Raw genomic sequence first — 43729 nt, forward strand, 5'->3', positions numbered from 1 at the left:
TAGCTGTCTAAAGCTTCAGCTAATTCAACAATTTTTTCTTCCCATGCTGCATCGCCTTCTAACGCTTTTAACGCTGAACCACGAATTACTGGAGTGTCATCACCTGGGAAATCGTATTGAGATAGAAGTTCACGTACTTCCATTTCAACTAATTCTAATAATTCTTCATCATCAACCATATCGCATTTATTTAAGAATACGATGATGTAAGGAACACCTACTTGACGACCTAAAAGGATGTGCTCACGAGTTTGTGGCATAGGACCATCAGTTGCTGCTACGACTAAAATAGCACCGTCCATTTGTGCCGCACCAGTGATCATGTTTTTAACATAGTCAGCATGGCCCGGACAGTCTACGTGTGCGTAGTGACGAGTTGGTGTATCGTATTCAACGTGTGAAGTGTTGATGGTGATACCACGTGCTTTTTCTTCTGGTGCATTATCGATTTGATCGAATGCGCGAGCTTGACCGCCGTATTTTTTAGAAAGTACAGAAGTAATAGCTGCTGTTAAAGTTGTTTTACCATGGTCAACGTGGCCGATTGTACCAACGTTAACGTGGGGTTTTGTACGTTCAAATTTTTCTTTAGACATCTTAATGTTCCTTTATTAAATCACTTCCCTAATTTTGTAGGGAAGTGTTACTTTATTTATATAAATAATTATTTCGCTTTACGAGCTTCAATAATTGCTGTTACGATGTTTGAAGGTGCTTCGTTATACTTCAAGAACTCCATAGAGTAAGAAGCACGACCTTGTGTTTGTGAACGAAGGTCTGTCGCATAACCAAACATTTCAGAAAGTGGAACTTGTGCTTTAACTGTTTTACCAGTTGCAGTATCTTCCATACCTTCGATCATACCACGACGACGGTTTAAGTCACCGATAACGTCACCCATATAATCTTCAGGGGTTTCAACTTCTACTTTCATAATTGGTTCTAAAAGCACAGGTTTAGCTTTCATGAAGCCTTCTTTAAATGCCATTGATGCGGCAAGTTTAAAGGCAATTTCGGATGAGTCGACATCATGGTAAGAACCAAAATGTAAACGCACACCAAGATCCACTACCGGATAGCCAGCTAAAGGACCTGATTTCAATTGCTCTTGGATACCTTTATCAACTGCTGGAATAAATTCACCAGGAATTACCCCACCTTTGATTTCGTTAACAAATTCGTAACCAGCACCACCCGCTTCTAATGGATACAAGTCGATAACAACATGACCGTATTGACCACGACCACCAGATTGTTTTGCATGTTTACCTTCGATATCTTTAACTGTTGTACGAATTGTTTCACGGTAAGCAACTTGTGGTTTACCGACATTCGCTTCAACGTTAAATTCACGTTTCATACGGTCTACGATGATTTCAAGATGTAATTCACCCATACCAGCAATGATAGTTTGGTTTGATTCTTCATCAGTCCATACACGGAATGATGGATCTTCTTTTGCCAAACGACCTAAAGCAATACCCATTTTTTCTTGGTCAGCTTTAGTTTTAGGTTCTACTGCAACCGAGATAACTGGCTCAGGGAATTCCATTCTTTCAAGAATAATTGGTGAATTTTCAGCACAAAGCGTATCACCAGTTGTGACATCTTTAAGACCGATTGCTGCTGCAATGTCACCCGCACGAACTTCTTTGATTTCTTCACGTTTGTTCGCATGCATCTGTACGATACGACCAAAGCGTTCTTTACGATCTTTAACTGAGTTAAGAACTGAGTCACCAGAGTTAACTACACCAGAGTAAACGCGGAAGAAGGTTAAGTTACCAACAAATGGGTCAGTTGCAATTTTAAATGCAAGTGCAGCAAATGGTTCATCATCACTTGAATGACGTTCTGCTGGTTCACCATTTTGTAATTCACCTTTAATCGCAGGGACATCAGTTGGAGCAGGTAGATACTCAATAACTGCGTCAAGCATGAACTGAACGCCTTTATTTTTAAATGCACTACCACATGTTACCAAGATGATTTCGTTAGCAAGTACGCGTTCACGTAGTGCTTTTTTAACTTCTTCTTCAGTTAACTCATCACCACCTAGGTATTTTTCCATTAACTCTTCGTTAGCTTCTGCTGCAGCTTCGATTAAGTTTGCACGCCATTCTTCAACTTGCTCAACCATGTCAGCTGGCACATCTTCATAAGTAAAGGTTGTACCTTGGTCAGCATCATTCCAGTTAATTGCTTTACGTTTAAGTAAATCAACAACACCAGTAAAGCCTTCTTCAGCACCGATTGGTAATACTAATGGAACAGGCACTGCCGCTAAACGTGTTTTGATTTGTTCAACCACACGTAAGAAGTTAGCACCCATACGGTCCATTTTGTTTACAAATGCGATACGAGGAACTTTATATTTGTTAGCTTGGCGCCATACTGTTTCTGATTGAGGTTGAACACCACCAACCGCACAGTAAACCATTACTGCACCATCAAGAACACGCATAGAACGTTCAACTTCGATTGTGAAGTCAACGTGTCCCGGGGTGTCGATGATATTGATACGGTGTGGTTCAAATTGTTGTCCCATACCTGACCAGAATGCAGTTGTCGCTGCTGAAGTGATAGTAATACCACGTTCTTGTTCTTGTTCCATCCAGTCCATGGTAGCTGCGCCATCATGAACCTCACCAATTTTGTGACTTACACCAGTATAAAACAAAATACGTTCGGTAGTTGTTGTTTTACCTGCGTCAATATGTGCACTGATACCGATATTACGGTAGCGTGCTATAGGGGTTGTACGAGCCATATTAATCCTCTATTTAGAATCGTTTGCTTAATAAAATATCATTTAGGTTGACTGACAGTAGATATGTGCTGCCAGTCTAATTTCAAGCCACTTAATATCAGTGGAAAGATTACCAACGATAGTGTGCAAACGCTCTATTAGCTTCAGCCATACGATGAACATCTTCGCGTTTTTTCACAGCAGTGCCTTTGTTTTCAAAAGCATCCATAAGTTCATTCGCTAGGCGTAACGCCATTGATTTATCGCCACGTTTACGTGCAGCATCTACAATCCAACGCATTGCAAGTGCATTACGACGAACTGGACGCACTTCAACAGGAACTTGGTATGTAGAACCACCAACGCGACGAGACTTAACTTCTACAGTTGGTCTTACGTTATCTAATGCAACTTCAAAAGCTGCTAAGTGGTCTTTTCCACTACGCTCAGCTAATTTATCAAGAGCTGAATATACGATTGATTCTGCGATAGATTTTTTACCATCTATCATTAAAATATTTACAAATTTCGCCAGCAAATCTGAACCGAATTTCGGATCAGGTAAAATTTTTCTTTGACCGACAACATGACGACGTGGCATTGGAATACTCCGTTTATATGTTATAAATTTTCAGGTTTACCCAAAACTCAAATGAGTTAAATGGAATTATTATAGTTTGGCCTTACTTAACGGAGTTCCATTAAGCTTTAGGTCGTTTTACACCGTATTTAGAACGGCTTTGTTTGCGATCCTTAACACCTGCGCAGTCTAATGCACCACGAACAGTGTGATAACGAACACCAGGTAAATCTTTAACACGACCACCGCGGATTAAAATCACGCTATGTTCTTGCAAGTTATGACCTTCACCACCGATATAAGAAGTCACTTCAAAACCGTTGGTTAAACGTACACGGCATACTTTACGTAATGCTGAGTTTGGTTTTTTAGGTGTAGTGGTGTAAACACGTGTACAAACACCACGTTTTTGCGGGCATGCTTCAAGGGCAGGAACGTTACTTTTCGCTTCCTTTAGCGCTCTTGGTTTGCGTACCAGCTGATTAATTGTTGCCATTAATAAGCTCCTGATTAATTAAAATAAATTTAAAAATTGCTTTTTAGATACGTAATTAATAACTGTAGCCCAAAGCCTATGTATATAAGTTTTGGGTCGCAAGATTCTAGACCTCAACAGGCATAATGTCAAGTATTACCACAAGTTTATTATGTTATTTAATTAAACTATTTTAGATTGTTAAGCATCAGATAGTTAAACAAAGTTTATCTTTTTCATTCGTAAGTTGTTGGTGAGATTTTATGCATTATTTCTTATCACAATAACTATTTAATGTAACGTAAATATTTAATGGCAGTGTGGCATAGGTATATGGCCATTAAGATAGTAAAAGACAAACTGTACAAATTTAAGCTAAATTTTTGTCTAAAAAAACGGTAATATGATACTGAGTATTGAATAAATGTCGTGCGTAACAATGATGAATATAAACAATGAACCTTACAAAGTTGTATTACTATTTAATGCTAATAATATTTACGATCGTCAAATTTTAAAAGGTATTGGTGATTTTTTGAAGTCACATAATATTCACTGGAATATTTATATCTCTGAAACGCTGCGTTATGACACGACCAACTCTTTTCGTTTTGACTGCGATGGAATTATTGCTAATTTTGATGATCCTGATATTGCCGATTTGCTTAAACATGTTCAAATACCAATAATTGGTGTGGGTAGCTCATATCATGGTAAGTCGAGCTATCCAAATGTGCCTTATGTTGCTGCTGATAATTTTTCCATTATTGAAAGTGCATTTAATCATTTGTGTGCTAAGGGAATTAGTCAATTTGCTTTTTATGGTTTACCTTCAAACCGATATTGCCGATGGGCTGGTGTGCGAGAAGAAATTTTTAAGCAAATCTTGGCGCAGAAAGGATATGAAGGGTTTATTTATCAAGGTTTGTCTACCTCGCTTGATAATTGGCAAGAAGGCTTAGATAAACTTTCTAAATGGTTGCTATCTTTGCCAATGAATACTGGCATTATTGCGGTTAATGATGCTAGGGCACACCATATTTTACAAGCGTGTGATAGAGCAGGCATAAAAATACCGGAAGAGTTATGCCTAATTGGTATTGATAATGAGGAAGTCATCAATGATTTGTCAATGGTATCGTTATCAACCGTTAAGCAAGGCACTGAAGAGATGGGATTTAATGCGGCAAACTTACTCCAAAAACACTTTATTAAAGGTAATGTGCCGGTGTGTCCTTTACTTATAGCACCTAAAAAAGTTATTGCCAGACGTTCAACAGATTATCGCTCTATTCACGATCCCTATGTCATCCAAGCCATTCACTATATTCGTGATCACGCCTGTAAAGGAATTAAGGTTGAGCAAGTGATCTCTCAGATGCAGATATCACGCTCTAATTTGGAAATTCGATTTAAATCATCATTAGGTAAAACCATTCATGCGGTAATTCATGAAGAAAAATTTAATCAGGCTAAATATCTTCTGCTTGAGTCATCATTACCCATTCAAACCATTTCTCAGCAATGTGGTTATCCGTCAGTTCAGTATTTCTATTTCCTGTTTAAGAAGCGTTATGGTATGACCCCTAAAGATTTTAGGTGCCAATTTACCACACTAAAGTCGGCGACGCTTTAATATCAATAGTAACCGTAATAATAAGGAAAAAGCTCAAATATTGCTGTTGCTTTTTCCTTTTTCCTTTTTGATGGGTTTATTTGTCAACTGAACGAATTAAAAATATGGCAGTACCGCCAACAATGGCAAACACAAAAGAGACTATAAAAATAGCGGAAAAGCCAAATAACGTTATCACACAAGCGGCAATAATTGGTGCGAGCGCTTGGGTAATGGTGTTACCAAGATTATAGATCCCTAAAAAAAAGGCTACTTGCTGCCGATCAGGTATGACTTGCAAATTTAGTAAATTGTCGAGTGAATTCCATATTCCCATGCCGATTCCCGCAAAAAATGCATAAATTAATACGCCTGTTTGATTTGGACATAGCGATAAACCCAATGCACCAATGCCTAAAAAGAGCGTAGATAAACCAACTGGTAGTTTAAGCACTTTTAATTTATCGCAGATCGGACCGGCAATAAATCCCATTAAAATGCCGAAAATTAACATAATTAAATTAATGAGTTGGATAGCATTTTGTGTATCGGAAGAATTGCTCTGCATAAAATCGGTCAAAATAAAAAGTAGGTAACCGGTAATAGTAAAGTTACTGATGCCTTGAAAAAGCTTACCAATTAACGCCAAATAGTAGTCCCGACCGATTGACCATTTGGGAAATATAGCCAATGCGTTTTTTAATGTTTTATCGCTTTTGAGTAATTTGTTTTCCTTCGTTTGGTTAAGGTTTGACGGCTCTTTTACAATCAATACCGCTAGGAATACACCAATGAATGTAATGATACCAAAAACGATAAAGCCAAATCGAAAGCTGCCTAAAAACATCGCAGCAAGTATCGTAAAACCGTTGTTACCTAATGCCATACCTAAACCACCATAAGCGCTAGAGGCCGAGCCTTTTCTATCTTCGGCGGCAAAGTCTATCCAAGCTACCATAGGGGCAACAATAAAGTTTAAAGCAACTTGACCGAGTAACCAGCAACACAACAAAAAAGGGATACTGTTAGCTGTTGAGGCTAATATCATGGATAACATAAAGGCGATAGCGCCCACTACAATCCAAGGTGAGCGATTACCGAATTTTGAACGTGTTCGATCTGATAAATAACCTGCAAGCATATTCGATATTGCCGCAACCACCATACCACACGCCGAAAATAGCGCTAATAAGTGGATCTTATTTACTTCATCAATTTGTTGAATTAACGCCGGTAAAAAGAGACTTGATGCGGCAATGTATGGACCTAACCACGATGCTGGGCCGATAATTAGCCCGGGAATAAGTCGAGTTAATGGAATTGTTGTTTTCATAATACTTTACCTAAAATGTTAACCATTGTTGATCACGTAGTAATAATCAAAATCGGCATAAGATTGATGTTGGTAGCTATCGACAGCTGCAATAAAATTAAATAAGCCGGTAAATCCACCTATTTCCCCCGGTTCGCCATTGACGCCTTCATCCGATAAGTAAAGGACATCAATCGTTTGCATAATTGGCATCCATGCTTCATCGAGTCGGTAAAGTAGCGCAACCTTGCCATGTTGGTAGGATAATTTCAGTTCCACAACTCCGTTTGGGATGGCAATACGGTGATTAACATATTCAATTCTGGTACCAAGTTTTGCTTGTAGTGTGGTTAAAACAGGTGTCTTCAGTTGTTCACTATAGGTTAAATGTAAATAGAGCCAATTATTTGAGTCATAATAAAGACCAACACCAGCGGTTTGTGAGTAGTGTTCCGGGTGGAATTCAACTTTAGTTTGAATGTAATAATCAAACGAAGTAGCCCGAGTTGCCATAATCGACGGCTTTACTTGAGAAAATAGCGAGTTTTGTCCATGAATTCTCAAATGACTGTGGCGTTCATGAGTGTTCACCCATTGAGGGGATTGATGTTGATAAGGTGTCATAAAGGACAATTGATAGCCATGGTCGAACTCTTCAATCACGTCATGGCTTATTTCGTCCTCAAGTGGTAAGGCAGAATCAAATTCCATTTTGGCTAAATTAGAGCCGTCTGCCATGATAAGCCAACCATCCTCAGTCCAATGCATTTTTTGGATTGAGGTTTCTCGACCAAGTGGATTGAGTAGTGTGTCTTTTATTGGTCTAGACATCAGATGGGCAATATACCAATCGCCGTTTTGGCTCTGAACAAGTGAGCCGTGTCCAGCTTTTTGCATTAGTGAATTAGGATTGTACATTTCAAAATGGCCGGCATCAGGATCGCCCAATGAAAATAGATGATTAGGTGAGGAAGTGACAATAGGCTCTCCGGACGGGTGGGGCTGATAAGGACCATAAATATCTTTAGCTCGACCGATTTCAATACCGTGCGCATAACCAGTACCACCGGCGGCTATTATCAAATAATAGTTATCAAGCCTTTTATAAATCTGCGGCGCTTCAGCGCAACCTCGAGTTGTAAAACCTTGCGTTAGACGATGCCATGGGCTGGCGAGTTTTCCTTCAGCAAGATCGACTTCAGCAATGACAATATGACCCGGAGCTTGATAACCTTGTCGGGTTTCCCACTCTAAAATAGTTAAATAATGTTTACCGTCATCATCATGAAACAGCGCCGGATCGAAACCGATAGAGGTAAGATAAATTGGCGCTGACCAAGGCCCTTTAATATTCTCAGCGCAAATTGCATAAGTGTCAGCATTAAACTCTCGCCCGGCCATGTTTATCATATGCGAGTATATTAGCCAAAATTTTTTATTTATCGAATCATAAGACAAATGCGGCGCCCATACACCGGCGGGGGTATTTGTTCCGGATAAATTGACTTCACCATTTTTAAATACATAATCAATTAGTTGCCAATTAGCGAGGTCTTTTGATTGAAAAATTTGAATGATTGGATTCCAATGAAAAGTGGATGTGGCAATATAGTAAGTATCGTTAACATGAATGATTGACGGGTCAGGAGACATGCCCGGTATTACCGGATTTTTTATTTTAGGCATTTTTATTTTCTCTTAATGTTAGATTATTGATAAAAATACTTATCAAAAAAATAAGTTTTAAGGTTGTTTTGCCCAATATAATTTATCTATGCCGATAATGTTATTATCAAATTTGGTTTCAAATTTATGAAATCTTATTAATGAGATATGTGTCACACTCTGAGTAATAAAATTTACCTATTCAATTAACATAATTAGAAAAAAATAGGGTTAACTTAGCAAGTAATATATTGGTTAATAAGCGTTATTTTTAGTTTGGTAAAGATAAATAGTGATAAATTGTTCAATATCTTTAAGAAGGTAAAAAAGGCAGGATAAAAGGTGCAGAACACCCTAACAGGGTATTCTGCAAGTCATAATTATGACATCAATGGTTTAAGTTGCTGATAAATATCTCTAAAAATAGTGCGTTGTTGCTGATAATATTGGTAGAGATTGCTATCGGTCTGATGCGTTTGAACAATTGTCAATGGCGCAAGTAGTTCGCTTATCCCCGTATTGGGATGACAAGCGATTTGTGCAAGTTTTGCTGCCCCTAATGCTGGCCCCACTTCGCTACCTTCACAATATTCAATGCAATAACCAGAAACGTCACTCAGCAATTGTCGCCAATAACGGCTGCGGGCTCCGCCACCAATTACCAAAATTTTATCGGGTGTGACGCCTGTTTGATGAACTGCATCGATGCCGTCAGCAAGGGCATAGCTAACGCCCAGTAATACCGCTTTTGCCAGATCGACTTTGTTGTGTTGATAAGTTAAGCCAAAAAATACACCTTTAGCTTCAGGATTATTGTGAGGTGTTCTTTCGCCGGATAAATAAGGTAAAAAATAGACCGAAGGTTTGTCATCGATCGGTTGCGCCTCAATTAGAGTTAGTAAGGTTGGGACATCTTCAATGTCCAGTAACTGACACGCCCAATCGAGGCAAGAAGCACAGCTCAACATTACCGACATTAGGTGCCAGCGGTTTGGTAAGGCATGGCAAAAACTGTGAATGGCTTGCTCGGGGTTGCTAATAAACTGATCGGTCACGGCAAAATAGACGCCGGAGGTACCCAGTGAGAGCATCGCTTGTCCCGATTGATGTAAACCCACCCCAACCGCGCCGGCTGCATTATCACCACCGCCAGCAATCACCGCAATCTGATTAATGCCCCAACGTTTAGCGATTTCATCGGTCACATAACCGGTGATCTGATTGCCTTCAAATAGCGTTGGCATATGGTGTCGTGTTAAGCCGCAGGCTTTTAGTAGTTCATCATTCCAATCACGCTTTCTTACATCAAGCCACATTGTCCCGGCTGAATCGGACATATCTGAAGCAAATTGATTGGTTATTTTAAAACGCAAATAATCTTTGGGGAGCAATACTTTATCAATCTGAGCAAAGATTTCCGGTTCATGCTGTTGTACCCATTTAATTTTAGGAGCGGTAAAACCAGCCATCATTAGATTGCCAGTAATTTGACGGGAAGTGGGTACCTGTTGTTCTAGTTGGTGGCATTGAACATCACAGCGCCCGTCATTCCAAAGTATTGCTGGTCTTAATACTTGTGATTGTTGATTGAGTAATACCGCACCATGCATTTGGCCACTTAAACCTATGGCTTTTACCGATTGTAAATTATGTTGCTCACTAAGCTCACGCATTGCTGTATCGGTTGCTTGCCACCATTGCTCCGGATCTTGCTCTGACCATAATGGATGTGGGTGGGACACGGTGAGTGGTTTGGTTAATGTTGTGATAATATGTTGTTTTTCATCCATTAAAATCACTTTGACACCCGAAGTACCTAAATCAATACCAATATACATACTCTTCTCCATTTCACAGCTTACTATCAGGGCAAACTATACCCTGATTAGTTTGCTTCGAACAATTAACTTAGCCAAAAATTAACTGATTAACTCGATTTTCTAACTTCTCTTGCTCACCACTGCAAGGTTTTGGTTGCAGATTATTGGCTAAACTATACTGGGCAATATCTTGCAGCGTCATTTTGCCGTGAAGGATTTGTTGACCTAATTTTTCGTCCCAAGCGGCATATCGTTGTGTAACTTTTTGCTCAAGAACGTTATCTTCAATTAGTTTGGCTGCGCACTTCAATGATAATGCCATGGTATCGATTGCGCCAATATGCCCGTAAAATACATCATATTTATCAACACTTTGACGGCGAATTTTGGCATCAAAATTAAGTCCACCGGTTTTAAAACCACCACTTTTGAGAATTTCATACATGACAAGGCTATTTTCTTCTACACTATTTGGAAATTGATCGGTATCCCAACCTAGTTGCGGATCGCCTCGGTTTGCATCAAGTGAGCCAAAGATATCAAGTGCGATAGCTGAGGCAACTTCATGTTGGAATGAGTGGCCGGCTAGTGTTGCATGGTTAGCTTCGATATTAACTTTAATTTCTTTTTCTAAGCCAAATTGTTTTAAAAAGCCATAAATAGTTGCGACATCATAATCATATTGATGTTTGGTTGGCTCTTGTGGTTTTGGTTCAATAAGTAAAGCGCCTTTAAAACCGATTTTATATTTGTTTTCAACCACCAATTGCATAAACTTGCCAAGCTGCTCACGCTCTTTTTTGAGATCAGTATTTAACAGTGTTTCGTATCCTTCACGTCCGCCCCAAAGGACATAATTTTGCCCACCTAATTTATGTGTTGCATTCATTGCATGGACAACTTGTGTGGCAGCACAGGCAAATACTTGCGGATCTGGATTCGTGGCGGCACCTGCAGCATATTTAGGATTGGTAAAGCAGTTGGCTGTGCCCCAAAGTAAGTTAACGCCTGTTTGTTGTTGTTTTTCCAACAAAATATCGCTCATTACTTCTAAATTATTGATGTATTCTTTGATTGAATTGCCTTCCGGTGCTACATCGACATCATGAAAAGCATAAAAAGGCACGTTCATTTTATAGAAAAACTCAAAGGCAACATCAGCTTTCGCTTTTGCATTAGCTAAAGGATCTGAGCCTGTTTGCCAAGGATATTGAAATGAGCTTGACCCAAACATATCTGTTCCTTCCCAACAAAAAGTGTGCCAATAACAGATCGATAAGCGTAGATGTTCCGCCATGGTTTTACCCAAAATGATTTGGCTAGGATTATAGTGCCTGAATGCAAAAGGGTTGTCAGTTTGAGTGCCTTCGTAGTTGATGCGTTCTATTTTGTCATAATATTGTTTCATAATATTCTCCTAAATTTGGTTATGAAATTAATGTTGTAATTATTTGTTCCAGAACTGTTCAAGTTCTTCTAAAGATTTTCCTTTCGTTTCAGGTAACCATTTCCATATGAAAATTGCAGCCACTACACTGATAACTCCATATAACCAATAGGCAAATCCATTGTTAAAATGTGAGACAAGGTAGGTGTTTTTATCCATAATAGGAAAGGTCCAGGATACCAAGTAATTTGTAATCCATTGTGCTGCAACAGCGATAGAAAGTGCTTTACTTCGAATGGAGTTAGGGAATATTTCAGATAGTAATACCCAACATACAGGCCCCCATGAGATAGCAAAAGAAGCGATGTAAAACAGCATAGAAGTAAGCGCAATAATTGCTGGTAATTGTAGAAAGAAAGTTGTTCCTAATGTGATCATGCCAATCGCCATGCCTATAGCACCGATGATCTGTAATGGTTTTCGCCCTAATTTATCAACAGTGAATATTGCAATAGTGGTAAACGAAAGGTTAATAACACCAACAATAATAGTTTGTAATAATGCTGAATCGGTGCTTGCTCCTAAGTTTTTAAATACTTCTGGTGCATAGTAAAGTACAACATTAATGCCCATTAATTGTTGGAATGCTGATAATAAAATTCCGATAACAATAACACCAATTCCATATTTTAAAAGTGGACTACTCTTTTTAGTCGAATTAGAAGATAATGAACTAATTATGCTATTAAGAGCTTCTTCAGTTCTTTGACTTCCCAATATACGGGATAGTATATTTTGAGCTTTACTTATTTTATTTTGTGCTGTTAACCAGCGAGGGCTTTCCGGGACGGTAAATAATAAGCCAAAGAAAAGTAAGGCTGGAATAGCTAGTGATAAGAACATATATCGCCAACCGACAATATTTAACCAATCTTGATCACCTGAACTTGCTATAGCATAATTGACACAATAGACTAGAAGCTGTCCAAAAATAATAGCAAATTGGTTAAAGGAGACGAGTTTACCTCTAATTTCAGCTGGGGCGACTTCGGCAATGTACATCGGAGATAACATAGAAGCTAAACCAACGCCGATACCACCAACGATGCGATAAAAAACAAATTCAGGAACATATCCTGCTAAATAGTAAGGAATTTCTTGAGATTCTACTGAACGAAATCCTAATTCAGGCCAAGCAGATCCAATTGCTGCGATAAAAAATAAAAATGCGGCAATTAATAATGAATTGCGACGACCAAAACGGTTACTTAAATATCCTCCCATTAAACCGCCGATGATACAACCAATTAAAGCACTTGCCACACAAAAGCCTAGTAAAGAGTTGGCTGCAGTTTCACTTAGATGTTGAGGTTCAACAAAGACTTTTGAAATAGATCCGACTGTTCCTGAAATAACTGCTGTATCATAACCAAATAATAAACCACCTAAAGTTGCAACTAGAGTGATTCTGAAAACGTATAATGAATTGTAATGCGTACTCATATTTCATTCCTGCTTATCAAGTTAGGTTTAGATAAAAATAATCTAAACTTCTCATTCAATATGCATGAATTATTTAGCTAACAACAATTATTAAATTTCGTAAGCATTTTATGTTTTTTTATTTTTGTGAAGTAGATCAAACTCCATTTAATAAACTACTTGTATAAATTTTATTATTTAAAATATTTTTTTAATCAATTGATTTTTAATGAAAATAATCTTTTGGCCTTATCACTGAAAGTGAATTCTCAGGTGATCGATTTTATTGCTGATAGTTATTATAAGATAAGCAGTAAGGCTTATTTTACTTTATTAGATGATGGCAATTGAGAGATGATCAACAAAATTAGAAAGTTATTTGTTGCTTGATTAGTGGTGAATTTTAACTCAATTTCTTGGATTATTTCTATCGCTTTTCAGCGATAGAAATTTGATGATTAAAATTAATGATGATCGATAAAGATAAATTTTAATGCAAATAGAAGGGCAAAAATAATGACGCAAAGATTTAATTCTTTAAATTTACCAGTTAATGTTTTTAACACAACGTAAGAGATAAAACCAAGTGCTACACCTTCGGTAATAGCAAAAGCGAAAGGCATCATTAATGCGGTAATAAATGCTGGTGTTGCATCAGTTAAATCAGACCAATTAACTTTCATTAAACTTGAAACCATTAAGATTCCAACAAATATTAAAGCACCAGATGTCGCATAAGGTGGAACTAAATGGGCTAAAGGCGATAAAAAGGTCATTAATAAAAATAATAATCCAACTACAACTGCAGTTAAACCTGTACGCCCACCAACTGAAATACCGGCAGAACTTTCAATATAAGTTAGTACTGATGAAGTTCCAAATAAACCACCAAGTGAAGAACTAAAACTATCGATTAATAAAGCTTGACGCATTTTAGGGAAACGCCCTTTTTCGTCAGAAATTCCTGCTTTGTCGGTTAAAGCTAAAATTGTACCGGAAGAATCAAATAGGCTTACAATCATAACTGAAAAAATAACACCCATAATACCCACATTAAGTGAACCAGCTAGATCGACATGACCAACAACACTGCTAACACTTGGTGGAACTGATGCAATTCCTTGATAACTAATATTAGGATCAAGCCAAAGTGCAAGTAAGGTAACAACAAGAATTGAAACTAGTACAGCCGCATGGAAATTACGAGTTGCTAGAATTATTATAATAAAAAATCCTAGTGAACCTAATAATACTTTAAGTGATAAGATATTGCCTAAGGTTAGTAATGTTTCTGGTGATGCGACCACAATTCCCATATTTTGAAATCCCATAAAAGCAATAAATAGTCCAATACCAGCACTTATACCTGCTCGCAAACATTGCGGAATATGTTCAATTAACCAATGGCGAACTTTAAATAATGATAATGCAAAAAAGATTAATGAGCCCCAAAATATTGCCCCCATACCCACTTGCCAAGAATAGCCCATAGCACCGCATATTCCATAGGCAAAGAAAACATTGAGTCCCATAGCTGGAGCTAAAGCAATCGGTAGATTGGCAAACAGCCCCATTAAAATAGTAGCAAAAGCTGTTACGACGCACGTTAGAACAAAAACTGCTGATTTGTCCATGCCAGTTACAGATAAGATAGAAGGGTTAACAAAGATAATATAAACCATGGTTAGAAAAGTTGTACAGCCTGCTATAACCTCTGTACTAATAGTGGTTTTCTTCTCTTTCAGTTGAAAAATTTTTTCGAATAGTGAATTCATAAGTTAAAGCCCAATTTAGTTTGATAGTAATCGATATAACCTTTATTTTTACCTAAGTCGCTTTGCAGTAAAAATAAAAAAGATACAAAGTTATCACTTCATATCTCAAAAACGAAAAAACACAGCGCTATTATTGCCTGTAATTTATTTTGGTCAAGCGTTATTCATATTAAGAATATCGTTTAGTAATTGATAGATAATTTTTATAACTTACCTCTAAAATAGTTGTTTAGCTCATCTGAGATGAGTTAAACAATGGGTAGAATATCACTAACCTAGTTCTTTAATATATCTAATTTATTCTTAGTGATTTTCACTTTTAAAATACGGTGACTTTCAATTTCGGCAACTTCAAATAAATAATCGCCAATTTGTATTGTTTCACCGACATTAAGTAAATGTTGGGCTTTTTCCATCAACAATCCAGCAAGAGTATGGTATTCTCGCTTATCATCTATTGGTATAGGAACATACCTTACTAATTCTTCTACAGGGATGTAACCATTAGCAATCCAACTGTTATCATCAATACATTGAATATCGTGTTTGGCATCAATTTCCTCTTCTTCAGTTGGGAAATCACCAGCAATGGTTTCAATAATGTCTGTAACAGACACAACTCCTTGCATTGAACCAAATTCATCAACCACAAACGCAAAATGGGTTTTCGCTTTTTTGAATTGTTCCAGTGCGACAAGTAAAGATACCGTTTCAGGGAAAATTAATGGCTGCTTTATTAAAGAGTTAATATCAATATGCTGTTTATCTTGTAAAACATCTTTCAATAGATCATTAACTTGAATAATGCCTAATGGTTCATCAATTGAAGCATTATCCGTTACGACTAAACGTGAATGAGGATTATCAAATATCTCTTTTAGTATCACCTCACGATCATCATTTATATTGACCATATCAACATTTAATCGTGAGGTCATGATGCTACTAACTGAACGTTGAGCCAATCCTAACACTCGCTCGACCATGTTTAATTCTTGATGATTAAATACTGATGTTTTCTTATTATTATCAGAAACAACATCAATATTGTGAGTTTCGGGATCTTCTTCTGCATCGCCTTTGAGTAAATGTAAAATCGCTTCAGCGGTGCGTTCACGTAATGGTTTTTTGTTTAATGCTTTTCGGCGATTGAATATAGCTAATTGATTAAAAAACTCAATCATAATTGAGAAACCAATAGCTGCATATAGGTAGCCTTTTGGAATAATAAACCCAAAACCTTCGGCAACCAAACTAAAACCAATCATAAGTAAAAAACTTAAACATAAAATAACAATCGTTGGATGGGAGTTAACAAAATAGGCCAATGGTTTACTTGCTACCATCATGATACAAATAGCAATACAAACAGCAATAATCATTACTGGAATATGTTCAACCATACCCACTGCAGTAATTACTGAGTCAAGTGAAAATACGGCATCAAGTACAACGATTTGAGCGACAACAGTCCAAAAATGTGAAGTCTTTTTGGGTTTACCATCTTCATGTGAAGCGCCTTCTAAGCGTTCATTGAGTTCCATTGTGGCTTTGAAAAGCAAAAATATACCACCAAGCAACATTATCAATTGCCTAGCATTGAAACTGATTCCGGATATAGAAAATAGAGGGGTAGTGAGTGTAACTAACCAACCAGTAAACATTAATAACAATATTCGTGTAATTAATGCAAAAGCAAGGCCAGTAATGCGTGCTTTATCTCGTTCTTGTGGCGGAAGTTTCTCGGCAAGAATGGCAATAAAAACAATGTTATCAATGCCAAGGACGATTTCAAGTACAACTAGAGTGGATAAACCAATCCAAATTGTAGGATCCATGATCCATTCCATATGTCAGGTGATTACCTCTAATGAACACAGCACATGCTGCTTAGTAATTCTGTCTGCAATTGACTAAATAATCAATAAAATATTTATATTTTTAGCCATTTTTCTAAAAAATCCAGGTTTAATACTAAATTGTTAAGTGAAAATTAGCTTCGCCAGAAGGTTGGTGTAAATAAAACCAATAAGGTAAATATTTCAAGTCGTCCAAATAACATGTCCACAACCATTACCCATTTAACCATATCACTTACATGCGCAAAATTATCACTCACACTACCAAGACCAACCCCCAAATTGTTCAATGATGAGGCAACAATATAAAATGAGTCAGTTGCATCAATTCCAGACGCCATAATGATAAATAGACTAATTAAAAAAACTAATGCATAGGCAGAAAAGAATCCCCATACTGCCTCAATAATTCGTTCCGGTACAACTCGATTATTCAATTTTAAGGTATATATTGCGTTCGGGTGTATAAGACGTTTTAATTCACGTGAACCTTGCATAAATAATAGTAGAACCCGAACAACTTTTAACCCTCCTCCAGTAGAACCAGCACAGCCCCCAATAAATGAAGCACATAATAAAAAGATTGGTAATGAGGATGGCCAAGTATTAATATCATCGACGGTAAAACCGACAGTTGCAGAAACCGACACGACTTGTAACACGATTTTATCAATACCAAGATTTCGTTGTGGTTGATAAAAATAGATAACAAAGGCACAAATAACAATTAAAATAAGAAGGATAAAGACAAACGTTCTGAACTCTTGATCGCGCCAATAAACTTTAAGTGAAATACCATTTAATGCGGCAAAATGGAGTGCAAAATTACAACCAGATAAAATTAGGAAAATAGTAACAATATAGTTAATTGCTGGACTATTAAAATAAGCTAAATTGCTGTCATGAGTTGAGAATCCTCCCATCGATATCGTCGAAAAACTATGCGAAATAGCATCGAAGATATTCATTCCAGCAAACCACAAACTTATTGCGCATAACGTGGTAAGTAAAATATAAATAGACCACAATGTTTTTGCCGTTTCAGCAATGCGGGGACGCATTTTACTATCTTTTTGAGGACCTGGGATTTCAGCTCGATAGAGCTGCATTCCACCAACACCTAATAATGGTAAAATAGCAACTGCAAGTACGATAATTCCCATTCCCCCAAGCCATTGTAGCAATTGACGATAAAATAAAAGGGCCTTAGGTAAATGATCTAAATTAACAATAGTTGTAGCGCCTGTTGTTGTTAACCCAGAAAAAGATTCAAAAAAAGCAGTGGTTAAATTAAGATTGATATGATTATCAAAAAGAAATGGAAATGCACCAATAGTACCTAAAACTACCCAGAATAATACAACAATGAAAAAACCTTCCCGAGTACTCAACTCATGACGCTGATTTCGATTAGGGAACCACAACAATACTCCTAAAATTAATGCAGCGAAGAAAGAACGGACAAAAATTGCGCCAGCACCATCACGGTATATTAATGCGATTAGTGCCGGTATTAACATAAATATCGACAATAATGATATTAATAAACCGATAATTCTTATAATTGAGCGCCAATGCATCATAGTAATAATCTCTATTTGAATCCACGAGATGCTTTTATAAGATCGTAAGCAGCTTGAATTTCTTGTGCTCGCTTTTTGGTTGCCTCTAACATCTCTTTTGGTAAGCCTTTTGATGCTAATTTATCTGGATGATGTTCATTCATTAACCTGCGATAAGCTTTTTTGATTTCAGGAATATCAGCAGATGAATCTATCCCTAAAATTCTATAAGCATTTTGCAAATCTGATTGGTGAGAACTGTTTTGATAATTGCCATAATTATTGCTTTGTTGATATTGACTATTTTGTTGATTATTATAATATTCTTGACGGAAATGAAAGCTTCCCATCATCATCTGAATATATATAACCATTTGTTGGCGAGGAATATGGAATTCTTCAGCAACAATAAACAAAATTTGTGACTCTTTTTCATCTAAATTACCATCAACTAAAGCCGCTTGAATTAATTGTTCACAAAATATATTTAAAACATTTCTTCTAAAACGATATTGAAAGTAGAGTTCTCGTAAACGCGATCGAAGTGGGTAATCACTTGCTTTACCACGATTAAATGACTCTTGAGCTAATTGGCGACCGGCTGCATCAAGTTGTAGCCGATCCATAAATTGCCGAGCAAGATTAATATCATCTTGGGTAACAACACCTTTAGCTTTACTCAGATGCCCCAATACTTCAAAAGCAACAATTAAGTACAAAGTTGGGTTTGATTGTGTCCTTTTTTCATTTAATCTATTGCCAAATGCTTGATACAACATTGGACCTATTAATAGACCAAGTATAAATCCCCATCCGGATTTGAAAACTGAGCTCAGTATTAACCCGAAAATAATGGACCAGATAAAAGACATATTATTCGTTTACCTCAATTCGATCGATTTTTTGTAATCCACGCGGTAGTGATGTTCCTTTACGAGCACGCTCTGCTCTAAATTTGTGTAAATCAGTAGAAGAAAGCGTAAGTTTGCGTTTACCAACATACAACGTCAGTGAGGTTTTAGGCGTTATCAGCATCATATAAGCTAGGCTATCATCGCTGGCAGATAATGAGATAATTTTATTTCCTTTACCTTTAGATAACTCTGGTAAATCTTTCACCGGGAAGATAAGCATTCTACCCGCTTGACTAATTGATAAAAGTAAGCTTTCCTCTGATACTATCTCAATCGGTGCAAGTACATTTGAATTATTAGATAAATTAATTACTGCTTTACCGTTACGATTACGCGCAATTAAATCGCTAAATTGACAAATAAAACCGTATCCGGCACTAGAAGCAAGTAAGAATTTTTGTTCTTCATCGTTTGACATTAAAACATGTTCAATAGTTGCACCTGCTGGTAATGCTAATTTACCGGTAATTGGCTCGCCTTGTCCTCGAGCTGATGGTAAAGTATTTGGCTCAATAGCATAACTTCGCCCAGTTGAATCGATAAAGACAACTGGCTGGTTACTTTTACCTTTTGCAGCAGCTTTAAAGCTATCGCCTGCTTTATAACTTAATCCGACGGGGTCAATGTCATGACCTTTAGCCGCTCTTACCCATCCCATTTCAGATAATACAATTGTGACGGGTTCAGAAGGTGTTAATTCTTGTTCAGTGATCGCTTTAGCTTCACTTCGCTCAACGATTGGCGAACGGCGTTCATCGCCATACTTTTCAGCGTCTTCTTGCAATTCTTTTTTGATTAAATTACTGAGTTTTCTTGGTGAAGCAAGTAGAGCTTGTAGTTGATCCCGTTCTTTAGCAAGATCAGCTTGTTCGCCTTTAATACGCATCTCTTCCAATTTAGCTAAATGACGAAGTTTTAACTCTAAAATAGCTTCTGCTTGTATTTCACTTAAGGCAAATCGCTTAATTAATTCTTCTTTTGGTTCATCTTCATGACGAATTATTTCAATAACTTCATCAATATTTAGAAACGCAATTAATAAGCCATCTAAAATATGTAATCTTTTTAGTATTTTATCTAAACGATAATTTAATCGGCGTGTTACCGTCAAACGTCGATATTCTAACCATTCAGTTAATATTTCAACTAATCCTTTAACTGATGGACGATTATCAAGTCCAATCATATTCATATTGACGCGATAGCTTTTTTCAAGATCCGTGGTAGCAAATAGATGATTCATAACTTGCTCTAAATCAACTCTATTAGATCTTGGGACAATCACTAAACGGGTTGGATTTTCATGGTCTGACTCATCGCGTAAATCTTCAATTAATGGCAATTTTTTCGCCCGCATTTGCGAAGCAATTTGCTCTAAGATTTTAGCACCTGAAACTTGATGAGGAAGATCTGTAATAACAATATCACCCTCTTCTTTTTTCCAAACTGCACGCATGCGGATTGATCCTCGCCCAGTTTGATAAATTTTAGCAATATCTTCTGGTGCAGTAATAATCTCGGCTTCAGTTGGAAAGTCAGGGCCTTGTATGTGAGCCATCACTTCACTAAGTGTTGCTTTTGGGTTATCTGCTAACATAATAGCAGCATTTGCTACTTCACGAATATTATGTGGTGGAATATCAGTTGCCATACCAACAGCAATGCCGGTTGTACCATTCAATAAAATATTGGGTAATCTAGCTGGCAACATTTTAGGTTCTTGTAAGGTGCCATCGAAGTTTGGCGTATAGTCAACAGTGCCTTGCCCTAATTCGCCTAATAATAATTCAGCATATTTTGATAGACGAGATTCGGTATAACGCATAGCCGCAAATGATTTAGGATCATCTGGAGCTCCCCAGTTTCCTTGACCATCTACTAATGGGTAACGATAAGAGAATGGTTGTGCCATTAACACCATTGCTTCATAACAGGCACTATCGCCATGAGGATGGTATTTACCTAACACGTCACCTACAGTACGAGCTGATTTTTTAAATTTAGCCTGAGCATTAAGCCCTAATTCTGACATGGCATAAACAATACGGCGTTGCACAGGTTTTAAACCGTCACCAATAAACGGCAGTGCACGATCCATAATGACATACATTGAGTAGTTTAAATATGCGCTCTCTGTAAAAGTACGTAGCGACTGAACTTCTACTCCGTCATGAGTTATCTCACTCATTATTGTTCCTCTAAATTATTCTGTATATTAGACATCAAGTTCAACTTGGTCACCTTTTTCTTGTAACCATTCTCGGCGATCTTCTGCTCGTTTCTTAGCCAGCAGCATATCCATTAATGCCATGGTTTCCTCTGCATTATCTAGTGATAACTGAACTAATCTACGAGTATTAGGATCCATCGTTGTTTCACGGAGTTGTAATGGATTCATTTCGCCTAAACCTTTAAAACGTTGTACATTCGGTTTACCCTTTTTACGTTTAAGCTGATCTAAAATCCCTTCTTTTTCTTCTTCATCAAGGGCATAATGCACTTCTTTACCTAAATCAATACGATAAAGCGGAGGCATAGCAACAAAGATATGCCCATGTTCAACCATCGCCCGAAAATGACGAACAAATAACGCACAAAGCAAAGTGGCAATATGTAATCCATCTGAGTCTGCATCAGCTAAAATACAGATTTTACCGTAGCGCAATTGACTTAAATCATCACTATCAGGGTCAATACCTATGGCAACCGAGATATCGTGGATTTCTTGTGAGCCTAATACCTCGTCTGATGATACTTCCCAAGTATTTAAAATTTTACCTTTTAATGGCATTATGGCTTGATATTCTCTATCTCGTGCCTGTTTGGCTGAACCACCTGCAGAATCACCTTCTACCAAAAATAGTTCAGTACGACTTAAATCCTGTGAAGAACAATCGGCCAATTTACCAGGTAAAGCAGGACCACTTGTGAGCTTTTTACGAATAACTTTTTTAGATGCTCGTAGGCGTTTTTGCGCACTTGCAATGACCATTTCAGCCAATAATTCTGCAATTTGCACATTTTGATTTAACCAAAGACTGAATGCATCTTTAACAATTGCCGAAACAAATGCAGCGCTTTGTCTTGATGAAAGGCGTTCTTTGGTTTGACCAGCAAATTGAGGTTCCTGCATTTTTACGGATAACACATATGCGCAGCGTTCCCAAATATCATCGGCGGTCAGCTTTAGGCCTCGAGGAAGTAAATTACGGAACTCGCAAAATTCGCGCATAGCATCAAGTAAACCTTGACGTAAACCATTAACATGAGTACCACCTTGTACAGTTGGAATCAAGTTAACGTAACTTTCAGTTAAAAGTTCCCCACCTTCTGGTAACCAGAGTAAAGCCCATTCGACTGCTTCTGTTTCGCCGGTATGACTACCAGTAAATGGCTCTTCAGGTAATAGTGTGTAACCACTAACAGATTCCATTAAATAATCTTTTAGACCGTCCTGATAACACCAGCGTTGTTCAGTATTGTTAATTTTATCTTTGAAAATGATTTCTAACCCTGGGCAGAGTACCGCTTTTGCTTTAAGTAAATGAGTTAAGCGGGGTACAGAAAATCGTGGTGAATCAAAATACTTTTCATCAGGCCAAAAACGTACTTTTGTACCGGTATTTCGACGACCACATGTACCTATTACATGTAAATCCTCAACTTTATCACCATTTTCAAAAGCGATTTGATAAACTTGCCCATCACGATTTACAGTAACTTCTACACGCTTTGATAATGCATTAACAACGGAGATACCAACACCATGCAAACCGCCTGAAAATTGATAATTTTTGTTGGAAAACTTACCTCCAGCATGTAAACGGCAAAGTAAAAGTTCAATAGCTGGTACACCTTCATCAGGATGAATATCAACCGGCATACCTCGCCCGTCATCAATAACCTCAAGTGAATTATCTTCATAGAGTGTAACTTTAACTTGGCGGGCATGTCCTGCAATAGCTTCATCTACACTATTATCAATAACCTCTTGTCCCAAATGATTTGGGCGAGCAGTATCAGTATACATGCCTGGTCGATGGCGGACAGGATCGAGTCCTTTTAGGACTTCAATATCAACAGCATTATAAGTGGATTGTGACATAAGTTTTCTATTTATTCGAATAAATGGGCATATTATACCAATCTTTCTTTAAGATGCATGAAATTAAATTGATAATAAAAATCAAATTAAATTTTTAATTGATAATAATTCTTATTTTATTAATTTATTTTAAGTTAATTTCGATTTTAGCCTTTTTTCTGTTTTATAATCCTATCTATAGTATTATGATAAATACATCCCAAATAAAAAATAAGGGAATAGGATGAGCAAGTCAGAAAACAAAATAACTCGGCGTGATTTTTTGCAAAAATCACTAGCAATTGGTGGTGTGGCAGCAGTAGCAAATAATTTGCAATTACCTTTTGCTTATGCAACACCTGAAACAAATCACGATAAAGCATTGATACCTAATCCCACTAATGATGAAAAGATTTTCTACAGCGCCTGTTTAGTGAATTGCGGTAGTCGCTGCCCACTAAAAGTCCATGTTAAAAACGATATTATTACTAAAATCTCATCCGAAGACGGTATTAATGATCCTATCTTCGGTCAACATCAAATTCGCCCATGTTTGCGGGGGCGAGCAGTACGCTGGCGAACTTACGATCCGGAGCGTTTAAAATACCCTATGGTGCGAATAGGTAAGCGTGGTGAAGGTAAATTTAAACGTATTAGCTGGGATGAAGCAATAGCTTTATTGGCAGATAAACTTAAATACACCATTAATCGTTATGGCAATGAAGCTATTTATTGTCAATATGGAACAGGTACCACCGGCGCAAATATCGCCGGACGCAGTGCTTGTAGACGGTTTTTAAGTACTATCGGTGGTTATCTAAATTATCATGGCGATTACTCAAGTGGACAGATAACTGCTATTAAGCCTTATATTTATGGCAATGCTAAAGAGTCGCTCATTGATCAAATTAAACATTCAGATTTGGTTGTTATGTTTGGACATAATGTTGCTGAAACGCGAATGTCAGGCGGTGGGCAAGTAACGGAACTGTTTCATGCTTTAGCGCAAAGTAAAGCCAGAGTGATTATTATCGATCCTAGGCGTAGCGAAAGTGTGGTTGGCTATAATGCCGAGTGGATCCCGATTATTCCCGGTACCGATGCGGCGTTAGTTGCTGCAATTGGCTATGCTTTACTGGAAGAAGATAAAATTGATGAGGCAATGCTTAATCAATATTGTGTGGGTTGGAATGCTGACTCATTGCCGGATAGCGCACCCCCTTTTAGTGATTATAAATCTTATATTTTAGGTTTAGGTGATGATAGAACACCGAAAACGCCGGAGTGGGCAGCAAAAAAAACCGGTATCCCCGCTAAACAAATTCGTAAACTTGCCTTGGATATTGTTAACTCTAAAGCAGCATGGATTTCGCAAGGCTGGGGAGCACAACGTTGGCAAAATGGTGAGCATACTACAAGAGCAATTATGATATTGCCTATTATCACTGGTCAATTTGGTAAACCGGGCACCAATATTGGTACTTGGGGCGGAAGCGTGACTTATCCGGTTCCGGGTCTGAATTTATTAAATCCGATTAAAACCAGTATTCCATTTTTTTTATGGACTAAAGCAATCGAATCACCGCAAAGCATGACCGCAAAGAATGCTTATATACTTGGTAAAGATAAATTGGATGTCGGTATCAAGTTTATCTGGAGTTACGCCAGTAATGTAATTGGTAATCAGCATGCCGATCTCAATCGAACGCACCAAATTTTACAAGATGAATCTAAATGCGAATTTATCTTAGTGTGGGATACTCACATGACCGCATCAGCACGGTATGCCGATCTGTTATTACCGGATGTGTCATCTGTGGAAAGTAACGATTTAATTAATAATTCTTATGCATCCGGTGCTTACCATTATGTTATTCGTATGCAACGGGCTATTAAGCCACTTTGGGAAAATCGATCGTCTTATGATGTGTTAACTGAGTTATCAGAAAAAATGGGCGTTAAAGATAAATTTACTGAAGGGCGAACGCAAGATGAGTGGATAGCGTATAGCTATGAAAGAATGCGCAAGCAGAATCCTGATTTACCGCCTTTTGCTGACACTGACGGTAAGGGTATTGTCGATCGTAAGTTAGCGGATAGCGATGCGCAAATTGCCTTAAAAGCATTCCGGGATGATCCGATTAATCAGCCATTAAATACCCCGTCTGGCAAAATTGAAATTTATTCAGAAGCGCTGGCAAAAATAGCGAGTGAATGGGAGATTGAGCCGGACGATAAACTCTACCCAATTCCTGCTTATTTGCCTGCTATTGAAGGGAGTGAGGATCAACAAAAACGCAATAAATATCCGCTGCAAATGATTGGATTTCATATTAAAGGGCATTGTCACTCCTCTTATAGTAATCTTCCCCAACTACGAGAAGCTGTAGCCAGTAGCGTTTGGATTAACCCGATTGATGCTGAGCAAAGACAAATTAAGCATGGGCAATTAGTTGAAGTATTTAACGATCGTGGTCGGCTTTATATTCCGGCTAAAGTCACGCCTCGTATATTACCGGGCGTGATCGCTATACCTCAAGGGCTATGGGCAAAAACTAATGCTGCTGGCGTGGATATTGGTGGTTGTATTAATCGTTTAACCTCATTGCGCCCGTCAGTGTTAGCGAAGTCAAATTCGCAGCATACTAATTTGGTTGAAATCAAACCATTATCAACTATGCCAGCGGCATCATAATTAAAAAGGGAGATGATTAAAATGCAATATGGATTCTTTATTGATTCTTCCAAATGTACCGGGTGTAAAACCTGTCAATTGAGCTGTAAAGACGAAAAAGATAATGCGCTGGGCGTGCATTTTCGCCGAGTTTATGAGTATGGTGGTGGATCGTGGCAACAAGTGGACGGGATTTGGCAAAATGATACTTTTACTTATTATTTGTCAATCTCATGTAATCATTGTGAGCAACCAACTTGCGTGCAAGGTTGTCCAACTGGTGCGATGCATAAACGCCAACAAGACGGCTTAGTGGTTGTCAATCAAGATGTGTGTATTGGTTGCCGCTATTGTGAAATGCGCTGTCCATATGGTGCGCCACAGTTTAATCAACAAAAGCGGGTTATGTCAAAATGCGATGGTTGTTATGAGCGTGTAGCCGAAGGCTTAAAGCCTGTGTGCGTCGAATCTTGTCCACAACGTGCTTTAGATTTTGACGAGATAGGGAAATTACGTGAGCGTCATGGTGATGAACGTAATATTGCCCCTTTGCCTAATGTAGAGTTGACTAAACCGAATATTGTTATCAAACCACATGCTTTGGCTAGAAGCTCAGGCGATATACAAGGAAAAGTGCTCAATCCGGAGGAGGTATAATATGCATGAATTACCATTGGTTTTTTTTACGGTATTTGGGCAATTATCTGCCGGAATGGTGCTGTTAAGCAGCTTATCTTGCTTAATGAATTGTTCACAAGCCAATCCCATTATTCGTCAAAAAATTAATCTGTTAGCGCTGGTTTTTATGGCTGTTGGTATGCTGCTTGCCTCATTCCATTTAGGGCATCCTTTGCGGGCGTTAAATGTGATCTATGGGATCGGACGTTCGCCGATGAGTAATGAGATTTTCACTTTTGGTGTGGTATTTGGCGTTACATTCGCCTCAGTATTAATCCACTACTTTTCTCTCAATCCGGATAGCCAAAAACTGAAATTGATTAAACCGCTTTGTTTAAAGATTAATCGCCTTCCCTATATCAACCTACTAATAGCCATCATCTTAATCCTACTGAGCTTAGTTTTTGTATGGACGATTGTTTTAACTTACATGCTACCAACAGTGAAAACATGGGATACCAACTATACCGCAATTCAAATGTATACAGCGATGCTGGCGTTGGGTGGAATTGCTAGCGCAATGCTTGGGTTATATCGTTTAGGCAACGCAGCTTTTCTCATTGGTAGTGTATTGATTATATTATTAAAAATTCCCTATTATAATTTAATGACGACCATAAGCCCGGAGCTGGCTTGTGCGCAAGCAAGTTGGATGATTGCCGAGTGCATTTTAATCATGGTGGCACTACTATTGGTTGCTTTTAATATTTACCGTTCCAAACATAATGCAATAATTTGTCTTACTGCTTTTACTTGTGTGTTTATTGCTGAAGTTTGTGGCCGTATTGCCTTTTATAATTTATGGATGATACCGCTATAATTAACAATATAACTGATCGACAACAAGTAACGTCAATGAATAAAGAGAAAAGATTCGATAATCTCACTTGTGCGACCCTAGCAAAAGTACTGGGTGCTTTTTTCTATTATCCACCTAATAGCCAAACCGTTGAGCCGCTGCTTGAGGCTCTATTGCATATTGACCAACTGGCGGATTGGCAAAATCCAGAGCTCATTAGCCAGCAATGCCAGATATTGGCAACGCAAATCAGCCATGTCGATCTGGATTATCAATTCTCGTTATTGTTTGAAGGGCAAGGCAAAATGCCGGCCCCGCCTTGGGGATCAGTCTATTTGGATCAAGAAAAACTATTAATGGGGGAATCGCAAGAGCGCTATCGTCAATTTTTACAGCAGCATGGTTTAACGCTTAATACAGGTATGAATGAGCCGGAAGATCAGTTTGGTTTAATGTTAATGGCTTATGCGATATTGCTGGAAAAACAAAAAACGCAAGCGGCGAATCAACTGATTGATGAACACTTAATGACTTGGTCATCAGCTTATCTAGATCAATTAAAACATAATCAAGTTAGCCAATTTTATCGGGCGTTAGCCGTGATGGCAGAGCAGTATTTACTTTTGTTGTAACGCTTTATTACCACAATTAATCACTTTAGTTAGATTAACCGTTTTGGATATGACACGATATTAGGTAAATTGACTTGATTGATTACACATGTAGCAGCACCAAATAAAAACGGTATTTATCCGCATTGCAGCTTTAACAAGATCAGGTATAATCCGCCCATTATAATTGAGGATAGATATATGTTAGCTTATATAAAACTGATGCGGTTAGATAAACCAATCGGCATTTTACTGCTACTTTGGCCGACTTTGTCAGCAATATGGCTTGCTGATCCTTATCCAACTGAAAAGCTAGTTTTGATATTTACGCTAGGTGTCATTGTTATGCGATCCGCCGGTTGTGTTGTGAATGATTATGCTGATCGCCATTTTGATGCGCATGTAGAGCGAACTCAAAGTCGTCCGTTAGTGCAGGGTGAATTAACAGCAAATAATGCTAAATGGACATTATTGATATTATTATTAATGGCCGCTTGTCTATTATTATTTTTAAACGCTTTGTCGTGGTTGATTGCTGGCTTTGCATTGTTAACTGCGATGATTTATCCGTTTATGAAACGTTATACTTATTTTCCACAAATAGTGTTGGGAATTGCATTTAGTTGGAGCATTCCAATGGTCTATGCGGCCACACTTGAACAGTTTCCGTTAACCTGTTGGCTATTGTGTTTGGCAAATATTTGTTGGACAGTTGCTTATGATACCGAATATGCCATGGTTGATCGAAATGATGATATCAAAATTGGCATTAAATCGACGGCTGTTTTGTTTGGTTACTATGATAAATTGTGGATAGGCATTCTACAGATAATAACATTGATTTGCTTGATAATTATTGGTCTCAATAATCATTTATCTTTTATTTATTATTGTGGATTATTGGTTGTGTCGTTACTGTTTATTTATCAACAATGGTTAATCAATGATCGTGATAGAACTCGATGCTTTAAAGCTTTTCAAAATAATAATTATGTTGGTTTTATGATGTTTCTAAGTATTTTTATTGTTTAAAAATTATTTGAAACAGTGATGCCAAAAATTGAAAATTCTCAAGCATAAAACAAAAAGGGATTTTTATAGTATTTGTCTAAAAATTCCCTTTTTAATAAAATAATGGCTTATTTTGTTAAAGTTAAACCCCGTTTATTCCTGTTCAGCTAAAGTGGCTTGCACAATTCGCAGTGCATCAAAGGTTTCTTTTACGTCATGAACTCGAATAATCTGCGCACCTTTCATGGCTGCAATTACTGCACAAGAAACGCTACCTAACATACGTTCTTTAGGCGAAACATTTAATACTTGTCCAATCATGGATTTGCGAGACATGCCAACTAATAGCGGTAAATGAAAGTGATGAAATTTTTCAAGTGTTGCTAGTAATCGATAATTGTGTGCCAATGTTTTACCAAACCCAAAACCCGGATCAAGAATAATTTTTTCTCGTTCAATTCCTGCGTTTATGCAACGATTGATATGATGAGCAAAAAATTGATCAACTTCTTGATAGATGTCTTGTTGATAATGCGGAGCATTTTGCATAGTTTGGGGATCGCCTTGCATATGCATAATGCAAACCGGTAATCCTGTTTGAGCTGCGGCTTCGACTGCTCCAGATTCTGTTAATGCTCGGATATCATTAATTAAATGTGCTCCTGCTTTTGCTGATTCAGTCATAACTTGAGGCTTAGAGGTATCAACCGAAATCCAAACATCAAAATAGCGAGCCACTTTTTCAACTAAAGGCACAACTCTATCTAATTCTTCTTCAACTGAGACGAAGGCTGCACCAGGACGAGTTGATTCGCCCCCTATATCAATAAATGTTGCGCCTGCTTGTATCATATTATCAACTCGACGCATGGCATCATCAAGATTGTTATAATTACCGCCATCAGAAAAAGAATCTGGCGTCATGTTTACGATACCCATTACCTGTGGAAAAGAGAGATCCATAATTTGATTGTTGAAACGAATTTCCATGATTATGCCTTATTTGAGTCATCTGCTTTTTGTTATCGCTAAGCTTTGTTATAAGCTAAACGATAGCAAAATCATTCAAGTTTATTACCTGTTTTGAAAATCACTTTTATTTTAGATTTATTTAAATTATCCGATAAAAAACGCGCCGTAGCGCGTTATAAAAATTAAAACAGATTAATCATCAGATTCAGGTGGTGTACCTTCATTCGGAACTTCTTGAGCTGCTATTTCATCACTGGCTGTCCAGCCTTCTGGTGGTGTGACTGGCTGGCGATTCATCAGTTCATCAATCTGTTGTTTATCAATTGTTTCATATTTCAGTAAAGCATCTTTCATTGCATGAAGAATATCAATATTTTCAGTTAGTGTTGTTTTAGCTCGTTGATAGTTTCGTTGAAGGATTGCATCAACTTCTTCATCAATAATTTTTGCTGTACCATCAGATATTTTTTTCATGATTCCATAAGAAGATTCTTCATATTCAAATAATGCAGGTGGTAAACGATCTGAGAAACCCCACTGTGTAACCATTGCTCTGGCTATGTTAGAAGCGTATCGTATATCACTAGATGCACCTGAGGTAATTTTATCTTCACCATAAATTAGGCCTTCGGCAATTCTTCCCGCATAAGCTGTAGATATTTTAGACTCTAACTGAGTACGACTTTGACTAATTTGATCGCCTTCTGGTAAGAAGAAGGCTACACCTAATGCCCCTCCTCGAGGAATAATAGTTACTTTATGAAGCGGATCATGATCTGGCATTAAATAACCTACGATTGCATGTCCCGCTTCATGATAAGCCGTATTGGTTAATTGCTCTTTTGTCATGGATAACGAACGACGTTGAGTACCCATATCGATTTTATCTTTGGCTTCTTCAAACTCATCCATCGTGACTAAACGTTTATTACGACGCGCGGCAAATAGCGCAGCTTCGTTAACTAAATTAGCTAATTGAGCACCGGAATAATTTGGTGTTCCGCGAGCTAATACTGCTAGATTAACATCAGAACCTAAAGGTACTTTACGTACATGTACTGCCAGAATTTGTTCACGGCTTTTTAAGTCAGGTAAATCAATTTGAACTTGACGGTCAAAACGACCCGGACGAAGTAATGCAGGATCGAGAATGTCCGCACGGTTTGTTGCTGCAATAATGATAATACCACTGTTAGCTTCAAAGCCATCCATTTCAACTAACATTTGGTTTAGAGTTTGTTCGCGTTCATCATGTCCGCCCATTGAGCCGGCACCACGTTTTCGACCAACAGCATCAATTTCATCAATAAAGATAATACATGGTGAATGTTTACGGGCTTGTTCAAAGAGGTCACGTACACGTGATGCGCCAACGCCGACAAACATTTCAACAAAATCTGAACCTGAAATACTAAAGAAAGGCACGTTTGCTTCACCCGCAATGGCTCTAGCTAATAATGTTTTACCCGTACCCGGAGGTCCTACCATTAAAATCCCCTTAGGAATACGACCGCCTAATTTTTGGTATTTGCCAGGATCACGTAAAAAATCGACGACTTCTGTTACTTCTTGTTTAGCTTCTTCACTGCCTGCTACATCTGTAAATTTAGTCTTAACTTGGTCAGGCGTTAACATTTTGGCTTTACTTTTGCCTACCGACATTGGGCCACCTTTACCCCCGCCTTGCATTTGGCGCATAACAAAGAACCAAAAACCAAGTAATAAGATAATTGGAAACCAAGAAATCAAGATACTAACTAATAAGCTTGGTTTTTCATCTGGACTGCCGTAAACAGCAATATCATTAAGCACCAAGTTATCGACTAGTTTTTCATCAAGGTAAGGGATATAAGTAACATAATTACTACTACTTTTAGTTGTAGCAACAATTTCGCGACCATTAATATGTACTTCTTTGAGTTTGCCGCTCGTTACATCCGAATTAAATTTGGTATAATCGACTTGAGGACCGCTATTGGATAACGCGCTGAATTGGTTGAATACAGCAAACAATACTACCGCGATAACGCCCCAGATCAGTAAATTCTTTACCATGTCGTTCAAAAGAAAAACCTCTCATAAAATTAACAGTTACGACTAAAATTAACCAAGTATGGTACTACAAAATTGTACGGCTGGCTACTTCATCCCCATTGCTACAATATATACTTCTCGAGATCGTGCGCGCGAAGCTTCAGGCTTTCGAATTTTGACTGTTTTAAACAGCGATCTAACTGTTTTTAGATATTCTTCAAAGCCTTCGCCCTGGAATACTTTTACAATAAAACTTCCATTAGGTGCAAGAACGTCTTTACACATATCTAATGCAAGTTCAACTAAATACATAGCTCTTGGTATATCAACTGCAGGCTGTCCACTCATATTCGGAGCCATATCTGACATAACAACTTGTACTTTCTCTTCACCAACGCGCTCAAGTAAGGTATTTAATACGGCTTCATCCCTAAAGTCACCTTGCAAGAAATCAACGCCAACTATTGGATCCATCGGTAATAAATCACAAGCAATAATTCGTCCCTTATTACCGATGAGTGATGCAACATATTGTGACCATCCGCCCGGTGCTGCCCCTAAATCCACGACAGTAATTCCTGGTTTGAATAGTTTGTCACTTTTTTGTATTTCTTCTAATTTAAACCATGCTCTAGAACGTAGGCCTTTTTTTTGTGCTTGTTGTACAAAGCGATCTTTAAAATGTTCATTTAGCCAACGAGTAGAACTTGCTGAGCGTTTTTTGTTACTCACAGCGAATAAATCCTTAGTGTATAGAGGTTACTTCAATTGATTACAAATATATATAAGGGTAGAATAGCAAAATTGCAACTTAATGTGATAAAAAATTAATGAATTTATCGAATAAACAAAAACAGTACTTAAAAAGTGAAGCTCATCATTTAAAACCGATAGTGATGATTGGTGCTAATGGATTTACCGAAGGCGTTCTTGCCGAAATCGAAAATGCACTAAATTTCCATGAGTTAATTAAAATTAAAATCGCTGCCGAAGATCGTGAAACGAAAAAATTAATTTGTGAAGCTATTATCCGCGAAACAAATGCATTACCCGTTCAACAAGTCGGATCTATTTTTACGGTATTTAGACCTAGCGAAGATAAGAAAATTACTTTACCCAAATAAAAAACAGGGCAATAGCCCTGTTTTTTTATTGCAGTTGAGTTTTATTAGATATACTCAACTTTAACAATGTCAAATTCTACATTACCGCCTGGTGTTTTGATTTGGACTGTATCACCATCTTCTTTACCAATAAGACCTCGAGCGATAGGTGAGTTAACCGAAATTAAATTTTGTTTATAATCTGCTTCATCATCGCCAACAATTCGATAAGTTGTTTCTTCATCGGTATCGATATTAATTACAGTCACTGTGGCACCAAAAATTATGCGTCCAGTATTTTTTACCTTGGTAATATCAATAATTTGTGCTTGAGATAATTTGCCTTCGATTTCTTGAATACGACCTTCACAAAAACCTTGTTGTTCTCTTGCTGCATGATATTCCGCGTTTTCTTTTAAATCTCCGTGCGCTCTGGCTTCTGCAATAGCAGCAGTAATTTGAGGTCTTTTTATATTTTTAAGTTCTTCAAGTTCTGCTCGTAATAATTCGGCTCCCCTTACTGTCATTGGGATCTGTTTCATCTCGATTTTTTCCTGTTTATATGGTCAATAAAAAAGAATTTTTCTCCCTAATCAAAGGATGAAGATTAATTCCGTGAATATGTTATTCTAAAGTCATAATTGGCTATATATTAACGTTAAAACTAGTTTAACAACAAATCATTTATATTAAAATCAAGTGCTATTTTACCCAAAATCAGGTATTGTTATATAAATTTTAATCCATTTTTATTACTATACTGCTTATTTATGAGACGGTTACGATCTTGTTTAATTTTGCTCTTTTCGATTATCTGGTTGTTAATTGTAGTTAGTTATTTTGCCTTGCAAACCAATTATGGAGCAAAAATACTGAGTCAACAATTATCAAAGCTTGGAACATACACTATTTCAATTGGTAAGATAAATCATTCATTAGCTAATTTTTATGAGTTAAGTATTGATAATTTATTGGTAATAAATGATAAGCAAGAAGTGACTAAAATTGGAAAGTTAACTATTGGTTTTGATAAGAAAAATTTATGGCAACTTCATCATTTTAATTATATTAATGTGATTGATGGTGAATTTAATGGTGTTGATATTACTAGTTTTTCGGCTAATGTATTAAAGTTTTATAATTCTACAATAAATTTTTCGTTTAATGATGAGCAAGATTCTCTTTCTTTAAAAGGCGTTGATGGCCGTATTAAACCTTTTGATTTAAGTAGTAAACAGCCATATCAATTTGATTTCACTTCACAAAAAGCATCATTTAATCAGATACCGATAAACAAAATATTGTTACAAGGATATTATCGTGATGGGGTTACAGCAATCACCAATTTAGGCGGTAATATGGATAATGGTTTTTTTGTTAGTAAATTAAAAGTATTAGCCGATGGTAGCTTAGATATAGCCCAATTAAGATTAAATAATATCCGTTTTCAACCAGATGATTATACTGAATTAAATAAGTATTTGCCTAAATTTCCAAAGTTTAGGTTAGAAGAACTTTTAATTTTAGACAGTAATATTCAATTACCTAATTTAATTATTGCTAAGGGAAATTTTGAAATAACCAATATTAGCTATGATAATCAGTGGAATCTGAATGAAACTTCCTTTATTTTTAATGCAGATAATGTGGTTTGGTTTGATCAAATATATTCTTCTTTATTGCTTCAATTGTCTTTTAAAGATAATGAAATAGATATCAAAAAAGCAGTTGCTCGATGGCATAACGGTGATGTTCATTTAGATGGTAGTTGGAAAAATAATTCATTACATTTGAATAAGTTATTGTTGACAGGCATCAGTTATGAATTATCTGATGAAGCAAAACAACCGTTATTACCAGATATATTTAATCGTGTTGACGTTGATCAGTTAATCATATTGCAAAGTATGTTAACCAGTATTAAATCTGATTATCCTTTTAACATTGCAAACTTTGATGTTTCGGGGAAAAATGTGAGCTTAGTTGAAGACAACAAATTTGGGTTATATTCGGGCTCACTATTTCTTAAAGCTAATAATGCTTCAGTTAATAAAGTAAGTATTAAATATCCTAGTGTGTCGGTAGATATTGATCCTCAGCATCGCACATTATTAAGTTTTAATGCATTAGTTAATGGCGGAATAATTGACTCAACTGCAATAATTAATCCTTTGCATTCTGAATTTGAATCATTCCACCTCATTAGCAAAGGTACCACAAGTGAGCTGCTTAATCGATGGAAGTTAATACAGAATCCTCCAGAGTCGTTAAATTATCGAGCTGATTTGCGTGGTAAGATAGCTCCATTTAGTTTATCTGGAATTTTTTCGACAGGTGGCAATGATTATTCAATTCATTCACAACATTGATTTTAATAAAACGATACTTATATTAGTTATAAATGTATTAAGTCTTAAACGAGGAAACAATGCATCTCGTCAGATTAGATAAATGGTTATGGGCCGCGCGGTTTTATAAAACGCGTTCCATTGCTCGTGAAATGATTGAAGGTGGAAAAGTTCATTATAATGGCCAACGAGCAAAGCCAAGCAAAATAGTTGAAGTTGGGGCGATGATAGTGCTTAGGCAAGGTAATGAGCAAAAGACAATTCGAGTTTTAGCCATTAATGAGCAGCGTAGAGCCGCAAGAGAAGCGGAATATCTTTACCAAGAAACCCCAGAGAGCATTGAAAAACGTGAAAATATTGCTCAGGCAAGAAAACTTAATGCATTAGCCATGCCGCATCCGGACCGACGACCTGATAAAAAAGAGCGGCGTACATTAATTAAATTTAAATATGAAAGACAACAAGGCAATTAATATGGATACTTTAAATCGGTTTTTATTTGATAATCATCCTGTTCGAGGGGAAATCACTCGACTTGAAAAAACATACCAATCTATTTTAGAAAACCATAATTATCCTATTCCAGTACAGAATTTATTAGGTGAATTATTAGTAGCCACCAGTTTATTAACCGCTACATTGAAATTCGATGGTGATATTGCTGTGCAATTACAGGGGGATGGGCCATTAACATTAGCAGTGGTAAATGGCAATAACCTACAAGAATTACGTGGTGTTGCGCGAGTAAATGGTGAAATTGCCGATAATGCTTCTCTTAAGGAGATGGTTGGCAACGGTTACATTGTAATTACCATAACGCCTAAAAAAGGCGAACGTTATCAAGGCATCGTTGGATTAGAAAAAGAAACGCTAATTGGCTGTATTGAAAATTATTTTATGCAGTCTGAACAACTGCCAACTCGTTTATTCGTTAAAACTGGAGTGCATAATAACACACCGATGGCTGCAGGGATTTTATTGCAAGTGTTACCTGCAAATGAAAATACTCAAGAGTCATTTGAGCTTCTAAGCACATTAACTGAAACCATCACTAGCCAAGAGTTGTTTCAACTTCCTACTGATGAAATTTTATATCGTCTTTATAATCAAGAAGAAGTTCGCTTATTTGAAACTCAACAAATTGTATTTAAATGTGGTTGTTCACGACAACGTTGTGAAGATAGTTTAATGACATTACCAGCCAAGGAAATTGATGAGATTCTTAATGAAGACGATGGCAAAATTGACATTCATTGTGATTATTGTGGAAAACATTATCTGTTTGATGCGATAGATATTGCTGAATTGAGAAATAAGAAAAATAACAATTATCATTGATGCAAATAAAAGGTGCCACTAAAATTATTAAAACTTTAGTGGCAAAGTGAAATATAGGGAATTAAACCCTCATTTAATTTAGCAGAATTAAGCTCTCTTACCAACCTATATTATCGGTATTATGTAATTCTTTTGTAAAGAATTTTTACAAAAAAAATATTTAATTACATATCTCATTGTTTTGTAAATTTATCGTTTAAATAAATTAACATTACCGTTCAATAATATGTATATTTTCAATAACGGCTAAGCAGCCTATCACCTTCCATTTAATATTAAAATGATATAGTGAGATTGCATAAGTTTGCTCATGGTTGTTTTTTTGTTTATAAGCTGGTCTTGGATCTTGAGATATTACTTGTTCAATTAATTCGGTTAGTTGTGGATAATCTTGTTGGGATTCAATAAATAATTTAGCGTTAGCTGAGAATGAAACTTCAAGTTTCTGTTCTGGAAGCATTTGAGCGTAACCCGCTTTTGCATCAGGATGGCTATCACAGTAAGGTAAGTAGGGTTTTATATCAATTATAGGTGTGCCATCTACGAGATCTAATCCCCCTAACTTTAAAATCACCTGATTTTTTTCAACAATGATATCTATTAATTCAACAACTGAAAGACCAATGTTATTAGGTCTATATGGAGATCTTGTTGCAAATACGCCTAAACTTTTGTTTCCTCCTAAACGAGGTGGACGTACCGTTAATCTCCTCTTGGTTGGCTCAATATGGTGGAAATGAAATAAAAGCCATAGATGAGAAAACTGTTCTAATCCTTTGACACTGATAGGATTGTTATATGGTGTAAGTAAATGTAGTTCACCTTGAGCAGCTTTGACCAGATTGGGTTGACGAGGCACTGCAAATTTTTCAACATAAGGTGACTGGATGATACCAATTGGTTCAAATTGATATGTCATTGTTGATTCTTTATTTAATTATTTTAATGATTTCCGTCGACGAATGCCGACGGAATATAATAAATTATAGCTTGCTAATTTACCAACCACGAATTGCGCCACCATTAAAAATTTGGTCAGCTTTTTGCGCTACTGCATCAGTTTGGTAAGCTTTAACAAAGTTTTTTACATTTTCATTATCTTTATCCGCTTCACGCGATACGATAATGTTAACATATGGAGACTCTTTATCTTCAACAAAAATACCATCTTTGCTTGGTGTTAAATTTGCTTGTCCAGCAAATGCATTGTTAATAATAGCAAGATCGACTTGCGAATCATCTAGCGAACGAGGTAGCATCGGAGCTTCTAGTTCGATAATTTTATATTCATATGGGTTACTTGTGATATCAAGTACAGTTGGCAATAAACCTTTTGTCTTATCAACAGTAATTAAACCTTCATGTTGTAATAAAAGTAATGCACGACCTAAATTTGTAGGATCATTAGGAATGGCAATTGTTGATTTAGCTGGAATAAAGAACGTTTCGCCTCGAGGTGAGTTTACTTTTACACCTTCCCCAGTTTCACTGTTATTCTCAATCGGTTTTAATTTGTGTGAGTAACTTGCAATAGGGTAAACAAATGAGTTACCAACAACAGTTAATTTATAACCTCTTTCTTTGATTTGTTCATCTAAATATGGTTTATGTTGAAAAGCGTTAATATCAATTAATCCATCATTTAATGCTTGATTTGGAGTAACGTAATCATTAAAAATTACAAGTTCAACATCAAGATTATAAAGGCTTTTAGCTTGTTGTTTGGCTACTTCTGCTACTTCTTGTTCAGGACCTGAAATTACACCAACTTTAATAGTACTTACTTTTGCTGGTTCTGCTGGTTTGTTATCAGTTACAGACGATTGTTTATTATCACAACCTGTTAAAAAAAATGCACTTACCAAAGTAGTGGCTAGTGCTAGCTGTTTAATTGACATAATTTTCTCCAAAATTAATGATGAGTAACATACCTTACAATCCTATTGCCAATAGCTTGGATTAGGAATACTAATATAACTAATAAAATAACAACTGTATTCATTATAGCGGGTTTGTAACTATTATAGCCATATTGAATAGCCAATTGCCCTAAGCCTCCAGCCCCAACAGCTCCACTGAGTGCAATATAGCCTGTTAATGTTATCAGTGTTATTGTCATGCTATTAATAATAATAGGTAGAGATTCGGGAATAAGAACTTTATATATAATCTGTAATGGTGTGGCTCCCATTGAACGAGCAGCTTCAATTAAACCTTTAGGAATATCCAGTAAAGCATTTTCAATCATTTTTGCAATTAAAGGTGCAACACCTACACTAAGCGGAACAATAACACCTTGTCTACCTAAAAAGGTGGCTTGGCCGGTTATAATGTCCATTACTTCTACTGTGAAAGGTTTTATCCATAAAATTAATATAATAAAAGGAATTGCTCGAAATATATTTGTGAGAAAAGAGAATGTAAAATTTACAATGTCATTTTCAAGTATGTTTCCTTTTCGGGTGACATACAACAATATACCTAATGGTAATCCAATTAACGTTCCATAAAAACCTGATAACAACACCATATAAATAGTATCATCGGTTGCTTGTGCCATTTTGAATAGCATTGCTTCACTAAAACCATTAAATGAAGAACAAAAGGTAACAAAATCTTCCCAGAAACCATGTTGAGCTAAATAGCGAAAAATCGATTCAAATGGTTTAAATGAAGGAATAAAATCAAACATAGCCTAAAACCTCAACTTTAGTATTATTTTTTTCTAGAAACGCAATTGCTGATGCAGTACTTTTCTGTTTTCCTTTCATTTCAGTTAACATCAAACCAAATTTAACGCCACCCGCATAATCCATCTGAGCGCTGATAATATTACTATCAACTTCGAATTCTTTAGCTATTTGAGACAGTAAAGGTAAATCTACCGATACACCAGAAAATTCCAAACGAACAAGTGGATTAAGTCCTTCTTTATGTACTGGTGTTAGTCTAGCTAAATAATCATCTGGAATAGTAAGGTGTAATGTTGATTGAATGAATTGCCTTGCAATATCTGTTTTAGCATGCGAAAACATTTCACCGACTGAAGATTGTTCAACTAATTCTCCGTTACTAATAACTGCTACTTGGTCGCAAATCTGTTTAACAACATCCATTTCATGAGTGATTAATAAAATGGTTAAACCTAGTTTTTGGTTGATATCTTTTAATAATGCTAAAATAGAACGTGTTGTTTCAGGGTCAAGGGCACTGGTTGCTTCATCACATAATAATACTTTAGGATCACTTGCTAACGCTCTAGCAATAGCGACGCGTTGTTTTTGTCCACCCGATAAATTAGCTGGATAGACATCAGCCTTTTCACTTAAACCTACAAGTTCAATAAGCTCATTTACTTTTTGCTTGATTACCTTTTTAGGTGTTTTATTTAGTTCAAGTGGAAAAGCAATGTTATCGAATACAGTTCTAGATGATAACAAATTAAAATGCTGAAAAATCATGCTAATCTTTCGGCGTACTTCAATTAATTTTCGATTAGATAAATGGGTGATATCTTGGTTGTCAAAAAATATTTTTCCACTGGTTGGTTTTTCTAATAGATTGACACAACGTATTAATGTGCTTTTACCTGCGCCTGACTTGCCAATAACACCATAAATTTTACCTTGAGGAACATTTAATGAAATGTCCTTTAAAGCATGGATAGTGGTTTTATTGTGCTCAAAATTTTTTGAGATGTGTTCAAGTTTTATCATGATATATACTAATAAAAAGGAATGGATAAATATTAAGACGTCTAGACATCTATGTCAATCGATAATATCCTATATAAAGCTAGATAGACACCTCTATAAAAGGAAGATGATTAAACATGAAGCCTGCTATATTTTTAGATCGAGATGGTACAATTAATATAGATTACAATTATGTACACACTATTGATAAATTCCACTTTATTGATGGTGTAATTGATGCAATGCGAGAACTCAAAGAAATGGGTTTTTTACTTGTTATTACAACTAACCAATCTGGTATTGCGAGAAACATATTTACTGACGAGCAATTCAATACCTTAACAGAATGGATGGATTGGTCATTACAAGACCGAGGTGTTGACATTGATGGTGTTTATTATTGCCCACATGATCCTCTGGTTGATGACTGTGAATGCCGAAAACCAAATCCCGGTATGATACAAACAGCAGCGAAAGAGTTAAAAATTGATATTGCCAACTCTTATATGGTCGGTGACCGAGTGTCTGATTTATTGTCGGGAAAAAAGGCCGGAGTTAAAAAAACGGTTTTGGTGAAAACCGGTGATGCCATTACTGAAGAAGCATTAGCGCAAGCTGATTGGGTAATTGACAGTTTGGCGGATTTACCCAATAAAATAAAAGCAGAGTCATAATTTTCTAAAAATACTATTGTTATACGGCATTTAAAATTAATGCCGTATAATTTTCACGATAAGAGGTGATAATATTAACCCTAAAAATAGTGCATTAATAAAGTTCACCACACTTTGACCAAAGGTATGAATAGTACTGGCGAAAAAAAGAGAAAAACAACTTAAAAAAATCAAAAACACTGTCCCCCAATATAGAAAGCTAATTTTATTTGTCTTATCAACCAAGATCGGTAATCTGAAAATAAAGAGACATATTAAACTAAATCCTATCAAAGTACTTCCATGTTGGAGTAATTGGTAGATAGGAATATTAGTATTTTTTAATGAAATTGTCTGTTGTAAAAAAGATAGGTGTTGTACAAAAAAGCCCGTTAAGTGGGTAAAACTATCCCAAACTAAATGAGATAGTGCGCCAATTAATGCAGAAGTTATGACAATAAACCAGTGATGGTAGCAATATTCACGCCAATTAAAATTTAGATAATGAGCAAACCGTTTATAAAGAAAATGGGGCAAATTCTTGATCAATTCATTACGAATAATAAAGTGAAAGATAAAAGCAACCATTAATGTTATTGGTAGATCAAAATAAAAGATACCCAATAAAGTATGGCTCATATCACTTTTTATTTTCATTCTAAGAAAATATTCAAAGTCAGGTGACATACTACCTATAATTAAGGTTGTCATGGAAAAAAATTTAGGCTTTTTGTAAAAAGGTAAAACAATTGCTGGATGTGCAAAAGTGAAAGGCATAAAAAATCCACTTAAAAAGTTAGACTGAAATAGAAAAAAGCAATTATATAATCAATAGTAAATTAAAGAAAGTTTGTAAAATTTGTATAGAATTAGTTTATTTTCACAGCGTCATGTGTAAAAAAAACACAAACGGAAATAAATTTGCAATAATCGCTTGCATGATTTTTCTAAGGCTCTATAATGCGCATCCACTGACACGGCGTCAGCGAAAGCAGACGATAATGAAGTTGGTGAACAAGATCAAATTTTTTAAAAAAAGATCTTGACGAATAAAAAGGTGTAGCGTAGTATACGCAGCCCTTGAGACAGCAAACTGAAGTAAGAAATTGTGAAGTTAACTTAAAGCTGTCAGCTCTTTAAAAAGAAGAAACAGACAATCTGTGTGGGCACTTGCGAGACAAAAAATTAAAAGTCTACGGACTCAAAAAATTAAGTCTTGATAAGTGACACTGAAGATTCATTTGAATTATGTCAGAGACAGTTATTGAGCATCAAACTTTAAATTGAAGAGTTTGATCATGGCTCAGATTGAACGCTGGCGGCAGGCTTAACACATGCAAGTCGAACGGTAACATGAGTGCTTGCACTTGATGACGAGTGGCGGACGGGTGAGTAAAGTATGGGGATCTGCCGAATGGAGGGGGACAACAGTTGGAAACGACTGCTAATACCGCATAAAGTTGAGAGACCAAAGCATGGGACCTTAGGGCCATGCGCCATTTGATGAACCCATATGGGATTAGCTAGTTGGTGAGGTAAAGGCTTACCAAGGCGACGATCTCTAGCTGGTCTGAGAGGATGACCAGCCACACTGGAACTGAGACACGGTCCAGACTCCTACGGGAGGCAGCAGTGGGGAATATTGCACAATGGGGGAAACCCTGATGCAGCCATGCCGCGTGTATGAAGAAGGCCTTCGGGTTGTAAAGTACTTTCGGTAATGAGGAAGGTGGTGTATCTAATAGGTGCATCAATTGACGTTAATTACAGAAGAAGCACCGGCTAACTCCGTGCCAGCAGCCGCGGTAATACGGAGGGTGCGAGCGTTAATCGGAATGACTGGGCGTAAAGGGCATGTAGGCGGATAATTAAGTTAGGTGTGAAAGCCCTGGGCTCAACCTAGGAATTGCACTTAAAACTGGTTAACTAGAGTATTGTAGAGGAAGGTAGAATTCCACGTGTAGCGGTGAAATGCGTAGAGATGTGGAGGAATACCGGTGGCGAAGGCGGCCTTCTGGACAGATACTGACGCTGAGATGCGAAAGCGTGGGGAGCAAACAGGATTAGATACCCTGGTAGTCCACGCTGTAAACGATGTCGATTTGGAGTTTGTTGCCCTGAGTGATGGGCTCCGAAGCTAACGCGATAAATCGACCGCCTGGGGAGTACGGCCGCAAGGTTAAAACTCAAATGAATTGACGGGGGCCCGCACAAGCGGTGGAGCATGTGGTTTAATTCGATGCAACGCGAAGAACCTTACCTGGTCTTGACATCCACAGAATCTTGCAGAGATGCGAGAGTGCCTTCGGGAACTGTGAGACAGGTGCTGCATGGCTGTCGTCAGCTCGTGTTGTGAAATGTTGGGTTAAGTCCCGCAACGAGCGCAACCCTTATCCTTTGTTGCCAGCGATTCGGTCGGGAACTCAAAGGAGACTGCCGTTGATAAAGCGGAGGAAGGTGGGGACGACGTCAAGTCATCATGGCCCTTACGACCAGGGCTACACACGTGCTACAATGGCGTATACAAAGGGAGG

The 43729-nt window shown here is 37.0% G+C and carries 34 protein-coding genes, 1 rRNA gene and 1 pseudogene; 12 read left to right on the forward strand and 24 right to left on the reverse strand.

Translation table 11 applies throughout. The features are described from left to right. The 4 genes from A9G08_RS05805 to rpsL all read right to left on the reverse strand — a co-directional run. The coding region (locus tag A9G08_RS05805; protein WP_141673901.1) for a GTP-binding protein at window positions 1-596 on the reverse strand (596 nt) is incomplete at its 3' end. 68 nt (window positions 597-664) lie between these two features. Further along, window positions 665-2770 carry an elongation factor G gene (gene fusA, locus A9G08_RS05810; protein WP_065562791.1) on the reverse strand — a complete coding sequence of 702 codons (2106 nt, stop codon included), beginning with the start codon at window positions 2768-2770 and terminating at the stop codon, window positions 665-667. Window positions 2771-2879: 109 nt separating this feature from the next. After that, complete coding sequence (rpsG, locus tag A9G08_RS05815; protein ID WP_034883788.1) at window positions 2880-3350, reverse strand: 30S ribosomal protein S7; 471 nt, start codon at window positions 3348-3350, stop codon at window positions 2880-2882. A gap of 100 nt (window positions 3351-3450) precedes the next feature. Then, entirely contained in the window at window positions 3451-3825 is a 375-nt protein-coding gene (gene rpsL / locus A9G08_RS05820; RefSeq protein ID WP_034883792.1) for a 30S ribosomal protein S12, read from the reverse strand. Window positions 3826-4252: 427 nt separating this feature from the next. Here rpsL and A9G08_RS05825 point away from each other — a divergent pair, with 427 nt between their 5' ends. Next, a complete protein-coding gene (locus A9G08_RS05825; protein ID WP_141673937.1) occupies window positions 4253-5440 on the forward strand; it encodes a DNA-binding transcriptional regulator in 1188 nt (395 codons plus the stop codon). 76 nt (window positions 5441-5516) lie between these two features. Here the strand turns inward: A9G08_RS05825 and A9G08_RS05830 are convergent, their stop codons facing one another. The 11 genes from A9G08_RS05830 to parE form a co-directional block, all read right to left on the reverse strand. Then, window positions 5517-6752: an MFS transporter gene (locus A9G08_RS05830; RefSeq protein ID WP_218058422.1), complete on the reverse strand. Its 1236-nt coding sequence runs from the start codon at window positions 6750-6752 to the stop codon at window positions 5517-5519. Between the two features lie 18 nt (window positions 6753-6770). Beyond that, the gene (locus tag A9G08_RS05835) at window positions 6771-8417 is read right to left on the reverse strand and encodes a family 43 glycosylhydrolase (RefSeq protein ID WP_065562794.1); all 1647 of its coding nucleotides are present in this window, start codon (window positions 8415-8417) and stop codon (window positions 6771-6773) included. 359 nt (window positions 8418-8776) lie between these two features. Beyond that, window positions 8777-10234 (reverse strand): xylulokinase, encoded by a 1458-nt coding sequence (gene xylB / locus A9G08_RS05840; RefSeq protein ID WP_065562795.1) that lies wholly within the window; start codon window positions 10232-10234, stop codon window positions 8777-8779. A 70-nt stretch (window positions 10235-10304) separates the two neighbouring features. Next, a complete protein-coding gene (gene xylA / locus A9G08_RS05845; RefSeq protein WP_065562796.1) occupies window positions 10305-11624 on the reverse strand; it encodes a xylose isomerase in 1320 nt (439 codons plus the stop codon). Window positions 11625-11663: 39 nt separating this feature from the next. Next, window positions 11664-13106: a D-xylose transporter XylE gene (xylE, locus tag A9G08_RS05850; RefSeq protein WP_065562797.1), complete on the reverse strand. Its 1443-nt coding sequence runs from the start codon at window positions 13104-13106 to the stop codon at window positions 11664-11666. A gap of 443 nt (window positions 13107-13549) precedes the next feature. After that, window positions 13550-14860, reverse strand: a complete 1311-nt coding sequence (locus tag A9G08_RS05855) for an NCS2 family permease (protein WP_065562798.1) — start codon at window positions 14858-14860, stop codon at window positions 13550-13552. 275 nt (window positions 14861-15135) lie between these two features. Next, window positions 15136-16710, reverse strand: coding sequence for a TerC family protein (locus A9G08_RS05860; RefSeq protein WP_065562799.1), 1575 nt, complete (start codon window positions 16708-16710; stop codon window positions 15136-15138). A gap of 143 nt (window positions 16711-16853) precedes the next feature. After that, window positions 16854-18299: a TrkH family potassium uptake protein gene (locus A9G08_RS05865; RefSeq protein WP_065562820.1), complete on the reverse strand. Its 1446-nt coding sequence runs from the start codon at window positions 18297-18299 to the stop codon at window positions 16854-16856. A gap of 14 nt (window positions 18300-18313) precedes the next feature. Then, window positions 18314-19153 (reverse strand): co-chaperone DjlA, encoded by an 840-nt coding sequence (gene djlA / locus A9G08_RS05870; protein ID WP_065562800.1) that lies wholly within the window; start codon window positions 19151-19153, stop codon window positions 18314-18316. Window position 19154: 1 nt separating this feature from the next. Next, a complete protein-coding gene (gene parC, locus A9G08_RS05875) occupies window positions 19155-21383 on the reverse strand; it encodes a DNA topoisomerase IV subunit A (RefSeq protein WP_065562801.1) in 2229 nt (742 codons plus the stop codon). A 27-nt stretch (window positions 21384-21410) separates the two neighbouring features. Next, entirely contained in the window at window positions 21411-23300 is a 1890-nt protein-coding gene (gene parE, locus A9G08_RS05880; protein ID WP_065562802.1) for a DNA topoisomerase IV subunit B, read from the reverse strand. 223 nt (window positions 23301-23523) lie between these two features. On the opposite strand from parE, the gene A9G08_RS05885 reads away from it, so the two are divergent. The 5 genes from A9G08_RS05885 to ubiA all read left to right on the forward strand — a co-directional run bounded on the left by A9G08_RS05885 (window position 23524) and on the right by ubiA (window position 29073). After that, window positions 23524-25974, forward strand: coding sequence for a DMSO/selenate family reductase complex A subunit (locus A9G08_RS05885; protein WP_065562803.1), 2451 nt, complete (start codon window positions 23524-23526; stop codon window positions 25972-25974). 21 nt (window positions 25975-25995) lie between these two features. After that, window positions 25996-26610, forward strand: a complete 615-nt coding sequence (locus A9G08_RS05890; protein ID WP_065562804.1) for a DMSO/selenate family reductase complex B subunit — start codon at window positions 25996-25998, stop codon at window positions 26608-26610. A gap of 1 nt (window position 26611) precedes the next feature. Continuing rightward, window positions 26612-27451: a dimethyl sulfoxide reductase anchor subunit family protein gene (locus tag A9G08_RS05895; protein WP_065562805.1), complete on the forward strand. Its 840-nt coding sequence runs from the start codon at window positions 26612-26614 to the stop codon at window positions 27449-27451. Between the two features lie 35 nt (window positions 27452-27486). Then, window positions 27487-28062 (forward strand): TorD/DmsD family molecular chaperone, encoded by a 576-nt coding sequence (locus tag A9G08_RS05900; protein ID WP_065562821.1) that lies wholly within the window; start codon window positions 27487-27489, stop codon window positions 28060-28062. Window positions 28063-28242: 180 nt separating this feature from the next. Continuing rightward, window positions 28243-29073, forward strand: coding sequence for a 4-hydroxybenzoate octaprenyltransferase (ubiA, locus tag A9G08_RS05905; RefSeq protein WP_065562806.1), 831 nt, complete (start codon window positions 28243-28245; stop codon window positions 29071-29073). A 132-nt stretch (window positions 29074-29205) separates the two neighbouring features. Here the strand turns inward: ubiA and folP are convergent, their stop codons facing one another. The 3 genes and pseudogenes from folP to rlmE form a co-directional block, all read right to left on the reverse strand. Further along, complete coding sequence (folP, locus tag A9G08_RS05910; RefSeq protein WP_065562807.1) at window positions 29206-30042, reverse strand: dihydropteroate synthase; 837 nt, start codon at window positions 30040-30042, stop codon at window positions 29206-29208. Window positions 30043-30234: 192 nt separating this feature from the next. Continuing rightward, window positions 30235-32088, reverse strand: a pseudogene (ftsH, locus tag A9G08_RS05915) (ATP-dependent zinc metalloprotease FtsH); the annotation flags it as partial. A 75-nt stretch (window positions 32089-32163) separates the two neighbouring features. Next, window positions 32164-32790 carry a 23S rRNA (uridine(2552)-2'-O)-methyltransferase RlmE gene (gene rlmE, locus A9G08_RS05920; RefSeq protein WP_065562809.1) on the reverse strand — a complete coding sequence of 209 codons (627 nt, stop codon included), beginning with the start codon at window positions 32788-32790 and terminating at the stop codon, window positions 32164-32166. Window positions 32791-32888: 98 nt separating this feature from the next. Here rlmE and yhbY point away from each other — a divergent pair, with 98 nt between their 5' ends. After that, on the forward strand, window positions 32889-33182 hold the full coding sequence (yhbY, locus tag A9G08_RS05925; protein WP_065562810.1) for a ribosome assembly RNA-binding protein YhbY: 294 nt from the start codon (window positions 32889-32891) through the stop codon (window positions 33180-33182). Between the two features lie 44 nt (window positions 33183-33226). Here the strand turns inward: yhbY and greA are convergent, their stop codons facing one another. Beyond that, window positions 33227-33703: a transcription elongation factor GreA gene (greA, locus tag A9G08_RS05930; protein ID WP_065562811.1), complete on the reverse strand. Its 477-nt coding sequence runs from the start codon at window positions 33701-33703 to the stop codon at window positions 33227-33229. Window positions 33704-33931: 228 nt separating this feature from the next. Between greA and A9G08_RS05935 the strand changes: the two genes are divergently transcribed. From A9G08_RS05935 to hslO, 3 genes are read left to right on the forward strand one after another with little or no spacing between them, the layout of a single operon-like run. Next, window positions 33932-35530, forward strand: a complete 1599-nt coding sequence (locus A9G08_RS05935) for a hypothetical protein (RefSeq protein ID WP_141673936.1) — start codon at window positions 33932-33934, stop codon at window positions 35528-35530. Window positions 35531-35589: 59 nt separating this feature from the next. Beyond that, window positions 35590-35982 carry a ribosome-associated heat shock protein Hsp15 gene (gene hslR / locus A9G08_RS05940; protein WP_065562813.1) on the forward strand — a complete coding sequence of 131 codons (393 nt, stop codon included), beginning with the start codon at window positions 35590-35592 and terminating at the stop codon, window positions 35980-35982. Window position 35983: 1 nt separating this feature from the next. Further along, window positions 35984-36847, forward strand: coding sequence for an Hsp33 family molecular chaperone HslO (gene hslO / locus A9G08_RS05945; protein WP_218058424.1), 864 nt, complete (start codon window positions 35984-35986; stop codon window positions 36845-36847). Window positions 36848-37058: 211 nt separating this feature from the next. Here hslO and tsaA read toward each other — a convergent pair whose 3' ends face one another. From tsaA to metN, 4 genes are all read right to left on the reverse strand, one after another. Further along, window positions 37059-37766, reverse strand: coding sequence for a tRNA (N6-threonylcarbamoyladenosine(37)-N6)-methyltransferase TrmO (tsaA, locus tag A9G08_RS05950; RefSeq protein WP_065562815.1), 708 nt, complete (start codon window positions 37764-37766; stop codon window positions 37059-37061). 79 nt (window positions 37767-37845) lie between these two features. Then, entirely contained in the window at window positions 37846-38745 is a 900-nt protein-coding gene (gene metQ / locus A9G08_RS05955) for a methionine ABC transporter substrate-binding lipoprotein MetQ (RefSeq protein ID WP_065562816.1), read from the reverse strand. 14 nt (window positions 38746-38759) lie between these two features. Next, the gene (locus tag A9G08_RS05960; protein WP_065562822.1) at window positions 38760-39419 is read right to left on the reverse strand and encodes a methionine ABC transporter permease; all 660 of its coding nucleotides are present in this window, start codon (window positions 39417-39419) and stop codon (window positions 38760-38762) included. Window positions 39420-39531: 112 nt separating this feature from the next. Then, on the reverse strand, window positions 39532-40563 hold the full coding sequence (metN, locus tag A9G08_RS05965; RefSeq protein ID WP_065562817.1) for a methionine ABC transporter ATP-binding protein MetN: 1032 nt from the start codon (window positions 40561-40563) through the stop codon (window positions 39532-39534). Between the two features lie 116 nt (window positions 40564-40679). On the opposite strand from metN, the gene gmhB reads away from it, so the two are divergent. Continuing rightward, window positions 40680-41216 (forward strand): D-glycero-beta-D-manno-heptose 1,7-bisphosphate 7-phosphatase, encoded by a 537-nt coding sequence (gene gmhB, locus A9G08_RS05970; protein ID WP_065562818.1) that lies wholly within the window; start codon window positions 40680-40682, stop codon window positions 41214-41216. Window positions 41217-41252: 36 nt separating this feature from the next. Here the strand turns inward: gmhB and A9G08_RS05975 are convergent, their stop codons facing one another. Further along, window positions 41253-41972, reverse strand: a complete 720-nt coding sequence (locus tag A9G08_RS05975; RefSeq protein ID WP_065562819.1) for a DUF4184 family protein — start codon at window positions 41970-41972, stop codon at window positions 41253-41255. Window positions 41973-42475: 503 nt separating this feature from the next. Between A9G08_RS05975 and A9G08_RS05980 the strand changes: the two genes are divergently transcribed. Beyond that, window positions 42476-43729: ribosomal RNA gene (locus A9G08_RS05980) — 16S ribosomal RNA — on the forward strand; the annotation flags it as partial.

It is taken from the genome of Gilliamella sp. wkB195 (genome assembly GCF_001690445.1).
GTDB classification, from domain to species: domain Bacteria; phylum Pseudomonadota; class Gammaproteobacteria; order Enterobacterales; family Orbaceae; genus Gilliamella; species Gilliamella apicola_E.

Bases quoted from the DNA above. Each gene is read 5' to 3' on its own strand.
- fusA (WP_065562791.1), bottom strand. From the start codon at position 2,770: ATGGCTCGTACAACCCCTATAGCACGCTACCGTAATATCGGTATCAGT.
- rpsG (WP_034883788.1), bottom strand. From the start codon at position 3,350: ATGCCACGTCGTCATGTTGTCGGTCAAAGAAAAATTTTACCTGATCCG.
- rpsL (WP_034883792.1), bottom strand. From the start codon at position 3,825: ATGGCAACAATTAATCAGCTGGTACGCAAACCAAGAGCGCTAAAGGAA.
- A9G08_RS05830 (WP_218058422.1), bottom strand. From the start codon at position 6,752: ATGAAAACAACAATTCCATTAACTCGACTTATTCCCGGGCTAATTATC.
- A9G08_RS05835 (WP_065562794.1), bottom strand. From the start codon at position 8,417: ATGCCTAAAATAAAAAATCCGGTAATACCGGGCATGTCTCCTGACCCG.
- xylB (WP_065562795.1), bottom strand. From the start codon at position 10,234: ATGTATATTGGTATTGATTTAGGTACTTCGGGTGTCAAAGTGATTTTA.
- xylA (WP_065562796.1), bottom strand. From the start codon at position 11,624: ATGAAACAATATTATGACAAAATAGAACGCATCAACTACGAAGGCACT.
- xylE (WP_065562797.1), bottom strand. From the start codon at position 13,106: ATGAGTACGCATTACAATTCATTATACGTTTTCAGAATCACTCTAGTT.
- A9G08_RS05855 (WP_065562798.1), bottom strand. From the start codon at position 14,860: ATGAATTCACTATTCGAAAAAATTTTTCAACTGAAAGAGAAGAAAACC.
- A9G08_RS05860 (WP_065562799.1), bottom strand. From the start codon at position 16,710: ATGGAATGGATCATGGATCCTACAATTTGGATTGGTTTATCCACTCTA.
- A9G08_RS05865 (WP_065562820.1), bottom strand. From the start codon at position 18,299: ATGCATTGGCGCTCAATTATAAGAATTATCGGTTTATTAATATCATTA.
- djlA (WP_065562800.1), bottom strand. From the start codon at position 19,153: ATGTCTTTTATCTGGTCCATTATTTTCGGGTTAATACTGAGCTCAGTT.
- parC (WP_065562801.1), bottom strand. From the start codon at position 21,383: ATGAGTGAGATAACTCATGACGGAGTAGAAGTTCAGTCGCTACGTACT.
- parE (WP_065562802.1), bottom strand. From the start codon at position 23,300: ATGTCACAATCCACTTATAATGCTGTTGATATTGAAGTCCTAAAAGGA.
- A9G08_RS05885 (WP_065562803.1), top strand. From the start codon at position 23,524: ATGAGCAAGTCAGAAAACAAAATAACTCGGCGTGATTTTTTGCAAAAA.
- A9G08_RS05890 (WP_065562804.1), top strand. From the start codon at position 25,996: ATGCAATATGGATTCTTTATTGATTCTTCCAAATGTACCGGGTGTAAA.
- A9G08_RS05895 (WP_065562805.1), top strand. From the start codon at position 26,612: ATGCATGAATTACCATTGGTTTTTTTTACGGTATTTGGGCAATTATCT.
- A9G08_RS05900 (WP_065562821.1), top strand. From the start codon at position 27,487: ATGAATAAAGAGAAAAGATTCGATAATCTCACTTGTGCGACCCTAGCA.
- ubiA (WP_065562806.1), top strand. From the start codon at position 28,243: ATGTTAGCTTATATAAAACTGATGCGGTTAGATAAACCAATCGGCATT.
- folP (WP_065562807.1), bottom strand. From the start codon at position 30,042: ATGGAAATTCGTTTCAACAATCAAATTATGGATCTCTCTTTTCCACAG.
- yhbY (WP_065562810.1), top strand. From the start codon at position 32,889: ATGAATTTATCGAATAAACAAAAACAGTACTTAAAAAGTGAAGCTCAT.
- greA (WP_065562811.1), bottom strand. From the start codon at position 33,703: ATGAAACAGATCCCAATGACAGTAAGGGGAGCCGAATTATTACGAGCA.
- A9G08_RS05935 (WP_141673936.1), top strand. From the start codon at position 33,932: ATGAGACGGTTACGATCTTGTTTAATTTTGCTCTTTTCGATTATCTGG.
- hslR (WP_065562813.1), top strand. From the start codon at position 35,590: ATGCATCTCGTCAGATTAGATAAATGGTTATGGGCCGCGCGGTTTTAT.
- hslO (WP_218058424.1), top strand. From the start codon at position 35,984: ATGGATACTTTAAATCGGTTTTTATTTGATAATCATCCTGTTCGAGGG.
- tsaA (WP_065562815.1), bottom strand. From the start codon at position 37,766: ATGACATATCAATTTGAACCAATTGGTATCATCCAGTCACCTTATGTT.
- metQ (WP_065562816.1), bottom strand. From the start codon at position 38,745: ATGTCAATTAAACAGCTAGCACTAGCCACTACTTTGGTAAGTGCATTT.
- A9G08_RS05960 (WP_065562822.1), bottom strand. From the start codon at position 39,419: ATGCTATTCAAAATGGCACAAGCAACCGATGATACTATTTATATGGTG.
- metN (WP_065562817.1), bottom strand. From the start codon at position 40,563: ATGATAAAACTTGAACACATCTCAAAAAATTTTGAGCACAATAAAACC.
- gmhB (WP_065562818.1), top strand. From the start codon at position 40,680: ATGAAGCCTGCTATATTTTTAGATCGAGATGGTACAATTAATATAGAT.
- A9G08_RS05975 (WP_065562819.1), bottom strand. From the start codon at position 41,972: ATGCCTTTCACTTTTGCACATCCAGCAATTGTTTTACCTTTTTACAAA.